General features: G+C 70.6%; 53 protein-coding genes and 1 tRNA gene (1 of these 54 cut by a window edge). 33 read left to right on the top strand and 21 right to left on the bottom strand.

The annotated features are described in order from the left end of the window. Positions 1-117: the beginning of a LysR family transcriptional regulator gene (locus HCK04_RS43735; protein WP_168066232.1), read on the bottom strand. It extends 741 nt beyond the left edge of the window; 117 of the gene's 858 nt are visible here — the first part of the coding sequence; its start codon is at positions 115-117; its stop codon lies off the left edge, out of view. A gap of 71 nt (positions 118-188) precedes the next feature. Between HCK04_RS43735 and HCK04_RS24745 the strand changes: the two genes are divergently transcribed. Next, the gene (locus HCK04_RS24745; protein WP_142649784.1) at positions 189-932 is read left to right on the top strand and encodes an SDR family oxidoreductase; all 744 of its coding nucleotides are present in this window, start codon (positions 189-191) and stop codon (positions 930-932) included. Between the two features lie 160 nt (positions 933-1092). Here HCK04_RS24745 and HCK04_RS24740 read toward each other — a convergent pair whose 3' ends face one another. After that, a complete protein-coding gene (locus HCK04_RS24740; RefSeq protein ID WP_142649783.1) occupies positions 1093-1941 on the bottom strand; it encodes a M23 family metallopeptidase in 849 nt (282 codons plus the stop codon). 147 nt (positions 1942-2088) lie between these two features. On the opposite strand from HCK04_RS24740, the gene dnaG reads away from it, so the two are divergent. The 3 genes from dnaG to HCK04_RS24725 all read left to right on the top strand — a co-directional run bounded on the left by dnaG (position 2089) and on the right by HCK04_RS24725 (position 6009). Continuing rightward, positions 2089-4008, top strand: coding sequence for a DNA primase (gene dnaG / locus HCK04_RS24735; protein ID WP_260617395.1), 1920 nt, complete (start codon positions 2089-2091; stop codon positions 4006-4008). 146 nt (positions 4009-4154) lie between these two features. Further along, entirely contained in the window at positions 4155-5294 is a 1140-nt protein-coding gene (gene rpoD, locus HCK04_RS24730) for an RNA polymerase sigma factor RpoD (RefSeq protein ID WP_221889969.1), read from the top strand. Between the two features lie 211 nt (positions 5295-5505). Then, positions 5506-6009, top strand: a complete 504-nt coding sequence (locus HCK04_RS24725; protein WP_240971781.1) for a hypothetical protein — start codon at positions 5506-5508, stop codon at positions 6007-6009. 405 nt (positions 6010-6414) lie between these two features. Here the strand turns inward: HCK04_RS24725 and HCK04_RS24720 are convergent, their stop codons facing one another. Beyond that, complete coding sequence (locus HCK04_RS24720) at positions 6415-6717, bottom strand: YtxH domain-containing protein (protein ID WP_142649780.1); 303 nt, start codon at positions 6715-6717, stop codon at positions 6415-6417. Between the two features lie 261 nt (positions 6718-6978). Here HCK04_RS24720 and HCK04_RS24715 point away from each other — a divergent pair. The 5 genes from HCK04_RS24715 to HCK04_RS24695 all read left to right on the top strand — a co-directional run bounded on the left by HCK04_RS24715 (position 6979) and on the right by HCK04_RS24695 (position 11622). Then, positions 6979-7054, top strand: a tRNA-Asn gene (locus HCK04_RS24715). Positions 7055-7571: 517 nt separating this feature from the next. Continuing rightward, the gene (locus HCK04_RS24710) at positions 7572-8222 is read left to right on the top strand and encodes a DUF3800 domain-containing protein (RefSeq protein ID WP_142649779.1); all 651 of its coding nucleotides are present in this window, start codon (positions 7572-7574) and stop codon (positions 8220-8222) included. A 767-nt stretch (positions 8223-8989) separates the two neighbouring features. Continuing rightward, the gene (locus tag HCK04_RS24705; protein ID WP_240971780.1) at positions 8990-9139 is read left to right on the top strand and encodes a hypothetical protein; all 150 of its coding nucleotides are present in this window, start codon (positions 8990-8992) and stop codon (positions 9137-9139) included. A 485-nt stretch (positions 9140-9624) separates the two neighbouring features. Continuing rightward, positions 9625-10800, top strand: a complete 1176-nt coding sequence (locus tag HCK04_RS24700; protein ID WP_260617394.1) for a nitric oxide synthase oxygenase — start codon at positions 9625-9627, stop codon at positions 10798-10800. A 51-nt stretch (positions 10801-10851) separates the two neighbouring features. Further along, on the top strand, positions 10852-11622 hold the full coding sequence (locus HCK04_RS24695; protein WP_142649777.1) for an enoyl-CoA hydratase-related protein: 771 nt from the start codon (positions 10852-10854) through the stop codon (positions 11620-11622). Positions 11623-11836: 214 nt separating this feature from the next. Here the strand turns inward: HCK04_RS24695 and galK are convergent, their stop codons facing one another. The 4 genes from galK to HCK04_RS24675 all read right to left on the bottom strand — a co-directional run bounded on the left by galK (position 11837) and on the right by HCK04_RS24675 (position 16288). Then, positions 11837-12958 carry a galactokinase gene (galK, locus tag HCK04_RS24690; RefSeq protein ID WP_142649776.1) on the bottom strand — a complete coding sequence of 374 codons (1122 nt, stop codon included), beginning with the start codon at positions 12956-12958 and terminating at the stop codon, positions 11837-11839. A 116-nt stretch (positions 12959-13074) separates the two neighbouring features. Next, positions 13075-14736, bottom strand: a complete 1662-nt coding sequence (locus tag HCK04_RS24685) for a catalase (RefSeq protein ID WP_142649775.1) — start codon at positions 14734-14736, stop codon at positions 13075-13077. Positions 14737-14978: 242 nt separating this feature from the next. After that, a complete protein-coding gene (locus HCK04_RS24680) occupies positions 14979-15401 on the bottom strand; it encodes a VOC family protein (protein ID WP_142649774.1) in 423 nt (140 codons plus the stop codon). Further along, positions 15398-16288: a helix-turn-helix domain-containing protein gene (locus tag HCK04_RS24675; RefSeq protein WP_142649773.1), complete on the bottom strand. Its 891-nt coding sequence runs from the start codon at positions 16286-16288 to the stop codon at positions 15398-15400. The genes HCK04_RS24680 and HCK04_RS24675 overlap by 4 nt, the downstream gene beginning before the upstream one ends. Positions 16289-16449: 161 nt before the next feature. On the opposite strand from HCK04_RS24675, the gene HCK04_RS24670 reads away from it, so the two are divergent. After that, the gene (locus HCK04_RS24670; protein ID WP_142649772.1) at positions 16450-16815 is read left to right on the top strand and encodes a hypothetical protein; all 366 of its coding nucleotides are present in this window, start codon (positions 16450-16452) and stop codon (positions 16813-16815) included. Positions 16816-17019: 204 nt separating this feature from the next. On the opposite strand, the gene HCK04_RS24665 is transcribed toward HCK04_RS24670, so the two are convergent. The 7 genes from HCK04_RS24665 to HCK04_RS24635 form a co-directional block, all read right to left on the bottom strand. Then, positions 17020-17307, bottom strand: a complete 288-nt coding sequence (locus HCK04_RS24665; protein WP_142649771.1) for an HPr family phosphocarrier protein — start codon at positions 17305-17307, stop codon at positions 17020-17022. An 87-nt stretch (positions 17308-17394) separates the two neighbouring features. Next, the gene (locus tag HCK04_RS24660; protein WP_142649770.1) at positions 17395-18435 is read right to left on the bottom strand and encodes a zinc-dependent dehydrogenase; all 1041 of its coding nucleotides are present in this window, start codon (positions 18433-18435) and stop codon (positions 17395-17397) included. Next, the gene (locus tag HCK04_RS24655) at positions 18432-18899 is read right to left on the bottom strand and encodes a PTS sugar transporter subunit IIA (protein ID WP_142649769.1); all 468 of its coding nucleotides are present in this window, start codon (positions 18897-18899) and stop codon (positions 18432-18434) included. Before HCK04_RS24655 ends, HCK04_RS24660 begins: the two co-directional genes overlap by 4 nt. Further along, the gene (locus tag HCK04_RS42710; protein WP_142649768.1) at positions 18892-19200 is read right to left on the bottom strand and encodes a PTS lactose transporter subunit IIB; all 309 of its coding nucleotides are present in this window, start codon (positions 19198-19200) and stop codon (positions 18892-18894) included. Before HCK04_RS42710 ends, HCK04_RS24655 begins: the two co-directional genes overlap by 8 nt. Before the next feature lie 4 nt (positions 19201-19204). Beyond that, positions 19205-20395 carry a PTS mannitol transporter subunit IICB gene (locus tag HCK04_RS24645; RefSeq protein WP_142649767.1) on the bottom strand — a complete coding sequence of 397 codons (1191 nt, stop codon included), beginning with the start codon at positions 20393-20395 and terminating at the stop codon, positions 19205-19207. A 56-nt stretch (positions 20396-20451) separates the two neighbouring features. Next, complete coding sequence (gene pfkB / locus HCK04_RS24640) at positions 20452-21396, bottom strand: 1-phosphofructokinase (RefSeq protein ID WP_142649766.1); 945 nt, start codon at positions 21394-21396, stop codon at positions 20452-20454. Next, complete coding sequence (locus tag HCK04_RS24635; protein ID WP_142649765.1) at positions 21393-22154, bottom strand: DeoR/GlpR family DNA-binding transcription regulator; 762 nt, start codon at positions 22152-22154, stop codon at positions 21393-21395. Before HCK04_RS24635 ends, pfkB begins: the two co-directional genes overlap by 4 nt. Positions 22155-22360: 206 nt before the next feature. Between HCK04_RS24635 and sigJ the strand changes: the two genes are divergently transcribed. From sigJ to HCK04_RS24620, 3 genes are read left to right on the top strand one after another with little or no spacing between them, the layout of a single operon-like run. Continuing rightward, positions 22361-23323: an RNA polymerase sigma factor SigJ gene (gene sigJ / locus HCK04_RS24630; RefSeq protein WP_142649764.1), complete on the top strand. Its 963-nt coding sequence runs from the start codon at positions 22361-22363 to the stop codon at positions 23321-23323. Between the two features lie 27 nt (positions 23324-23350). Next, positions 23351-24454 carry a ubiquinol-cytochrome c reductase iron-sulfur subunit gene (locus HCK04_RS24625; RefSeq protein ID WP_142649763.1) on the top strand — a complete coding sequence of 368 codons (1104 nt, stop codon included), beginning with the start codon at positions 23351-23353 and terminating at the stop codon, positions 24452-24454. Positions 24455-24459: 5 nt separating this feature from the next. Next, on the top strand, positions 24460-26133 hold the full coding sequence (locus tag HCK04_RS24620; protein WP_142649762.1) for a ubiquinol-cytochrome c reductase cytochrome b subunit: 1674 nt from the start codon (positions 24460-24462) through the stop codon (positions 26131-26133). Positions 26134-26197: 64 nt separating this feature from the next. On the opposite strand, the gene HCK04_RS24615 is transcribed toward HCK04_RS24620, so the two are convergent. Next, positions 26198-26743 carry a hypothetical protein gene (locus HCK04_RS24615; protein ID WP_142649761.1) on the bottom strand — a complete coding sequence of 182 codons (546 nt, stop codon included), beginning with the start codon at positions 26741-26743 and terminating at the stop codon, positions 26198-26200. A gap of 409 nt (positions 26744-27152) precedes the next feature. Between HCK04_RS24615 and HCK04_RS24610 the strand changes: the two genes are divergently transcribed. Next, positions 27153-27665 carry a sigma factor-like helix-turn-helix DNA-binding protein gene (locus tag HCK04_RS24610; RefSeq protein WP_168066230.1) on the top strand — a complete coding sequence of 171 codons (513 nt, stop codon included), beginning with the start codon at positions 27153-27155 and terminating at the stop codon, positions 27663-27665. Positions 27666-27892: 227 nt separating this feature from the next. On the opposite strand, the gene HCK04_RS24605 is transcribed toward HCK04_RS24610, so the two are convergent. Both HCK04_RS24605 and HCK04_RS24600 read right to left on the bottom strand, forming a co-directional pair. Beyond that, positions 27893-28288: a VOC family protein gene (locus HCK04_RS24605; RefSeq protein WP_142649760.1), complete on the bottom strand. Its 396-nt coding sequence runs from the start codon at positions 28286-28288 to the stop codon at positions 27893-27895. Further along, the gene (locus HCK04_RS24600; protein WP_142649759.1) at positions 28285-29262 is read right to left on the bottom strand and encodes a sigma-70 family RNA polymerase sigma factor; all 978 of its coding nucleotides are present in this window, start codon (positions 29260-29262) and stop codon (positions 28285-28287) included. Before HCK04_RS24600 ends, HCK04_RS24605 begins: the two co-directional genes overlap by 4 nt. 608 nt (positions 29263-29870) lie before the next feature. Here HCK04_RS24600 and HCK04_RS24595 point away from each other — a divergent pair. From HCK04_RS24595 to HCK04_RS24550, 10 genes are all read left to right on the top strand, one after another. Continuing rightward, positions 29871-30965, top strand: coding sequence for a ParB N-terminal domain-containing protein (locus tag HCK04_RS24595; RefSeq protein WP_260617393.1), 1095 nt, complete (start codon positions 29871-29873; stop codon positions 30963-30965). 106 nt (positions 30966-31071) lie between these two features. Further along, positions 31072-31560, top strand: coding sequence for a PhzA/PhzB family protein (locus HCK04_RS24590; RefSeq protein WP_142623686.1), 489 nt, complete (start codon positions 31072-31074; stop codon positions 31558-31560). A 108-nt stretch (positions 31561-31668) separates the two neighbouring features. Continuing rightward, complete coding sequence (locus HCK04_RS24585; RefSeq protein ID WP_168066228.1) at positions 31669-32841, top strand: 3-deoxy-7-phosphoheptulonate synthase; 1173 nt, start codon at positions 31669-31671, stop codon at positions 32839-32841. A 27-nt stretch (positions 32842-32868) separates the two neighbouring features. Continuing rightward, positions 32869-33492 (top strand): isochorismatase family protein, encoded by a 624-nt coding sequence (locus tag HCK04_RS24580; protein WP_142649757.1) that lies wholly within the window; start codon positions 32869-32871, stop codon positions 33490-33492. Then, positions 33489-35378 (top strand): anthranilate synthase family protein, encoded by a 1890-nt coding sequence (locus HCK04_RS24575; protein WP_142649756.1) that lies wholly within the window; start codon positions 33489-33491, stop codon positions 35376-35378. The genes HCK04_RS24580 and HCK04_RS24575 overlap by 4 nt, the downstream gene beginning before the upstream one ends. Next, complete coding sequence (locus HCK04_RS24570) at positions 35375-36244, top strand: PhzF family phenazine biosynthesis protein (RefSeq protein ID WP_312845765.1); 870 nt, start codon at positions 35375-35377, stop codon at positions 36242-36244. Before HCK04_RS24575 ends, HCK04_RS24570 begins: the two co-directional genes overlap by 4 nt. 155 nt (positions 36245-36399) lie before the next feature. Next, on the top strand, positions 36400-37035 hold the full coding sequence (gene phzG, locus HCK04_RS24565; RefSeq protein WP_142649755.1) for a phenazine biosynthesis FMN-dependent oxidase PhzG: 636 nt from the start codon (positions 36400-36402) through the stop codon (positions 37033-37035). A 40-nt stretch (positions 37036-37075) separates the two neighbouring features. After that, entirely contained in the window at positions 37076-38725 is a 1650-nt protein-coding gene (locus tag HCK04_RS24560; RefSeq protein WP_240971779.1) for an NAD(P)/FAD-dependent oxidoreductase, read from the top strand. A gap of 674 nt (positions 38726-39399) precedes the next feature. Beyond that, positions 39400-39726, top strand: coding sequence for an antibiotic biosynthesis monooxygenase (locus tag HCK04_RS24555; protein ID WP_142649754.1), 327 nt, complete (start codon positions 39400-39402; stop codon positions 39724-39726). A gap of 249 nt (positions 39727-39975) precedes the next feature. Next, the gene (locus tag HCK04_RS24550) at positions 39976-41193 is read left to right on the top strand and encodes a flavin-dependent oxidoreductase (RefSeq protein WP_142649753.1); all 1218 of its coding nucleotides are present in this window, start codon (positions 39976-39978) and stop codon (positions 41191-41193) included. Between the two features lie 700 nt (positions 41194-41893). Here the strand turns inward: HCK04_RS24550 and HCK04_RS24545 are convergent. Beyond that, positions 41894-42607 (bottom strand): NAD(P)H-dependent oxidoreductase, encoded by a 714-nt coding sequence (locus HCK04_RS24545; RefSeq protein ID WP_221889966.1) that lies wholly within the window; start codon positions 42605-42607, stop codon positions 41894-41896. Positions 42608-42832: 225 nt separating this feature from the next. Between HCK04_RS24545 and HCK04_RS24540 the strand changes: the two genes are divergently transcribed. After that, positions 42833-44110 carry a hypothetical protein gene (locus HCK04_RS24540; protein WP_142649751.1) on the top strand — a complete coding sequence of 426 codons (1278 nt, stop codon included), beginning with the start codon at positions 42833-42835 and terminating at the stop codon, positions 44108-44110. Between the two features lie 61 nt (positions 44111-44171). Here the strand turns inward: HCK04_RS24540 and HCK04_RS24535 are convergent, their stop codons facing one another. Continuing rightward, the gene (locus tag HCK04_RS24535) at positions 44172-46127 is read right to left on the bottom strand and encodes a Xaa-Pro dipeptidyl-peptidase (protein WP_142649750.1); all 1956 of its coding nucleotides are present in this window, start codon (positions 46125-46127) and stop codon (positions 44172-44174) included. Between the two features lie 215 nt (positions 46128-46342). Beyond that, entirely contained in the window at positions 46343-47590 is a 1248-nt protein-coding gene (locus HCK04_RS41370) for a hypothetical protein (RefSeq protein ID WP_185949027.1), read from the bottom strand. 309 nt (positions 47591-47899) lie between these two features. On the opposite strand from HCK04_RS41370, the gene HCK04_RS24525 reads away from it, so the two are divergent. From HCK04_RS24525 to HCK04_RS24515, 3 genes are all read left to right on the top strand, one after another. Then, positions 47900-49258, top strand: coding sequence for an MFS transporter (locus tag HCK04_RS24525; RefSeq protein WP_205830662.1), 1359 nt, complete (start codon positions 47900-47902; stop codon positions 49256-49258). 105 nt (positions 49259-49363) lie between these two features. Next, entirely contained in the window at positions 49364-50119 is a 756-nt protein-coding gene (locus HCK04_RS24520) for a class I SAM-dependent methyltransferase (RefSeq protein ID WP_142649845.1), read from the top strand. 199 nt (positions 50120-50318) lie between these two features. After that, positions 50319-51077, top strand: coding sequence for a hypothetical protein (locus tag HCK04_RS24515; RefSeq protein WP_142649749.1), 759 nt, complete (start codon positions 50319-50321; stop codon positions 51075-51077). 385 nt (positions 51078-51462) lie between these two features. Here the strand turns inward: HCK04_RS24515 and HCK04_RS24510 are convergent, their stop codons facing one another. After that, positions 51463-52932 carry an MFS transporter gene (locus HCK04_RS24510; protein ID WP_260617392.1) on the bottom strand — a complete coding sequence of 490 codons (1470 nt, stop codon included), beginning with the start codon at positions 52930-52932 and terminating at the stop codon, positions 51463-51465. A 180-nt stretch (positions 52933-53112) separates the two neighbouring features. Here HCK04_RS24510 and HCK04_RS24505 point away from each other — a divergent pair, with 180 nt between their 5' ends. From HCK04_RS24505 to HCK04_RS24485, 5 genes are all read left to right on the top strand, one after another. Further along, positions 53113-53772 carry a TetR/AcrR family transcriptional regulator gene (locus HCK04_RS24505; RefSeq protein ID WP_260617391.1) on the top strand — a complete coding sequence of 220 codons (660 nt, stop codon included), beginning with the start codon at positions 53113-53115 and terminating at the stop codon, positions 53770-53772. A 141-nt stretch (positions 53773-53913) separates the two neighbouring features. Next, a complete protein-coding gene (locus tag HCK04_RS24500) occupies positions 53914-54372 on the top strand; it encodes a GNAT family N-acetyltransferase (protein ID WP_142649747.1) in 459 nt (152 codons plus the stop codon). 96 nt (positions 54373-54468) lie between these two features. Then, a complete protein-coding gene (locus HCK04_RS24495) occupies positions 54469-55380 on the top strand; it encodes a DUF4232 domain-containing protein (protein WP_142649746.1) in 912 nt (303 codons plus the stop codon). A gap of 429 nt (positions 55381-55809) precedes the next feature. Next, positions 55810-56043 carry a hypothetical protein gene (locus HCK04_RS24490; protein WP_142649745.1) on the top strand — a complete coding sequence of 78 codons (234 nt, stop codon included), beginning with the start codon at positions 55810-55812 and terminating at the stop codon, positions 56041-56043. 214 nt (positions 56044-56257) lie between these two features. Continuing rightward, complete coding sequence (locus HCK04_RS24485; protein WP_142649744.1) at positions 56258-56800, top strand: hypothetical protein; 543 nt, start codon at positions 56258-56260, stop codon at positions 56798-56800. Positions 56801-57172: the final 372 nt, after the last annotated feature.

The following is a 57172-nucleotide window of genomic DNA, read 5'->3' as shown; positions in this document are numbered from 1 at the left end:
CAGCGGCGGTTGCGCGATGCCGAGCCGCTGGGCCGCCCGCCCGAAGTGCAGCTCCTCTGCCACCGCCACGAAATAGGTCAGCTCCCGCGTCTCCACGGTGTCGTCACCGGCGGTCATACCGCGAGGGTATCGCCCGTGACCGAGACGGTGTTGGGCACCGGGAGGGACGGGATGGTGGGCTTGCCTCCATGAACGGCACTGACACCATCGCCCTGGTCACGGGCGCGAACAAGGGAATCGGACACGAGATCGCCAGGCAGCTCGGCGAGCTCGGCATGACCGTGCTGCTCGGGGCGCGCGATCCGGGGCGCCGGGACGAGGCGACCGCGAAGCTGCGGGCGGAGGGCCTGGAGGTCCACCCCCTGACGATCGACGTCACCGACGAGGAGGGCGTGCGGGCGGCGGCGCAACAGGTGGGGGAGCGGTTCGGCCGTCTCGACGTGCTCGTCAACAACGCCGGCATTTCCGGCGGCGCCCGGCAGACGCCCGGCTCGGTCGACCTCGGTGCGGTGCGCGAGGTGTTCGAGACCAACGTGTTCGGCGTCATCCGGGTGACCGACGCGATGCTGCCGCTGCTGCGGCGGTCGCCGGCCGGGCGGATCGTCAACGTGAGCAGCGGCACGGCGTCGATGACGCACATGACCGACCCCGATCACTACTTCGCCCGGAGGCAGACCGTCGCGGGCTACCCGCCGTCGAAGGCCGCGCTGAACATGCTCACCATCCAGTACGCCAAGGAGCTGCGGCCGCTCGGCATCCTGGTCAACGCCATCGCCCCCGGGGCGTGCGACACCGACTTCGCCAGGGACCTCGGCATGTCCCTGCCGCGTACGGCGGCGCAGGGCGCGGCGGTCGCGGTCACGCTCGCGACGCTCGGCGCCGACGGACCGTCGGGCGGGTTCTTCGCCGAGGACGGCCCGGTGCCCTGGTGACCGTCCTCGTCCCGCGGGCGGGGCCGTGTGCGACGACCCCGCCCGCCGCGACGGTCATCCGCGTGCGAAGCCCGCCGCCCCGCTCCCTCGGCGGCACGGCCGGTCCGGCCGTCCGTCACGAGGCCCGGAAGCGGTTCTCCGCGGCGCGGGGCCCGCTCGTCTAGAGCGGGATGACCACGACGTCGTCGTCACCGCCACCGCCGCGGTTCTTCTTCTTTTTCTTCGTGGGCGGCTTGGTCTCCTCGGGGACGGGCGTGACCTGCTTGGAGGTGCACAGTTGCGTGCAGGGCGGGGTCTCGCCCATCTTCTTGCGCAGCGTGAGCATGGCCTTGCGCGGCGAGACGGTGCGGTTGCCGTCGTCCCAGGCGTCCAGGAAGGGCCACGGCGGCACCACGCCCCGCCGTATCCACCAATACTGGGGCGCGACCGGCCACGACATGGCGAAGTAGAGGTTGCTCGCGGTGTCGCGCGCGTTGCCCGTGTTGCCCACCCGGCCGAGCAACTGCCCGGCCTTGACCTTGGTGCCCGGCGTGACGCTCTCCTCCACGGAGTCGAGGTGGCCGCCGAGGTACAGCACGCCGTCCTCGCCCTTGATCGTGACGAACCGGCCCTCGCGGTCGGGGCCGCGGTCGGTGGAGGGCGACCAGAGGTTCCTGAGGTTGACCTCCTGGACCACCCCGTCGACCGGCGACACGAACGCGCAGCCCTTGGCCGCCCAGATGATCGTCTTGGGCAGCACGAGCAGCTTGCGGGAGTACGACACCCTGCAGCCCTTGATGGGGAAGGCGTACGTGTAGGGAGACACCTTCGGCGGCGGGACCCGCACCGGCTCGTCGCCGGGCGGAGGCACGATGTGGCCGGGCTGGGCGTCGTCCATGGCGGCCGTGATGCCGTTTCCCTGCGGCGGCGTGGGCGGCAGCGTGCTCACTCCCGCGACCCCGGCGGGCGCTCCGCAGGACGCCGCGACGAACGCGGCGCCGGCGAGGGCGGCCAGTCTCCCCGATCGCATGATCTCCACCTGGTCGACGTTACCGAACCTTTCCTTTCTAACGGACCAAGCCGCACATCACGACCGGTTCCGAAAAGTCGTGACATGTCCTCGGCCATCCGTGGTGGGGCGCCCGGGCTGTCGGGGGCAGGCTCTAGACTCGCGAGCGTGGCAGGGCGAAGCGGTCGGATCAGTGACGAGGACATCGCGCTCGTGCGGGAGCGCTCGCCGATCGCCGACGTCGTCGGCGAGCACATCCAGCTCCGCAACGCGGGCGGAGGCAACCTCAAGGGGCTGTGCCCCTTCCACGACGAGAAGTCTCCATCCTTCAACGTCACCCCGGCCCGGGGCTACTACTACTGCTTCGGCTGCGCCGAGGGCGGCGACGTCATCACGTTCGTCCGCAAGATCGAGAACCTGACGTTCACCGAGGCGGTCGAGCGGCTCGCCCAGCGCGCCGGCATCCAGCTCCGCTACGAGCAGGGCGGCTACGTGCCCGGCCGCGAGCAGGGCGAGCGGCTGCGGCTCATCGAGGCGCACCGCGCCGCCGCCGAGTTCTACGCCGAACGGCTGTCCGCCCCCGAGGCGGCGCCCGGCCGGCGCTTCCTGTCCGAGCGCGGCTTCGAGCGGGCCGACGCGGAGCACTTCGGCGTCGGCTACGCCCCCAACGAGTGGGAGGCGCTGTCGCGGCACCTCATGGGCCGCGGGTTCACCTCCCAGGAGCTGATCAAGGGCGGGCTGGCCCGCGAGGGCAGGCGCGGCCCCGTCGACCGGTTCCGCGGCCGGCTGATCTGGCCGATCCGCGACATCACCGGCGACGTCATCGGGTTCGGCGCGCGCAAGCTGCTCGACTCCGACGACGGTCCCAAATACCTGAACACCCCCGAGAGCCCGATCTACCACAAGAGCTCGGTGCTCTACGGCGTCGACCTCGCCAAGCGGGAGATCGCCAAGAGGTCGCAGGCCGTCATCGTGGAGGGCTACACCGACGTCATGGCCTGCCATCTGGCGGGTGTGCCGACCGCGGTGGCCACCTGCGGCACCTCCTTCGGGGAGGACCACATCAAGGTGCTGCGCCGGCTGCTGCTCGACCAGGCCGAGTTCCGGGGTGAGGTGATCTTCACCTTCGACGGCGACTCGGCGGGACAGAAGGCCGCCCTGCGCGCGTTCCAGGACGAGCAGAAGTTCGTCACGCAGACCTTCGTCGCCGTGCAGCCCGACGGCCTCGACCCCTGCGACCTGCGGGTCAAGCAGGGCGACGCCGCCGTGCGCGACCTGATCGCCAGCCACGAGCCGCTGTTCGCCTTCGCGATCCGCAGCACCCTGTCGCGCTACGACCTCGACACCAACGAGGGACGCCTGGCCGCGCTCGACGCCGCCGCGCCCATCGTGGCCTCGATCAAGGACCCCGGGCTGCGCAAGACCTACGTGGTCGACCTCGACCGCTGGCTCGGCTTCATCGACGAGGGCTTCGTCATCCAGCGCGTACAGCAGGTCGTTGGGCGGGCGCAGGAGGGCGGCCACGCTCCCGGACGCCGGCAGGCGGCGCGTGGGGCCGCGCCCGCGCGGCCCGCCCCGGCACGCCAGGAGCCCCTGGACCCCGCGGTCCGCCTGGAGGCGGAGGCGCTCAAGCTCGCCGTCCAGCGGCCCGCGCTGCTCGGACCGGAGTTCGACGCGCTCGGCGCGGCGACGTTCACCCTGCCCGAGCATGTCGCGCTCTACGAGCTCATCGTGGCGGCGGGCGGGACCGTCGCCGGGGGGCCCGGCGGACGCGAGTGGGTCGACCGGCTGCTGGAGCAGGCCGACGCCGCGGCGCCCGGCGAAACCGGCGTCGATCTGAGGTCGCTCGTCACCCGGTTCGCCGTCGAGGCCGTCCGCGCCGACGTCAACATCGAGGAGCGGTACGGCGCGGCCGTCCTGGCCAAGATCCAGGAGGTCGCGGTCGGCCGGGCCATCGCCCAGGTGAAGTCCCGGCTGCAGCGGCTCAACCCGGTCGAGGAGCAGCAGGAGTACAACCGGCTGTTCGGCGAACTCGTGGCGCTGGAACAGCAGCGACGCGTGTTGCGAGAACGCGCCAGCGGGGCCTGAATAAACGTCCCTTTCCAGATCTCACAGTCGCCAAACATATGTTTTGATCTCGATTCGGTATTGACTTCCGCCTTACCTTGGGTGACAAAAATAGGCCTGCCATTTAGTGGTGCCTTTCCTGCACACTGTGTTGCGTGGGTGCATCGGTGCTGCCAAGCAGGCCGCCATCGGTAGACCAGGTGGCGGACCTCGTCGCGAAGGGAAGGGAACGCGGGAGCGTCACGGTTGACGACGTGGCCGCCGCGCTCGACCGATCCGAGCTTCCCGCCGACGCGCTGGAGCGCGTCGTGCGGATGCTCGCCGAGAACGGGGTTGAGGTCCTCGAGCCGCAAGGCGACGAGGAGCCCAGCAAGCCGGACGAGGAGGATCTCGGCAAACGCGCTCCGACCAGCGACCTGGTCAGGATCTATCTCAGAGAGATCGGCAGGGTTCCGCTGCTCACCGCCGAGGAGGAGGTGGAGCTCGCCAAGGCCATCGAGGCCGGTCTGTTCGCGGAGGACAAGCTCTGCGAGAGCCCGGCCGCCAGGTTCGCCCGGCCGGAGCTGGAAGACCTGGTCTGGGAGGGCGTCCGCGCCAAGCAGCGCCTCATCGAGGCCAACCTCAGGCTCGTGGTCTCCATCGCCAAGCGCTATGTCGGCCGCGGAATGCTGTTCCTGGATCTCATTCAGGAAGGCAATCTCGGTCTCATCCGGGCGGTCGAGAAATTCGACTACACCAAGGGATACAAGTTCTCGACGTACGCGACCTGGTGGATTCGCCAAGCGATCACCCGGGCGATCGCCGACCAGGCGAGAACGATCCGGATTCCCGTGCACATGGTCGAAACGATCAATAAATTGGTCCGCGTGCAGCGGCAGCTCCACCAGGATCTCGGCCGGGAGCCCGCCCCCGAGGAGATCGCCGCCGAGATGGACCTCCCGATCGACCGCGTGGTGGAGATCCAGCGCATCGCGCAGGAGCCGGTCTCGCTCCAGGCGCCCATCGGCGAGGAGGACTCCGACCTCGGCGACTTCATCGAGGACGCCGACGCGGTGGTGCCGATGGAGGCCGCGGCCTTCATCATGCTGCAGGACCAGCTCGACGACATCCTGGCCACGTTGTCGGAGCGCGAGCAGCGGATCATCCAGCTCCGCTTCGGGCTCTCCGACGGTCACCCCCGCACGCTGGAGGAGGTCGGCCGGGAGTTCGGCGTCACGCGTGAGCGCATCCGCCAGATCGAGTCCAAGACGCTGGCCAAGCTGCGCCACCCCACCCGCGCCCAGATGCTCCGGGACTACCTGGACTGACGGCACGACCGCGAACGAGCGCCTCCCGCCCCCGGGGAGGCGCTCGTCGCCGTTTTATGCCCCCGATTCGGCGCTGGGTGGCTCTCCTGAGCGCGAAGCGGCTCGCGTACGGTCCCCCGGGGCTCCCGGGTGCGGAGCCGTACGACAGGAGGGACGGGGCGCCGGATAGCCTCGGGGGTGTTAACGGTCGTCGTACGCTGGCGGTGCTCCCTTGACCTATCAGAAGCCCTCGTTGTCCCGCCTGTTCGGCTCCCGGCTGCCCCGTGAGGCCCGTGCGGCCCTCGCTTTGGAGCGTGGCGAGCGTCCCGTCAGCCACGCGGTGACGCCGGGGGGCGGCCACATCGTCGCCACCACTCTTGCCCTGCACATGCCGGACGGGCCGCGCCTGCCGTGGCACCTGATGGACAGGGCCGTGTGGGACGAGGAGGGCGTGACGGTCACGATGACGGACGGGGCCGTCCACCGGGCCCTCCTGACCGAGCCGGGCAGGCTGCCGGAGACGATCCGCGAGCGGGTGACCTCGACGATCGTCGCGAGCCGCCACGTCACCATCGACGGCCGCGGGGGAGTGCGCCTGGTCGCCCGGCGGATCCCCGGCTACGACACCCCGCGCTGGGAGTTCATCTTCGACCCCGGGCTCGATTCCGACGACCCGGGCCTGCGCGCCCATGCCGAACAGGCGCTCGAAGAGGTGCGGCGCAGCCTCGGCGTCTGACGCCGCCGGAGCCGGGAGACCTTGCCATGCTCGGCTCGGCGACGCATCGGGTGCGCGGCGTCGGCGGCGTGCTCTACGGCGCGGGCCGTGCGTGCGGAAGGGGCCCACGGCGTTGCGCCGGCGTGCGGAAGGAGCCTACGGCGTGGGCCGTGCGGTATGGGGTCTACGGAGCGGGCCGTGCGCGCGGAAAGGGCCTTGCACGCGTGCGGAAGGGTTCTCACGGTGCGGCACGTGCGGAAGGGGCCTACAGCGCGGCATGCGGGTCGCGGGAGGGCCTCACGGCGCGCGCTCGCGCCCTGGAGAGGCGGGGGACAGGCGACGGGCCTCCGGGGCCCGCAACGGGGCCCGTCGTCCGTTCCTGAGGCCCGCAGGCCGTGGTCAGGGCATGGTCTGCCGGGGGACGGTTCAGGGGATCTGGTCGGAGCCGGCGGGCCAGCCGGTGGCCGTCCCGACCCGGTCGTTCCTGTCGGCCTGCTCCCAGGTCTCCGTTCGCCTCAGGAACGGCACCTTGTCGCTCGCGAGGTCCTTGGCCTTGCCCGCCACCTTCGACGCCTGGGCGCCGACCAGCCCGGCGGCTTCCTGGACTGTGGGGCTGTCCGCGAACCGCTGCGCGAAACGCTTGATCTGCTCGTAGCGCTCACGCCCGGCCCGCGTGCCGAGGACGTAGCCGATGGCCAGCCCGGTGGCGAACATCGCCTTGTATCGCATCTTCCACCTCCGCGCTCGTGTTCCCCGGCCCCCTACCCCGAGGGCCTGTCTCTATCCAACCGCAGCCGTCCCGGCCCCGCCCGGGTGGGCTCCGGGGCCGTCCCGGCGCTCTTTGCCGTACGCCGATCAAGACCCGACGACTCGCGGACGGATTCGATGTGACAGGCACCCCCAGGAGTGCGCTAATCTAGTTCCGCGCCGCAAGGAAAGCCGAAAGGCAGGAACGAGCGGAGCAGGCAGTACCAGCAGTACACAGCACGATCCCGTGTAGCTCAATCGGCAGAGCAGCCGGCTGTTAACCGGCAGGTTATAGGTTCGAGTCCTATCGCGGGAGCCATTCACCCGGGGCGGTGGTCACAGACCACCGCCCCGGGTTGTTTGTGTAGGCGCTTGGTCGGTGCCTCGCCCGTGACGGCGCACCCCTCACGGCCATTCACCTCGCACCTGCCGCAGGCCGCCGCGCCCTGTCGGCACGACCCCGAACGGACCCGTCTGCGCGCCCGGACGAGTTCTGGCCATCGATCCCGGATCACCCTGTCCGAGGCCGCCGCCTGCCGCCTGGGCGGCCAGACTGCGTACGGCTTGGCGGTGATGCCGGAAACCCGCCGCATCGCCCACATACAGGCCGTGGGCGGCCTCCTCGATCTGAGGGCGTCTCAAGGGAAGCCTGCCGTCCGAGCCGCCACTTGCCGCACCTTGCCCCGCGGCGGGAGGCGTGCAGCGCCAGACCGGCCACACGTTCCGTGCGGATCTCGCAATGAGGTGCAGGCTGGGTGATTGCTGATAGTGAGATAGCGGTCCTGCCTATGTGCTAGGAAGATTTCCGCTGTTCTATTGCTTGTGTGAGGCTCGATATGGCGGAAATCTATATGTATGTCGACGAAACGGGCGACCTGGGAGTCCCGGGAATACCTGGCGTGAGTCGCTATTTCGGATTCGGTACGGCTGTGTTCCGGGGTGATCACGGCGAGCAGATCTGGCAAGGGTTGAGGCTTCGCTGCGACTTGGAGCGACGCGGGGTCAACCTGCCTAGAGGGCTTCATGCGAAGAATGACTCGCAATTCACCCGAGACGAAGTCTTCGACTTGATCGGGCAGCAGAGACCGCGCCTTGATGCGACATTCCTGTGCAAGGCCAAGGCGCATCCAGCAGTGCGGGACCACCAGCAGTGGCTCTACAAGCTCGCCTGGCACTCTCACTTCAGGCATGTCGTGTGTCAGATCAGCGCGCCGGGCGACACCCTCTACGTGATCGCCGCCAGCCTGACGACGAGTCGTAAGCTCATAAACGCCAGCGAGGCGCTGAAGGATGTATGTCACCGATTCGCCGCTGATCGGGAAATCGTCCTGTGTGTCTGGGATGCGCAGAGCACCTGGGGAATCCAAGTTGCGGACTACAGCCTGTGGGCGATTCAACGCGTTCTCGAAGAACGGCCGTGTAAATGGTTCGAGAGCCACGTTGAACCGCAGCTCCACTCGTTGATGACCCCCTGGGGCACCGCATGAATGAGGTCGGCTATCCCGGTCTCCCGGGAAGAGGTCCCCTGGACCCCTTGTCACCGACCACTGCAAGTACATGCCATGCCGTCGGCTCCGTCAAGCGCTTTGGCATTCCTGCAGATAGATCATTTCTGCTGAGGAGGTCAGATGACATGGTTTATACGGGAGTGTGGCGGAGACTCTGTGAGAGGACGATGCCGGAGCCTGAAGGGGTCCCGGAAGCCTCTCGGCGAGCAGGAAGGCGGAGCGGCCAAGGGCCAGGCGCTGGGCCCAAGAAGCGCGGCTATGGCCGTTCGGGGGCTGCAGAGTTCTTGATACGCCTCGTGCAGTTCGGCGGCCTCGGGGTAGGCGTCGCGCTTCCAACGCCCTGATCACCTCGGCCGCGCGCCAGTAGTTCGAGGGCACCAGGCACCCGCTCGTGATCGCGGTGAGGGCCGCATGCCCGGCCTCTTCGGGTTGGTCGGCGGCGAGGAGTGCCAGCGCCAGGTCGAGCCGTGCCGACACGGCTCTGCGTGGTCGTGGCGGGGCGTCGGTCGTGGCGGGGCGTCGGTCGTGGACTGCAACCGGGCGACACGCCTCGGGCGTACGACTCGGCCGCCGAATCTCCGAGCCATGACAGAGTCGTCGCGGTGAGGCATCTGGCTTCATGGGGTCGAGACGGACCAGCCGCGGTGGTAGCGCACCGGCAGGTCCTGGATCGGGAAGGTGACTCCTGACCTATGCCACACCGTAGAGCGCTTTCCTTCGGTTCTGGGTTCGCCGGATGGAGGATCATGCACAGTGACGCCGGGCGGTTGTGGGCCAGCCGGGAGCGGCCGTTCCCGATCGCGGCAGAGGAAGCGGGGGCGTGCCGTACGGCCGACGGCGACGATCTGCGCGAGCTGAGCCGGGCCATCGCGGAGCAGGAAGCCATTGCCGAGTGAGTGGTGCCACGACAGGGGAGCCGGCCTGGATCCACCTGATCTGCTTGGAATGAGGCGACAACGCGAAGGCCGGGCACCCGATATCCCTCGGTAGTCCCGGCCTCACTTCCGTACTCCAGGGAGCACGGCACGTCCCAGCATGTCTCACGCATGGTGACGATAAAAGCGCTGTTCGTTAAGGCGGAGGATCCGGGGCCTGCCTGCCGCCCTCTGCGTGCTTGCCCCGCGGCAGCGGTCGGGCAAGGGCCGGCCGATGACCGCACGAGTGGGGGAGAGCCTTGCGGCGCTGGAGATCTGAAGCCGTCGGTGTGTGGATTTGGCGGACAAATCCAAAGACTTCGCGGAAAATGTGATCACCGTGGCCGTACCGGCCGCGGTTGCCGCGGACCACGACGGCGCAGTGGGGTGAGGGCCACTGCGGAAGGGTGTCACCGCCGGCCCGGAACCGGCGCGGGACGCTCGTGAGCGCGAAGTGTGTGGCGGTCGTGCTGACTTGGCGAAAGACGAAGAAGACCCCGGCGCCCGTGCGCGCATGCGGGGAGAAGGCCGAAGGGAAGACCCCCGCACCCGTACGGGAGCGTGGGGAGGAGATCGACAGGCGGGAGGCGGAGGACTTCATCCGGCTCCACCATGCGGAAAATCCCGGTGCGGGCCCGGTGGATCTCCGGCTCCGGGAGGTCCTCTCGGAGATCGACCAGACCGGGACGTACACGCACACCACGAGCGAGCTGACCTTCGGCGCGCGGGTGGCGTGGCGCAACAGCAGCAGATGCATCGGGCGCCTGTACTGGAAGTCGCTGCAGGTGCGCGACCGGCGGCACATCGACACCGCCGACGGCGTGGCGGAAGAGTGCGTCGAGCATCTAAGGGCGGCCACCGGGAAGGGCAGGATCCGCCCCACGATCACGGTGTTCGCCCCCGACCGGCCGGGCGAACGGGCGCCGCGGATCCTCAACGACCAGCTCATCCGGTACGCCGGCTACACCCGCGAGGACGGCTCGGTGCTCGGCGACCCGGCCAACGCGGAGATCACCAGGCGGGCCCTGCGGATGGGCTGGCGGGGGGAGGGCACGAGGTTCGACGTCCTGCCGCTGGTCGTGGAGGCCAAGGGCGCCCTGATCATGCGCGAGGTGCCGGATGAGGTGGTCCTCGAGGTGCCGCTCCGGCATCCGGCCTTCCCGTGGTTCGCCGGTCTCGGGCTGAAATGGCACGCGGTGCCGGCGATCTCCAACATGTCGCTGGAGATCGGCGGGGTCACCTATCCGTGCGCGCCGTTCAACGGCTGGTACATGGGCACCGAGATCGGCGCGCGCAACCTCGCCGACCGGGATCGCTACGACCAGCTTCCGGTGGTCGCCGAGGGGCTCGGCCTCGACACCTCCCACGACCGCACGCTCTGGCGCGACCAGGCGCTGGTGGAGCTCAATGTCGCCGTGCTGCACTCCTTCGCCGAGGACGGCGTCACCATCACCGACCACCACACCGAGGCGCGGCGCTTCCTGACCCATCTGGAGCGGGAGGAGCGCAGCGGGCGCGTCTGCCCGGCGGACTGGTCGTGGATCGTGCCGCCCATGTCCGGCGCCGCGACGCCGGTCTTCCACCGCTACTACGACGACGTAGCGCTGACGCCGGCGTACGTCCACCGCCCTCCCCTGGCGTAGAACCGTGTAGAACTGTGTAGAACATAGTTCGGGTGAAGGGGAGTGCGTGCGATGGTGGTGCTGTCCGAGGACGACGGGGGCGTGCGGATCCTGACGTTCAACCGGCCCGAACGGCTGAACGCCTGGACCGCCGAGATGGGACGGCGCTACTTCGACCTGCTGGAGGAGGCCGACCGCGACCCGTCCGTACGGGCGATCGTGGTGACCGGCGCGGGGAAGGGCTTCTGCGCCGGGGCCGACTTCGCCGACCTGACGGCCATCCAGTCCGGCGAGTACGCAGACGAGCAGGATCCCCGGCCCAACACGTTCCCCACCACCCTGCGCACGCCGGTGGTCGCGGCGGTCAACGGCGCGTGCGCCGGCCTGGGGATGGTCCACGCGCTCGTCTGCGACGTGGTCGTGACCGCCGACGACGCCAAGTGGACGACGGCGTTCTCCCGGCGCGGCCTCGTCGCCGAGTATGGCCTCGGCTGGATCCTGCCCCGGCTGGCCGGGCAGGCGCGGGCGATGGACCTGCTGCTGTCCGGCCGGGTCTTCACCGGCGCGGAGGCGTGCGCCATGGGCCTCGCCGTACGCGCGGTGCCGGGGGAGCGGCTGCTCGCCGAGGCGGTCGCGTACGCGAAGGAGCTGGCCACCCAGTGTTCGCCCGCCTCGATGGCGATCATCAAGCGGCAGATCTGGGGCGGCTGGCAGGCGGGACTCGACGAGGCCAGGGACGAGGCCGTGCGGCTGATGACGGAGTCGTTCCGGCGGCCGGACTTCGCCGAGGGAGTGGCGAGCTTCCTCGAACGCCGGCCGCCGGACTTCCCGCCCCTGGCCTGATCGTCCCCTGCCTGACCGCCCTGGTCTGATCGTCCCCTGCCTGATCGTCCCCTGCCTGATCGTCCCCTGCCTGACCGCCCTGGTCTGATCGTCCCCTGCCTGATCGTCCCCTGCCTGACCGCCCTGGTCTGATCGTCCCCTGCCTGATCGTCCCCTGCCTGATCGTCCCCGGTCTGATCGTTCCCGGTCTGATCGTTCCCGGTCTGATCGGGCGTCAGCGGACGCGGTGGGCGCCGGCCGCCGGGGTGGCCGGCAGGAACGTCGGCGCGGCCCAGCCGCGCCCGGCGTAGGCCTGTTCCACGGTGGAGCGCACCCGGTCCACCCGGTCGTCGGCGACGAGCGCGATGGCCGAGCCGCCGAAGCCGCCGCCGGTCATCCGCGCCCCGCGCGCGCCGCCCTTGATCGCGCCCTCCACCGCCACGTCGAGCTCCGGGCAGGAGACCTCGTACTGGTCCCGGAGGGACAGGTGCGAGGCGTTCAGCAGGGCGCCGATCTCCTGTACGGCTCCCGCGCGCAGCAGCCCGATGACGGCCTCGACGCGGTGGTTCTCGGTGACGACGTGCTGGGTGCGGGCCCGCTCGTCGCCGCTGAGCTTCGCCAGGGCCGCGGCGAGGTCGGTGATGTCCCGCAGCGACGGGACGCCGAGGTGCTTGGCCGCGTTCTCGCAGTCCTGGCGCCGCTTGGCGTACTGCCCGTCGGCCAGCTCGTGGTGCACGCCGGTGTTGATGATGAGGATCTGCATGCCGTACGCCGACAGGTCGAACGGCACGGCGCGGCCGGCCAGCGAGCGGCAGTCGAGGAACAGCGCGTGCCCCTCCTTGCTCAGCACCGAGGCCGCCTGGTCCATGATCCCGCACGGCATGCCGACGAACTCGTTCTCGGCCTTCTGGCACAGCCTGGCCAGCTCCATCGGCTCAAGGCCCAGGCCGTACAGGTCGTTCAGGGCGAGCGCGACGGAGACCTCCAGCGCCGCGCTGGAGGACAGCCCGGCGCCCTTGGGCACGTCGCCGTCGATCACGATGTCGGCGCCGCGCACCGGCAGCCCGGCGCCGCGCAGGGTCGCGACGACCCCGGCGGGGTAGCGGGCCCAGCCCTCGGCCCGCTCGATGTCCTCCAGCACCTGCGCCTGGCCGGGGGCCTGGAGCGAGGAGATCCGGACGGTGAGGTCATCGCGGGGGCCGACGGCCGCGGTGACGCCCCACGGCACCGCGAACGGCAGCACGAAGCCGTCGTTGTAGTCGGTGTGCTCCCCGATCAGGTTGACCCTGCCGGGCGCGTGCCAGACCCCGGCGGGCTCGCCGCCGTACGCCGCACGGAAAGCGTCAATAACGCGCATAGTCGCACACTCCTCAACATCGCAGCCTTCCCGTAGGGTAGCGGCCACGCGGGTGCGGACGTGCCAGGGCCCGGCTCGGAACCTCCGGGCCGGGCCCTGGTCCTGCACAGCCGGTCTCAGGCGGCGGGTACGGTGGCCCGCTCGTCGGGGACGCAGTGCGTCATCTTCAGGCCCGAGACGTCGCGTGGGCCGTTCTTGCCGAGGTTGGCCAGGCGCTCCCTGTCCTCGTCGGTCAGGTCCTGGCTCGCGAGCGGCTCCAGGTGCTTGACGTCGTCCGGCGTGATGCCGAGCCCCTCGCCGACGCGCAGCCCGAGGTCGTCCTCGACCAGCAGGAAGTGCCAGACCATGCGCTCCTGGATGGGCCGGTCGCACTCCGACAGCTTGGCGGTCAGGTTCTCCACCAGGTCGTCGCGCTCCCACTGCTCCATGAGCAGGTAGCGCTGGCCCGCCTGCTTGTAGTCGTTGGTCCGCGGGATGCGCTTGCGGGTGAGCCTGCCGATGATCTGCGGGCCCTGCTCGTCGTGTGCCGGGCCCTGCCCCTCGCGCAGCCCGCCGGTGATGGACGGCTCGTAGTTGACGTGCGGGTTCTCGCCCGCCCGGTCCTGGTGGTAGGTCATGAAGCCGTCGCGCTGGTTGGTCCGCACGTCGGCGTTCCTGGCCTGGTTGACCGGCAACTGCAGGTAGTTCGGCCCGACGCGGTAGCGCTGGGTGTCGCTGTAGGAGAACGTGCGGCCCACCAGCATCTTGTCGTCGGAGAAGTCCAGTCCGTCGACGAGGACGCCGGTGCCGAACGAGATCTGCTCGTTCTCGGCGAAGACGTTGTCCACGTTGCGGTCGAGGACCATCCGGCCGACCGGCTTGGCCGGGAAGATCTCCTCCGGCCAGACCTTGGTGTCGTCGAGCGGGTCGAAGTCCAGCTCGGGGTGCTCGTCGTCGCTCATCATCTGGACGAGCAGCTCCCACTCCGGATAGTCGCCGCGCTCGATGGCGTCGTGCAGGTCCTTCGTGGCGTGACCCAGCTCGTGGGCCTGGATGCGCGCGGCGTCCTCGGCCGTCATGCTCCTGACCCCCTGCTTGGGCATCCAGTGATACTTCACGAGCATGGTGTCGCCCTGCTCGTTGACCCACCTGTAGGTGTTCACCCCGAAGCCCTGCATGTGCCGGTAGTCCGCCGGGATGCCCCGCGGGCTGAACAGGTTGACGAGCATGTGCATGCTCTCGGGCGTCTGCGACATGAAGTCGAAGATCCGGTTCGCCTCCTGCCGGAACGTGACCGGGTCGGGCTTCAGCGCGTGGATCACGTCGGGAAACTTGATGGCGTCGCGGATGAAGAACACCGCGAGGTTGTTCCCGACGAGGTCCCAGTTGCCGTCCTCGGTGTAGAACTTCACGGCGAAGCCGCGCGGGTCGCGGGCGCACTCGGAGGAGTCGCGCCCACCGATCACGGTCGAGAACCGCACCGCGACGTCGGTGCGCTTGCCGGCCTCCTGGAACAGCTTCGCCCTGGTGAACCGGGAGATCGGCTCGTCGCCCCACCTGCCGTACGCCTCGAAGGAGCCGTACGACGTCGTGCCGCGCGCGTGCACCACCCGTTCCGGGATGCGCTCCCGGTCGAAGTGACTGATCTTCTCCAGGAACTGGTAGTTCTCGAGAGTGGCCGGGCCGCGCGCGCCGACCGTCCGCTGGTTCTGGTTGTCGTAGACCGGGTGCCCTTGACGGTTGGTCAGCACCGGGCGCTCGTCTCCGGGCTCCGGTCCCTTGCTCGACACGTCCGTCATGGGACGGCTCCTCTCGCTATTTGATCTCAAATGAGGTGTTTTTCCTCTTCAAGACTCCCCTTTCCGCTTTTTGTCGGGGTATTCGTGCCGGTGGCCGTGGGCTTCCGGCGGTGGGCACGGTCCGTCCCGCGCACCGCCGGAGCCCTGGAAGGCCGCCCTGGAGGGCCGCCCTGGAGGGCCGCCCTGGAGGGCCGCCCTGGAGGGCCGCCCTGGGAGGCGGCCCTCGGAGGCGGTGCAGTGCCTCACCCCGTGGCGGTTCCCTTCCGCGGCTCGCCGCGGTAGGTGCCGAACGACCAGAGGTTGTCCTCGATGTCGCGTACGGCGAACTCGCGGGAGCCGTAATCGGTGTCGTGCAGTTCCTGGACGACCCGCGCCCCCGCCGCCGTCGCCCGCGCGAACAACGCGTCCGGATCGTCGGTCACGGCGTACGCGCCGAACGAGCCGGGCGTGAGGTTCCACTTGTCGTCGGGCGTGTCCCGGACCGAGCCCAGCATGATCCCGCCGCCGTGCGGCCAGGAGAGCTGGGCGTGGTCGACCCGGTCGCCCTCGCCGTAGACGGCGGTCTCCTCGAAACCGAACGCCTCGGCGAGGAAGGCGATCAGGGCGCGTGCGTCCCTGGCCCGCAGCGTGGGCCAGACCTGTGGTGCCGGTGTGGTGTCGTTCATGCCACCGAGTCTGGCGAGCCGTCCCCCTGCCCGGCTTGTACGTTTCGGAACTGCACGCCGTCTTCGGCCAGCCACCGGCTGGGGGAGCACCCGGCGAGGGCGCCGAACTCGCGGGCGAGATGCGCCTGGTCGTAGAACCCGCACGCGGCCGCGGCGTCGGCCAGGGTGAGCCGCCGCCCGGACGCCGCCGCCCGCTGGATCAGACGGCGGGCCCGGTCGAACCGTACGACCCGCGCCGCCTCCTTGGGGGACAGGCCGATCTCCTCCCGGAACCGGCCGTTGAGGTGCCTGGCGCTCCAGCCGGTCTCGCGGGCGAGACCGGACACGGTGACCTGCCCGCCGGTGGTGAGCATCCGCCGCCAGGCCCGCGCCACCTCGGCCGGGTGCGCCCGGGTGGGGCGGGCCTGCCGGGACAGGACCGCGTCGAGGACCGCGAAGCGCTCGTCCCAGCCGGGCGCCTCCAGCAGACGTTCGCGCAGCTCGCCCGCGAGCCTGCCGAGCACCTCGCCGCCGTCGAGGTCGAGCCCGGACAGCTCCCCGGCCGGCAGCCCGAGCAGGGCCCGTGCGCCGAGCGGCGTCAGCGCGAGCTGAACGCCCGACTGCCGCCCGTCGTGCGTGATCAGCGCGGGGGTGGTGTGCAGGCCGCCGACCAGCGTGTCGTACGACCCGGGCGGGGTGCGCGGATCGGGGTGCGCCGCGACGACGAGCGGGTCGTCGAGCGTGACGATCATCGTCAGGTAGGGCGACGGCAGGCCGCGGTGCGTGGCCGGCGGGACTCCGGCCTCGCGGTAGCCGCTGTACCACGCGACCAGCGGACGCAGCGCGGGCGCGGGCCGCCGGCGCAGGTAGCAGGGCCCGTCGTGCCCGCCGGTTTCCGCCGCCGTCATCGCCCGCGCCTCCCTTCCGCCCTCCAGTGTCCACGAAAGGGGAGCGCGGCGGCGACGGCCGTCGCCGTTATGAGTGGGCGGGCCGGTCGAGGTCGGACAGGTCGAGCACGAAGCGGTAGCGGGCGTCGCCGCGGGTGATCGCCGACCGCGCCGACCGGCTCATGGACGCCGTCGAATTCGACGCCGACGACCTGCCCGGCTGGGCCGTGCGGATGTACGACGAGAACCTGCGCCATCCCGAACTGGTCCGCCTCGTGGCCTGGCTGCGGCTGGAACGACGTCCGACGGGACGCCTCGCCGATCCTTCCGGCGACGAGCCGAAGCTCGCCGCCATCGCCGCCGCCCAGGCCGCTGGACGGCTCCGCCAGGGCGACCCCTCCGACCTGCTGACCCTGGTCATCGCCATGGCCTGTGCCTGGTCCCCGACGAGCAGCGTCTACGTCGCCACCGCGGATGAGCCCGCCGCCGACCACGAGCGCCGCCGGGCACTCCTGCGCGAGTGCGTCGCCCGCGCCGTCGCTCCCTGACCGCCGGCACTCGTCAGGCGGCACTCGTCAGGCGGCACCGGTCGGACGGCACGGGTCGGACGGCACGGGGCGGCTCGCGCGGCAACGGCGATCCCGGCTCGATGCGCGCCGAGCCCGCCGCCGACGCCGGGGTCTGTGGCGATCGGTCAGGTGGCCCGGCGTCCGTGGCATCTACGGCGACCGGCCGGGTGGTCCGGCGATCGGTCAGGCGGCTCCCGCGGCTCCTTCGGCGTCGAGGTCGCGGGACAGCAGGTCCGCGAGGGCGGCGAGGGCCTCCTCCGCTCCCGGGCCCTCGGCCTCCAGGGTTACCTCGGTGCCGTGCTCGGCGCCGAGGGTCAGCACGCCCAGCATGCTGTTGGCGGGGACGGCCTTTCCGCCGCCCACACGGATGCGTACGGGCACCGTCTGCCGCGCCGCCGCCTCGACGAAGATCTTGGCGGGTCGGGCGTGCAGGCCGGAGCGCGAGGCGACCGCCACTGTCCTTTCCGGCATCGCGTTCCTCTCAGGACTCGGTTCAGAGATCGATTTCCGGGCTCGTTTTCCGGGCTCGTTTTCCGGGCTCGATCTCAGGGCTCGATCTCAGGGCTCGATGGTGACCTTGATGGCGGCGCCGCGGGCGACGACGTCGATGGCGTCCATGACCTCGTCCAGGCCGAGGCGATGGGTGATCAGGTCGGAGACCGGCACCGCGCCTTCGGCGATGAGCCGCAGGGCGCGGGCGTTGTGCGCCGGGCTCGACCCGTTGGCACCGACGATGGTCAGCTCGCGATAGTGCACGAGGTTGGAGTCACAGGCGATGATCGGGTCGTCCTTCGGCAGCCCGCCGAAGAAGCTGATCCGGCCCTGCCGCGCCGCCATCTGCAGCGCCTGCTGCTGGGCCGCACCCGAGGCCGCCGCCGTGATCACCACGTCGGCGCCCCGGCCCCCGGTCAGCTTGAGCACCTCGTCCACGAGGTCGGTCTCGCCCGAGCAGATCGCCGCGTCCGGCCGTACGAGATCGGCGGCCATGGCGAGGCGCTCGGCGTTCAGATCGGCGAGGAACACCCGGGCCGCGCCGCGCGAGCGGGCCAACCGCACGTGCAGGCAGCCGATCGGGCCCGAGCCGACGACGACCACGTCGTCGCCCTCGCCGACGCGGGCCAGCTCCTGCCCGTTGAGCACGCAGGCGAGCGGCTCGGCGAGGGACGCCTCGGCGAACCCGACGCCGTCGGGGATGCGGTTGAGCCCGTCCACGGCGAGCACCTTGGCCGGCACGACCATGTACTGCGCGAAGCCGCCGTCGTAGTGGTAGCCCATCGACTCCTGGTCGGGGCAGACCGTGAGGTGACCCCGGCGGCACTCCTCGCACTGGCCGCACGGGATCGCGGCGATCACCTGCACCCGGTCGCCCGGGCTCCAGCCGGTGACGCCCTCGCCGATCTCCACGATCTCTCCGGCGATCTCGTGGCCCATCACCCGGGGCGGCCTGATGTGGTGGTGCCCGAACCGGTAGATCTTCACGTCCGTGCCGCACGTCGAGCAGTTGCGTACGCGGATCTTGACTTCGCCGGGGCGGGCGACGGGCTCGGGCACCTCCTCCAGGCGGATGTCCCCAGGAGCATGGAAACGGGCGACTTTCACTCGGAGTCTTCCTCTCCGTCCGGTTGCAGAAGTTGGATGACCTGGTCGGCCTCGGTGGCCGCGCGCAGGGCCGCGGCGCGGTCCGGGTCGAGCAGGATCTGGGCGAGCTCCGCCAGCAGCCGCAGGTGGCCGTCCCCGCGGGCCGCGATGCCGACGCACACCGTCACGTGCTCGCCGTGCCAGTCGACGCCGTCCGGGAAGCGCAGCACGCAGATGGCGTCGTGGCGGACCGCCTCCTTCGAGGTCAGCGTGCCGTGCGGGATCGCGACGCCCTCGCCGACGTACGTGGAGATCGACCGCTCGCGTTCGAGCATGGCCTCGATGTAGCTCCCGTCGACGGCGCCGACCTCCTGGAGGACCGCGCCGCACTGCCGGATGGCGTCCTCGACGTCCGCCGCGGTCGCGGCAGTGCGTACGGCGCGGGGATCGAGGGGGAGCGGGGCCGTGCCGGCCCGGTCAGCCATCGATCCTGCCCCCGTTCTTGATGGCGGTGACGACCCGCGTCACGGCCGGGTCGCCGATGAAGACCTCGAACGGCACCAGCACGACGCCGGGCGCGCTCGCCCTGGCCCGGTCGGCCAGCCCGGTGTGGCACACGATCACGTCGGCGTCCCCGGGGATCGAGTTGACCGGGGTGTGCTCCACGCTGACCTGGGTGCCCTTGAGCTGCTTGCGCAGCGTGCTCGCCAGCATGACGCTGCTGCCCATGCCCGCGTCGCAGGCCACGATGAGCTTGCGGACGTCCTTGCCCTCGATGCTCGGCACGGTTCTACGCCTCCTTGGTGGCGGGCACGTTCTCGGCCGCCGTCTCGCCGGTTGTGTCGCGGTTTTCGTCGCTCGTGATGGCGGTGTCGCCGGTGTCGTCGGTGTCATTGAGGGTCGCGGCCCGCGCCGCGTCGTCCGCCCGGTCGCCGTTGGCGCGGCCGAAGCCCAGCAGCACTGCGGCGACGGCGAAGGAGACGGCCGTCGCGATCACGATGCCCGCGATCACGCCGAACCAGCCGCCCTTCGGGGTAACGGCCATGTAGGCGAAGATGCTGCCCGGCGACGGCGTCGCGACCAGGCCCGCCCCGGTGACCAGGAAGGTGAGCACGCCCGAGGCGCCACCGGCGATCACCGCGAGGATCAGCCGCGGCTTCATCAGCACGTACGGGAAGTAGATCTCGTGAATGCCGCCGAAGAAGTGGATGATCATCGCGGCCGGGGTGCTGGGACGCAGCGACCTCGGGCCGAACAGCAGGTAGGCGATCAGCAGGCCGAGGCCGGGGCCGGGGTTGGACTCCAGCATGAACAGGATCGACTTGCCGTGCTTGACCGACTCGGCGACGCCCAGCGGCCCGAGCACGCCGTGGTTGATCGCGTTGTTGAGGAACAGCACCTTGGCCGGCTCGATGATGACCGAGGCGATCGGCAGGAGCGAGTGGGTGACGAGCCACTCGACGCCGCTGCCCGCCACCTCGGTGATCTTCTCCACGATCGGGCCGATGGCGAGCACGCCGGCGATCGCCATGACGGCGCCGACGATGCCGGCGGTGAAGTTGTCGACCAGCATCTCGAAGCCGGCCCTGGTGCGCTCGGCGGTGAACCGGTCGACGTACTTGAGGATGAGCGCGGCCAGCGGGCCGACGATCATCGCGCCGAGGAACATCGGGACGTCCGCCCCGACGACCACGCCCATCGTGGCGACGGCGCCGACGACCGCGCCGCGCTGGGCGTGGACCATCCGGCCGCCGGTGTAGCCGATGAGAACGGGGAGGAGGGTGCTGATGATCGGGCCGACGAGCTCGGCGAGTGTCTTGTTCGGCAGCCACCCGGTCGGGATGAACAGGGCCGTGATGAGACCCCAGGCGATGAAGGCGCCGATATTGGGCATGATCATCCCGGCGAGATGGCCGCCGAAACGCTGGATCGTGGCCCGCACACCGGTGCCGGTGACAGTGGGGGTATAGGGCGTGGCCATTGACGTGCTCCTTCAGGGGGCGACCGGCCTGGCTGGCCGGTTGGTGGGGGTGGCGCTCATCCCCCGGGTATGAGCTGCCGGGCCGGGTCGGGGGGACCGATCCGGACGTGTGTGCGATCGATGTCGGCCGGGCCGGGCATCCGGCTGCCGGGCAGCCCGACTGCCGCGCCGGCCCAGGCGAGGCCCTCGGCGAGGGCCGTCCCGCCGCGGGCCCCCGCGGCGAGGAAGCCCGCCAGCAGGGCGTCGCCCGCGCCCACGCTGCTGCGCGGCTCCCCGACCGCGCACTCGCCGTACCAGACCTGGTCGTCGTCCTCGACCAGCAGCGCGCCGTCGGCCCCGAGGCTGGTCAGGACCGACCGCGCGCCCATGGCGCGCAGCTTGCCGACCGCGTCGAGCACGTCGCCGACGCAGGTGATCGCCGTGCCGGTGGCCTCGGCGAGCTCGTCGCGGTTCGGCTTGACGAGCGCGGGGCCGGCGTTCACCGCGCACACGAGGGCGGGACCGCTCGTGTCGACCGCCAGGTTGATGCCGGCGTCGGCGAACCGGCGGCACAGCCGGGCGTAGACGTCCACCGGCACGCCGGGCGGGAGGCTGCCCGATGCGACCACCCAGTCGGCCGACCGGGCGGCGTCGAGCACGGCGCCCGCCAGCGTGTCGAGCTCGGCGGGGGTCAGCGCGGTGCCCGGCTCGTTCACCTTGGTGACGGTGCCGTCGGGCTCGGCGATCGCGACGTTGGATCTGGTGGGACCCTCGACCGGCACGGGGATCATGTCGATGCCCTCGGCCGACAGCAGGTCGAGGAGCCGCCGCCCCTCGCTGCCGCCGTACGGGATGACCGCGCACGACCGGACGTCGTTGGCCAGCAGGGCACGTGAGACGTTGACGCCCTTGCCGCCGGGATCGAGGTGGGTGTCGGCCGCCCGGATGACGGCCCCGCGTGTCAGCGCGCCGACCTCGATCGTGCGGTCGAGGCTGGGGTTGAGGGTCAGGGTGAGGATCACGCCCGCACCACCTCCGGCCCGGCGGCGGCCAGCGCCGCGGCCTGGTCGGGGTCGAGCCCGGTGTCGGTGATGACGACGTCGATCTCGGCGAGCGTGGCGAAGCGCGCCAGGTAGGTGCCGGAGAACTTGGTGTGGTCGGCCAGCAGGACGGCGCGGTCGGCGCAGGCGATCATCGCCCGCTTGATCGCCGCCTCGGCCGGGTCGGGGGTGGTCAGGCCCTTGGCGACCGAGCAGCCGTTGGTGGCCATGAAGGCCACGTCGACGTTGAGCTGCGACAACTGCTGGATGGCCCAGTCTTCCACGGTCGCCAGCGTCCGGCCGCGCACCCGGCCGCCCAGCATGAGCACGGTCAGGTTGGGGCGGGCCGCGAGCAGCGTGGCCAGCGGAGGCGAGTTCACGACGACGGTGAGCTCGCGGTCCGGGGGCAGCGCCTGCACGAGCCGGCTCGTCGTGGAGCCCGCGTCGATGACCACGGAGCCGTCCTCGGGGAGCTCGGCCAGGGCGGCTTTGGCGATGCGCTCCTTCTCGGCCGTCATCACCTCGTCCCTGGCGGCCAGCGCGGGCTCGAACCCCAGGCGCTCGACCGGGATCGCGCCGCCGTGCACGCGCCGCAGGACGCCCGCGCGCTCCAGCGTGGTCAGGTCGCGGCGGATCGTCTCCGTCGTGACGCCGAACCGCTCGGCCAGCGTCACCACGTCGACCCGGCCGGCGTCGCGGGCCGCCCGCAGGATCTCCTGCTGCCGCTCCTCCGCGTACATCGTGTTGGTTCACCGCCGTTTCGATGTTGTTTCGTATGTGTTTATACCCGCCTGTGTTGGACGGTCAATAGCCGTGAGCATCACGAAACGGACGATGTGTGGAGATTCCCCGCGTGTATCTCGGGCGGCCGCGCGCCCGGTGCCCTCCATGTCACGTCTCGCGCATCCGGCACGTCTCTATAGGGGAGCGGAGACAAGGAGGCCAGATGCCCGCCGTGACCCAGGGGGAGCCCACCGCGGTCGCCAGTTTCGAAAGCAGCCGGGATCTGCTGTTCGGGGTGGCATACCGGGTGCTGGGCAGCGCGACCGACGCCGAGGACATCGTCCAGGAGGCGTGGCTGCGCTGGGACCGCGTCGATCACTCCCGCGTCGCCGACCCCCGGTCCTTCCTCGTCCAGGTCACGACCAGGCTCGCCCTCGACCGTCTGCGCTGGGCGAAGGCCCGCAGGGAGGCGTACGTGGGGCAGTGGCTCCCCGAGCCGCTGCCGACCGGGCCCGCGACCGAGGAGGGCGCCGAGCGGGCGGACTCGGTCTCCATGGCCATGCTCGTCGTGATGGAGACCCTCTCCCCGCTGGAGCGGGTCGTGTTCGTGCTGCGGGAGGCGTTCGAGTTCTCCTTCGCCGAGATCGCGGCGGTGGTCGGCCGGTCGGAGACCGCGGTCCGGCAGCTCGCCCGCCGCGCCCGCTCGAACGTCCGGGCCCGGCGGCCCCGCTTCCAGCAGGATCGTGAGGTCCGCAGGCGGGTGACCGAGCGCTTCCTGGCCGCCTGCCTGGGCGGCGATCTGCGGGCGCTGCTCGACCTGCTCGCCCCGGAGGTCACCCTGTCCATCGACGGGAACGGCGGCCGCGGCGTGGCCAGGAACCCGGTCGAGGGCGCGGCGAAGGTCGCCCGGCTGCTCGTGTGCGGCCTGCGCCGGGTGCTGCGTCCCGCGGACGCCGCGGCCGGGGCGACCGGCGACGTCGGGAGCGGATCCATCGTGGACGTCAACGGCGGGCCCGCGGCGCTCATCACCGCCGGGGGCGAGCCGATCGCCGTCATCGTGGTCGACGTCGACAGCGCCGGCCTCGTCACGCGGATCTGGATCATCGCCAATCAGGACAAGCTCGGCGGCGTCGGCGCGGGCCGGCGACCCGGAAGGAACAGGCATATCCGTGCCGCCGCAGGCTGACAGGCCGCGAGAGAAGCGACTTTCCCCATGACAGACAACGAGCACGAGAACGGGCGGCCGGAGCGGCGGGCACCCGCGCGCGTCATCGGCACGCCCTTATCGGACGCATCCTTTTCCGACTCCCACGGCGAGGAGCACGCCGTCCCCGGCGTCGTTCCGCAGGACGAACGGAAGGCGCGCAGGGCGGAGCGCATCGCGGCGCTGTGCTTCACGCTCGCCTTCGCCGCCCTCGTGGCCTTCCTCGTGGCCTACGTACGGTTCCAGGTCGGCGGCCTGAGCGCGACCGGCGCCTCGCACGTCGCGCTCGGCGGCGCGCTGACCCTGGCGCTGCTCGCGCTGGCCGCGGGGATCGTGATCTGGGTGCGCCAGATCATGCCGAAGTACGAGCTGGTCCAGCAGCGTCACCCCATGACCTCGCCCGAGGAGGTGCGGGCCGAGGTCGCGGCCACGTTCGTGCGAGGCGCGGGGGAGAGCGGCATCGTCAAACGCCGGCTGCTGCGCCGCACGCTGCTGCTCGCGGCGGCGCCACTGGGCCTGGCCCCGCTGGTGCTGCTGCGCGACCTCGACACCAGCGGCGCGCCCGGCGCGCGGCTCCACCGGCGGCTGGCGCACACGGTCTGGGGCGAGAAGACCAAGGACGGCAAGCCGCTGCGGCTCGTCGTCGAGGGCAGCGGCCAGCCGATCCGCGCCGCCGACTTCAACTCGCCCGGAGGCATCCTGTCGGTCGTCCCGGAGGGCTACGAACACGACCTGAACGTCCTGGCCAAGGCGACGGTGATCCTCATCAAGTTCCGTCCCGAGGAGCTCGGGCCCCGCACGAACCCGAACTGGACCCACGACGGGATCGTCGCCTACTCCAAGATCTGCACCCACGTGGGCTGCCCCGCGGCGCTGTACGAGCAGACCACCCACCACATCCTGTGCCCGTGCCACCAGTCCACCTTCGACGCCGCCGACGGGGCCAGGGTCGTCTTCGGCCCCGCCGCCCGGCCGCTGCCGCAGCTGCCGATCGGCGTCGACGAACAGGGCTACCTCATCGCGCTGGGGGACTTCCCCGCCCCCGTCGGTCCCGGCTACTGGGAGCGCGGCGACGCGGAGGCGCGGGCCAGGGAGAACGGAGGCCACTTTTGAGTGCAATGAAAACCGTGCCCGGACGCATCGCCGGGCCGGCAACCTTCCTCGACGAGCGCCTGGGCGCGGGCGGCTTCGTCAGGCGCAACATCCGCAAGATCTTCCCCGACCACTGGTCGTTCCTCCTCGGCGAGATCGCGCTGTATTCGTTCGTCATCCTGCTGCTGACGGGCACCTTCCTGACGTTCTGGTTCAAGCCGAGCATGGGGGAGATCCTCTACGACGGCACGTACGCCCCGCTCAAGGGCGTGACGATGTCCGAGGCGTACGCGTCCACGCTGAAGCTCAGCTTCGAGGTCCGCGGCGGCCTGCTCATCCGGCAGATCCACCACTGGGCCGCCCTCGTCTTCATCGGCGGCATGATGGCCCACGCGCTGCGGGTCTTCTTCACCGGCGCCTACCGCAAGCCGCGCGAGCTCAACTGGCTCATCGGCGTGGTGATCCTCTCCATCGCGCTGTTCGAGGGCCTGACCGGCTACTCGCTGCCCGACGACCTGCTGTCCGGCGCGGGCCTGCGGGTCACCCAGGGCGTGGTCATCGGGCTGCCCGTGGTCGGCACCTACCTCAACTTCTTCCTGTTCGGAGGCGAGTATCCGGGCGAGGACGTCATCTCCCGCTTCTATTCGATCCACATCCTGCTTCTGCCCGGCCTGATCCTGGCGCTGGTCACCGCGCACCTGATCCTCATGTGGGTGCAGAAGCACACCCAGTTTCCGGGCAAGGGCCGCACCAACCGCAACGTGGTCGGCGCGCCCTTCTACCCGGCCTTCATGGCGAAGTCGGGGGCGTTCTTCCTGTTCACGTTCGCCGTGATCGCTGGTCTCGGCACGTTCGCGCAGATCAACCCCGTCTGGCTGTACGGGCCGTACTCGCCGGCCGACGTCTCGGCCGGCTCGCAGCCCGACTTCTACCTGGCCTTCCTCGAAGGGGCGCTGCGCATCATGCCCGCCTGGGAGATCAACCTCTTCGGCACGGCCGAGGCGGGCACGATCCCGCTCAGCGTGGTCATCCCGGCGCTGGTGCCCCTGGGCTTCGTCATCGTCGGCATGGCGCTCTACCCGTTCGTCGAACGGTGGATCACCGGTGACCATCGCGAGCACCACCTCGCGGACCGGCCGCGCAACAATCCGCACCGCACCTCGATCGGCATGGCGGTCATCGCCTTCTACGGCGTGCTCTGGCTGTTCGGCGGCAACGACATCATCTCGGCCAACTTCCGCGTCGATCTCTACACGACCACCTGGGCCGGGCGGATCCTCGTGTTCGTCGCGCCCGCCCTGGCCTACGCGATCACCTACCGCGTCTGCCTGGGGCTGCAGCGCTCCGACGCCGCGGTGCTCGCGCACGGCGTGGAATCGGGGGTGATCAAGCGGCTGCCCAACGGCGGGTATGTCGAAGTCCACTCGCGGCCGGCCGAGGACATCGAGGCGCATCTGCGCGGCAGGGAACCGGTGCCGGTGCTGTCGTACGACGAGACCGTGCCCCCCAAGGGGCTGCGCGGGCCGCTCGGCAGGCTGCGCCTGCGCATGTCCAGAGCGTACGGCGGGGAGAAGATCCCACCGGTCAACGGTCATCCGCACGACGAGGACGGGCAGGCCGCACTCCCGCGGGGACAGGGAGCACTGCCGGAGGGACAGGGAGCACTGCCGGAGGGACAGAGCCGCGCGCTGACGCGCTGACCGCTCTCGTGCGGGCGGGTCCGGAGGGTTCCTCCGGGCCCGCGCCGTCGTGATCCGGGCCGGGTCAGGGATCCCACTGCTCCGGCACCCGCCACTGCGGTTCCTCTGGGTCGGCGGGACGGATCTCGGTGAGCAGCTTGAGCGTCACCGGCCGCAGCCGCTGCCACGCCTCGACCGGCCAGCGCAGGCTCACCGAGGGGAACACGGTCTCCAGCACGATCTTCAGATAGGGGCGGCCGGAGTGGCCGACCGGGACCTCCGTGCACAGGCCGGACACGCCCGCGGAGACCTGCCGCCTGCCCAGCCGCAGCCGCGCGTTCCCCAGGACCTGGTTCGGGGGGTCCTGGGCCTCCAGGTCGACGGACTCCCAGAAGAGCACGGGCGCCTCGTCCTCCTGCAGCCACGACGGGTAGACCGGCAGCGGCAACTGCAGCGTGAACCCCGCCAGGAGCCCGGCGGGGCGCAGATAGAAGGACCCGTGGAAACAGGGGAGTTCGTGCAGGAGCCGCGGCCCCTTCGACGTCGTCATCGACAGCGTTCCCTCGCTGGCGTCCATGGCGATCCGCCACGCGCTGGGATCGGTGTAGGAGGCGTCCGGTGTGAAGACCATCAGATGCTCCCTCGAAGTGCGGACTGGGAGAGGCGGCGATGGTGCGGCGCGGAGGGGGTCCGCGAATCGGGCCGCCAAAAGAAAGACGTTTCCAGGGGGCCGGAACGTGACATCGGGATTGCATCGAGAATTCACCGGCCGTTCCTGTGTCACATTTCGCGGGCCGCCTTCGTCTTGATGGGAAAGGCGAGCGGGGTCTCGCCGTGACCGCAGGGTGAGAGAGAGGAAAACAAATCTGGGCGCAACGGTTTCCGGGGTGTAAGTTGCGGGTCGGGAAGAAACCGCTGAAGCGTGGGGCGCAGGGCTCGTCGGCGCCGTTCCTGTAGGTGTTCCCGGCGAATGGCGGGGGCCAGTCACCGGACCGGTTCGTTATGGTCCGGACGCCGGACCACGATTACGAGGAGGGTGTATGGAGCGTAATCCGGAACGGCCGGCCGAAGAACGGCGCCGCGCGTCCCAGGCGTTCGAGGAGCACGCCGCGCTGCTCCACGAGGTGGCCCGCAGCATGCTCGGCGACGCCGGGGAGGCCGCGCGCGTGGTCGAGGAGGCCCGCACCCGCTGGCTGGCCGGTCAGGGTGACCCTTCGGAGGGCTCCCCGGACGCGCTCATCGGGCTGGTCTCCGTGCTGGCGCTCACCCGCCTGCGGGCCGCCCAGGCCAACGGCGAGGAGCACATCGGCCCGTGGCTGCCCGAGCCCCTGCGCGGCGAGCCCGATCTGAAGATGGCCGAGTCGGTCTCCGCGGCCCTCGCGACCGTCCTCGGCATGCTCGACCAGGAGGAGCGGACGGTCTTCATGCTGCGCCACGGGTTCGGGCTCGCGTACGCCGACATCGCCTCGGTGACCGGGCTCACCGAGGAGGGAGTGCGCGGAATCGACGCCAGGGCGAAGGCGCAGGTGCGCTGCGAGGTTCCCCACCTCTGACGGGCCGGCGGCACCGAGGAGCCGGGCGGCCGTGTCAGCCAGGGCGGCGTGTGCGTCCGAGGGCGGGCCGTGCATCTGAGGAAAACACACAGTTGACCACCCGCCGGGCCACCCGCGCCCTGTGCCACCTGAGCGCTGTGCCACCTGCGCCCGCGCTCTGTGCCACGCGAGCGCTGTGTCGTCCGAGCGCTGTGTCGTCCGAGCGCTGTGCCGCCCGCGCCCGCGGTTCAGCCTCCCCGCTCCGTCAGCCCGTACAGGTTGCCGTCGTGGCCGCGGATCTGCGCCCACCGGCCGTTTTCCCGCCAGGGGGTGGCCTGCGGCGCCACGACGATCTCCACTCCCCGCGCCCGCAGGTCCCGGCACGTGGCGTCGAGATCGTCGCAGTCGAACCAGCCGTGGGTCATCCGCCCCGCGCGGGCGTGGAGCGCCTCCAGGATCTCCGGCTCGACGGCGGCGAGCGCCACGCAGGTCTGCGCGCCCGGCGGGCGCACCTCGACCCAGCGCCGGCCGTCGCCCAGGGGGACGTCGGCCGCGAGCTCGAAGCCGAGCGTCCCCGTGAGGAACTCCAGGGTCCTGCCCTGGTCGCCGACGTAGAGCACGGCGAGCCGCGGATTGACGATCACGACGCCTCCCGGTGACCGCCGCCGCTCACCCGCCCCGCATGCGACAGCGGGCGGGGCTCGGACGGCGGGGCCGCCACCGGCGACGGGACGTCGGCGAGGCCGAGCCGCACCCCCTTCAGGCGTTCGGGATCGCCGATGACGTCGATGGACGCGATGCGATCGCCGACGACGCCGATCTCCAGGACGAGCAGCAGGCGTCCGCGCGGGGCGATCACCGCACCCACGGCGCCGTTGACGAGAGCCGGCCAGGCGAAGCGGGCCCTGCGGATGTTGGTGCGCGTCTCCTCGGCCACGGCGCGTGCGCCCCGCACCTCCGCCGGCGCCTTGGCCTGCCCGCGCAGGGCCGCGTAGTCCGCCCGGCGGACGACGTCGGGGGCCAGCACCGCGAGCAGGGCGTCGAGGTCGCCCGCCCTGGAGGCGGCCAGGAAGGCGTCCACGACCGCGCGCTGCCTGGCGAGGTCGGCGTAGGGGATGTCGGCCGAGCCGTGCACCCGGCGGCGGGCCCGGCTCGCCAGCTTCTTGGCGGCCGCCGGAGTGCGTTCCACGATCATGGCGATCTCGTCGAACGGCACGGCGAACAGGTCGTGCAACACGAAGGCGGCGCGCTCGGCGGGGCCGAGCGTGTCGAGGACCACCAGCAGGGCCAGACCGACGGAGTCGGAGAGCACCGCCTCGTCCGCCGGGTCGGCCGCCTCGTCGTGGGGAGCCAGCATGTCGAGCTCGGTGAGGTCGGCGAGGTCCTCACGCCGGCGGGTGCGCGAGCGCAGCATGTCGAGGCAGACCCGCCCGGTGATCGTCGTCAGCCAGGCGGTCATGTTGTCGACCGAGCCGGAGTCGGCGCGGGAGGCGCGCAGCCAGGTCTCCTGCACCGCGTCGTCGGCCTCGTCGGCGCTGCCCAGCATGCGGAACGCGACGCCGCGCAGATGCCCTCGCGATCGGTCGAAGTGCTCGGCCAATTGGGCCTGGTCGTTCATCGGTCACCTTTCACCGTCGCGGTTCGTCGTATGAGTGAGAGGACGAACGCAGGTTTGACAAGGAGCCTTGAGTGCCCGTACTGATTATTGTTGCCGGTTCGTTTGAACCTACATGACGGGAAGGCTCACCGAGGGGTGCCTCTCCGGCATGAGGCACACCGGCCGGTCGCCGTCCGAGGTGCATCTTATCCTCATGGCGGCCGCCCATACTTTCTCGCCGTTCCGAAAATAGATGATCGCGACCGAAATCGGCGTCCGCTGAGGCTGAAATGCGTGCGCGGGGCCCGGCCGTGTGGTCCGGGCCCGCGGATTCGGCTCGTGCGGATCCGTCCGAACGGGTCGCCCCCTGAGCGCGGGTGATGGCTCCGCGAAGTTTGCGGTCAATGCGATCCGGCGCATTTCCGCCTTATGTCGGCATCGAGACACGTGAACGGCGCGTCGCGGTCCCGCACGGGGCGTCGCGGTTGATATCGAATTCAATGAATAACTTGCCAGGAATGGGCCCCCTGCTGCTCTGGCATCGCAATTGGCCGGAACATAGGCTGAACCCGAGTTGAGCTCCTGTGAAGAAATCGCCTCGCCCTTGTTCCTTCAAGGAAGGTCCCGCAGTGTCACTTCACACCGCAGCCGACGCCGATCGCGTACTCGCCACCCGCCTTGCCGACGTGGCGGATCTGCGCCACCTGCCCTGGGAGATCGTCCCCGTCCGCCACCTCACGTCCTCGCTCTCGCCGCGCAAACGACGTGAGGACCCGGAACATGTCCGGCTGCTCGCGGAGACGGATCGCGCCCTCGATCCGCTTCTCGTGCACCGGCCGACGATGCGTGTGATCGACGGCATGCACCGGTTGCGCGCCGCCGTGCTGAAGGGGAGGAGCGAGATCGCGGTCCGGTTCTTCGACGGAAGCGAGGCCGACGCGTTCGTGTTGTCGGTCCGGCTCAACGTGGGCCACGGACTGCCTCTGACGCTCGACGAACGGAAGGAGGCGGCCCGGCGCATCCTCGCCTCGCATCCGCACTGGTCTGACCGGGCGGTGGCCGAGAGCACGGGGCTGAGCGCGAAGACCGTCGCCACGGTTCGCCGCCGGCTCGACGGGCAGGAGGGGCTCCAGCACTCCCGCGTGGGCCGCGACGGCAGGTCGAGGCCGCTCAGCAGCATCGAGGGGCGACGCAGCGCGGCCGCCCTGCTGGCGGCCAACTCGGAGATCTCCCTTCGCGAGCTGTCCAGGAAGACCGGGCTCTCGGTGGGCACGGTCCGCGACGTACGCGAGCGGCTCGGCCGCGGGCAGGATCCGATCCCGGAACGGCTTCGCGCCAGGGAGAGGTCCGGCGCCGGGCCGCGCGGCACGACGACGCCGGCACGGGACCAGGACGCGGAGGCCCGGCGGGTGGGGGAGGCGCGCCGCAGGCCCGGGGGGAGCAGCCGAAGGGGCGAGACGAGGCCGGGCCGCGGGGCGGGGGAGGCCGTGGAGACGGTGGTCATGCTGCGCAAGCTCGCGCGTGACCCGTCGCTGCGGGCGACCGAGTCGGGGCGGCTGCTGCTGCGGATGCTCCTCGCCACCGAGGTGGGACCGGCCCAATGGAAGGAGATCGCCGAGGCGATTCCCTCCCATTGCATGCCGCTCGTCCGTGCGGTCGTGCTGCAGAGATCGGAGGAATGGAAACAGCTCGCGAGCATGGTGCCGGCCGCTTTCTCGGCGTGACGGCGAATGGCTTCACCGGTCCGCCATGAAATCGACGGAGGTGCCCTGAGCCGAAAGTAGCAGGGTGAAATATCGCCATTAATCGGTATCTGTTGGAGGGTTCATCGTGTCAGAGACGACTCGCTTTCCGGGAAGCGACGAAGAGATCGAACTCCGGAAGATCAACCGAGCGACGGTCGAGAAGTACATGAACACCAGAGGCGAGGACCGGCTGCGGCGGCACCTGCTGTTCACCGAGGACGGCGTCGGCGGCCTGTGGACCAACGACACCGGGCAGCCGATCGCGATCCGCGGCCGCGACCGCCTCGGCGAGCACGCCGTCTGGTCGCTGAAGTGCTTCCCCGACTGGGTCTGGACCAACATCCAGATCTTCGAGACGCACGACCCGAACTTCTTCTGGGTCGAGTGCGACGGCGAAGGCGCCATCCGCTTCCCCGGCTACCCCGAAGGCCACTACAGGAACCACTTCCTGCACTCCTTCCAACTGGAGAACGGGAAGATCAAGCTGCAGCGCGAATTCATGAACCCGTTCGAGCAGCTGCGCGCGCTGGGCATCCCCGTACCCGAGATCAGGCGTGAGGGAATCCCCACCTGACGCCCGCCGCCTGCCGCGGAGCGGCGGCGGCCACTGGACGACCCCTGCCGTCCCCCGGCCGGGCGACGACGACGGCGCCGAGAGCGCCTCGAACCCCCATGGAGAACCGTGGACGACGTGATGCCCGCCATCCGGTTGGACGCCGCGCTGCAGCAGCCGGAGTGGAGCGATGTCTCGCAGGTCCAGCGCGTCAAGGAAGTGCTCGCCTCCCGGCCCCCGCTCGTCAGGCCCGCGGATGTGCGCACGCTGCGCGCCCTCCTCGCGGAGGTCGCCGCGGGAAACTCCCTGGTCGTACAGGCCGGGGACTGCGCGGAGAACCCGGAGGAATGCACGCCGGAGCACGTGAGCCGCAAGTCCGCGGCGCTGGACGTGCTGGCCGGCGCGCTCAAGATGATCACACACAAGCCCGTGCTGAGAGTCGGCCGCATCGGCGGCCAGTTCTCCAAGCCGCGTTCCAGCCCGATGGAGAAGGTCGGCGACCTCACCCTCCCGGCGTTCCGCGGGCACCTGGTCAACGGCCCGGAGCCGACGGCCGAGAGCAGGCAGCCCGATCCGCTGCGGATACTCACCGGCTACATGGCGGCCAGCGACATCATGGACCACCTCGCCTGGCGCGGCTCGTCCGCCCGGTCGCCGATCGACCCGCCCGTGTGGACAAGCCACGAGGCGCTGCTCCTCGACTACGAGGTCCCCATGCTCCGCAGGGACGGGTCGGGACGGCTGATCCTCGGCTCGACGCACTGGCCCTGGGTCGGCGAGCGGACGCGGCAGGTGGACGGCGCGCACGTCGCGCTGCTGTCCGAGGTCACCAACCCGGTCGCCTGCAAGGTCGGCCCGAAGACGACCAAGGACGAGCTGCTCGCCCTGTGCGAGCGGCTCGACCCCGAACGAGAGCCGGGCAGGCTCACGCTGATCTCCCGGATGGGCGCGGACCAGGTCGCCTACACCCTGCCGCCGCTCGTCGAGACCGTCAGGTCCGCCGGGCACCCGGTCATCTGGCTCTGCGACCCCATGCACGGGAACACGCTGGTCACCCCGTCGGGGCACAAGACGCGCGTCGTGCCGACCATGCAACGTGAGGTCCGCGAGTTCGTGGCCGCGGTCGAGAGCGCGGACGGCGTGCCCGGCGGCCTCCATCTGGAGACGACACCCGACGACGTCACCGAGTGCGTCGCCGACGAGAGCGGCTTCGACCACGTCGGCGACCGTTACACCAGCTTCTGCGACCCCCGGCTGACCCTCTGGCAGGCGGTCTCGGTCATCTCAGCCTGGGGCGGCTGACGCGACGGACACCAGGAAGGTCGTTATATGTCCGGCATACCCACAATCAAGCCGTACCTCCTCCCGGCCGCGGGCGACCTGCCCGCCAACCACGCCGGATGGACGCCCGACCCCGCTCGTGCCGTGCTCCTGATCCACGACATGCAGCGTTACTTCGTCAGGCCGTTCCCCGAGCCGATCAGGAAGGAACTCGTCGGCAACATCGCGCTGCTGCGCGAGCGGAGCGCCGCGCTCGGCGTGCCCGTGGGCTACACGGCTCAGCCCGGTGACATGACCGAGGAGCAACGCGGGCTCCTCAAGGACTTCTGGGGGCCGGGCATGCGCCGCGCCCCGGAGGACCGGCTCGTCGTCGACGAACTCGCCCCCGCACCCGGCGACTGGATGTTCACCAAGCTGCGCTACAGCGCCTTCTTCCGCTCCGACCTGCTGGAGCGCATCCGGCGCAGCGGCCGCGACCAGCTCGTCGTCTGCGGCGTGTACGCCCACGTGGGCGTGCTCATGACGGCCGTCGACGCGTTCACCAACGACCTGGAGACGTTCCTGGTCGCCGACGCCGTCGCCGACTTCACCGCCGGCTACCACCGCATGACCGTCGAGTACGCGGCAGAACGCTGCGCGGTCGTCCTGACGGCCAAGGAGGTGTTCGCGTGAACGGGCCGGACCCCGGCGGGGGCGACCTGCTCGGCGCCGTGCTGGAGCTCCGTGCCCCGGCCTTCGCGCTGCTGCACCGGCCCGAGGCGAACGGGCCGGGCCTGCTCGACGTGCTGACGGGCGAGATCGCGCACCTTCGCGAGCTCGCGGACGTCCCGCTGCCCGGCCCACGGGAGCCGGCGGCGGGCGGCTCCCACCACGCGCTCGTCGTCGTCCCCTATCGGCAGGTCCGCGAACGGGGCTTCGCCTGCGCCGACGACGGCGCCCCGCTCATCGCGATGACCGTGACGCGGCAGGGCGTGGTTCCGGTCGCCGAGGCGCTCGACCGGATACCCGATCTGCCCTTCGCGGTCTCGGGCGGGCACTTCGACGTGAGCGACGACGACTACGCCGAGATCGTCCGCAGGGTCGTCAAGGAGGCGATAGGCGAGGGGGAGGGGGCCAACTTCGTCATCAAGAGGTCCTTCGTCGCCGACATCGGGAACTACACGCCGCGCTCCGCCCTGGCCTTCTTCCGGCGGCTGCTGGAGGTCGAGTCGGGCGCGTACTGGACCTTCGTGGTGCACACCGGCGAGCGGACGTTCGTGGGCGCCACCCCCGAGCGGCACGTGACGCTGCGGAACGGCGTCGCGACCATGAACCCGATCAGCGGCACCTACCGCTATCCGCCGTCCGGCCCCTCGCTGCACGGGGTCATGGACTTCCTCGCCGACCGCAAGGAGTCCGACGAGCTCTACATGGTCCTGGACGAGGAGCTCAAGATGATGGCGCGGATCTGCGAGCCCGGCGTCCGCGTGACGGGCCCCCGGCTCAAGGAGATGGCGCGTCTCGCGCACACGGAGTATTTCATCGAGGGCGAGACCGGCTGGGACGTGCGCGACATCCTCCGCGAGACCATGTTCGCCCCGACCGTCACGGGCAGCCCGGTGGAGAACGCCTGCCGGGTCATCGACCGGCACGAGCCGTACGGCCGGGGCTACTACAGCGGGGTCGTCGCCCTCATCGGGCGTGACGAGGACGGCAGGCAGACCCTCGACTCCTCCATCCTCATCCGGACCGCCGACATCGACCGCGCCGGCCGGGCGCGGATGGGCGTCGGCGCCACGCTCGTACGCCACTCCGATCCGATGTCGGAGGTCGCGGAGACCCGGGCGAAGGCCGCGGGCCTGCTCGCGGCGCTCGACACCGGCGACAGCGGCCGGCTCAGGGCCCGCCCGGAGGTCCGCGAGGCGCTGGAGCGGCGCAACGCGAACATCGCCGGCTTCTGGCTGGGCGGCCACCCCGGGGACATGCCGGCCGAGCCGGTGCTGACCGGGGTGCGCACGCTCATCGTCGACGCCGAGGACACCTTCACCTCGATGCTGGACCACCAGCTGCGCAGCCTGGGCATGTCGGTGACCGTACGGCGCCACGACGAGGCCCCCTCGCTGGACGGCTACGACCTGGTCGTGCTGGGGCCCGGACCCGGCGACCCCCGCGACCCGGCCCACCCGAAGATCGCTTTCCTGCGGGCGGTGGCGGATGCCCTCCTGTCCGCGCGCCGCCCCTTCCTGGCCGTCTGCCTCAGTCACCAGGTGCTGTCCGCCCGTCTCGGGTTCGCCCTGCAGCGCCGCGACATCCCCAACCAGGGGGTGCAGAAGGAGATCGGCCTGTTCGGCGCGCGGGAGCGCGTGGGGTTCTACAACACCTTCGCCGCCCGGGCGGAGGCGGACCTGGCCGAGATCGACGGCGTCGGCACCGTGGAGATCTGCCGCGATCCGGCGACCGGTGAGGTGCACGCGCTGCGCGGCCCGTGCTTCTCCTCCATCCAGTTCCACGCCGAGTCGGTGCTCACCGAGAACGGCCCGCGCATCCTGGGCTCCTTGATGAAAGGACTGCTGTCGTGACCATCGCTGGCCAGTCCGTGCTGGAGGGCGCGCGTCCCTACGTGGTCGTCGACGCGTTCACCGACACGCCGCTGCAGGGCAATCCGGTCGCCGTCTTCTTCGAGGCCGAGGACCTGCCGGACGAGCGGATGCAGCGCATCGCCAGGGAGATGAACCTGTCGGAGGTCACCTTCGTCCTCCCGCCCCGGCTGGGTGGCGACGCCCGCATCCGCATCTTCACCCCCGTGAACGAGCTTCCGTTCGCCGGGCATCCGCTCCTGGGCACCGCCATCGCGCTGGGCGAGGGACGCGGGGGCGACCGGCTCCGGCTGGAGACGGCGATGGGCGTCATCGCCTTCGACCTGAAGCGCGTGAACGGCAGGGTCGTCGCCGCCGAGATGGAGCAGCCCGTCCCGACCTGGACGGAGTTCGACCGGGCCGGGGAACTGCTCGCCGCGCTCGGCCTGACCTCCTCCGCGCTGCCCGTCGTGATCTATCACAACGGTCCCCGGCACGTCTTCGTCGGGCTGGAGAGCACGGCGGCGCTGTCCCGGGTCAACCCGGACCAGCGCGCGCTCGCCGCCTTTCCCGACATGGCGACCAACTGCTTCGCCGGTTCCGGCTCGACCTGGCGCAGCCGGATGTTCTCGCCCGCGTACGGCGTGGCCGAGGACGCGGCCACCGGGTCGGCGGCCGGCCCGCTGGCGATCCATCTCGCCCGGCACGGGCGCATCGGGTTCGGGCAGTGGATCGACATCCACCAGGGCGTCGAGATGGGCCGGCCCTCGCTCATGCGGGCCCGCGCCGACGGAACCGCGGACCACGTCACCTCCGTACGGGTCGGCGGCTCGGGCGTGACCGTCGCCCGCGGAGTGATCTACGCCTGAACGGCGCGACCGGCCCGTCCGGCCGGGTCCCCCCTTCCCGCCCCCTCCCCTTGCCACCCCCTTCCGCCCTTTTCCACCCCCTCCCCACCCTTGCCATCGGGGACGGCCGTGCCCTGCGGCCGTCCCCCCGCTCCCCACAGCTCGCGGAGGCGACAGTGAGCAGCAGGTTCGAGAGTCTGACCGGGACCATCGACCCGGCGTTCCCCGAGTACGACATGCCGCCCGCCGAACCGATGGACCTCGCGCGGCAGTGGATCGCCGGGGCGGTGGAGGCCGGGGTGCGCGAACCGCTGGCCCTCGCGCTCGCGACCGCCGACCGCGGCGGCCGGGCCTCCACCCGCATGGTCGCCGTCATCGACGTCGGCGACCGCGGCCTGGTCTTCACCAGCCACAGCACCAGCAGGAAGGGCCGGGAGATCGCGCAGACCGGCTGGGCCTCGGGCCTGCTCTACTGGCGCGAGACCGCCCGGCAGCTCAGCCTCTCCGGCCCGGTGGCCATGCTGCCCGAGCCCGAGGCGGAACGACTGTGGAACGCCCGGCCGGTGCCGCTGCACGCGATGTCGGTGGCCTCCCGGCAGAGCGAACCCCTTGAGGACGTCGCCCGGCTCAGGTCGGAGGCGGAGCGCCTGGCGTCCTACGGAACCTCCCTGCCGCGCCCGGCGCGCTTCGCCGGATATCGCCTGGAGCCTGCCGCCGTCGAGTTCTGGTCGGCCGACGCCGACCGGCTGCACCGGCGGCTGCGTTACGACCGGACCCCCTCCGGTTGGCACATCTCACGGCTGCAGCCGTGACCCCCTCCCGCAGGGACAGGAAACACGAAGGAGTGCAACCTTGACCGACACGACGACCGACACGACGACCGGCACGACAGACACCGACTTCGACGCGATCGTCGTCGGCACCGGCTTCGCCGGAATCTACATGCTCCACAAGCTCCGCAACGAGCTCGGCTTACGGGTGCGGGCCTTCGACCGGGCCGGCGGCGTGGGCGGCACCTGGTACTGGAACCGCTACCCCGGCGCCATGTCGGACGTCGAGGGCTTCGTCTATCGCTACTCCTTCGACAAGCAGATGCTCCAGGAATGGAACTGGACCACCAAGTACACCCCGCAGCGGGAGCTCCTCGCCTATCTCGAGGCGGTCGTCGCCAAGCACGACCTGGGCAGGGACATCCAGCTGAACACCGGCATCGAGAGCGCGGTGTTCGACGAGTCGCGCGGCGTCTGGACCGTCGGCACCGACACCGGTGAGAGCTTCACCGCACGGTACGTCGTCACCGCGCTCGGGCCGCTGTCGACGGCGAACATCCCCGACATCAAGGGCCGCGACCGCTTCCGGGGCAGGATCGTCCACACCGGCTCCTGGCCCGACGACCTGACGATCGAGGGCAGGCGCGTCGGCGTCGTCGGCACGGGATCCACCGGCACCCAGTTCGCCTGCGCCGCCGCCAAGGTGGCCGGGCATCTGACGGTGTTCCAGCGCTCGGCGCAGTATTGCGTCCCGTCCGGCCACGGCCCCGTCACCGAGGAGCACGTCGCGGAGGTGCGCGCGTCGTACGACCGCATCTGGGAGCAGGTGCGCAACTCCCGCGTCGCCTGCGGATTCGAGGAGAGCGACGTCCCCGCCATGAGCGTCTCCGAGGAGGAGCGCCGGCGGGTGTTCCAGGAGTACTGGGACAAGGGCAACGGCTTCCGCTTCATGTTCGGCACGTTCTCCGACATCGCGACCGACCCGGAGGCCAACGAGGCCGCGGCGGAGTTCATCCGGTCGAAGATCCGCGAGATCGTGAAGGACCCGGAGACGGCGCGCAAGCTGACGCCGAGTGACTTCTACGCCAAGCGCCCCATCTGCAACCCCGACTACTACGAGATCTTCAACCGCGACAACGTCTCACTGGTCAGCATCAAGGAGACGCCGATCAAGGAGATCACTCCCACGGGAGTGCTCACCGAGGACGGCGTGGAGCACGAGCTCGACATCCTGGTCTTCGCGACGGGCTTCGACGCCGTGGACGGCAGCTACAAGCGAATGGACATCCGCGGCCGGGACGGCGTGCCGATCCGGGACCACTGGGACGACGGGCCCACCAGCTACCTCGGCGTCGCCACCCACGGCTTCCCCAACCTGTTCATGGTCCTCGGCCCGAACAGCGCCTTCAGCAACCTCCCGCCCGGCATCGAGACGCAGGTCGAGTGGATCGGCGACCTGATCCGTACGGCGGAGGAGAACGGCACGACCGTTATCGAGGCCACCAGGGACGCAGAGGACGAGTGGACCGAGACCTGCAGGAAGCTCGCGGACTACACGCTCTTCCCCAAGGTCAAGTCGTGGATCTTCGGCGCCAACATCCCCGGCAAGAAGAACAGGGTCATGTTCTACTTCGCGGGGCTCGCCTCCTACCGGCTCAAGCTCGGCGAAGTGGCCGAGGCGGGCTATGAGGGATTCGACCTGCACGCCAGCCCCTCGCTGACGCCGGCCTGAGGCAGGGCCGACCTCGGCCTCAGGCCGGGGAAGGGCACGCCCGCCGGGGTCCCGTGACGGACCCCGCGGCGGGCTCCGGGTGGGTCCGGCGCCGACGTCGGCGCGGCGTCGCGCGCCGGACCCATTCACCCGGGCGCAACCACACACCGGGCGCACCCGTGCACCGCGCCCACCGGACCGACCCACTGGGCGCGTTCACCGGGGGCATCCGCGCGCAGGGATGACCCACCCACCGCACCCGTGCGGCGGACCGATGCACCGGGCGCATTCAGCGTGCGCACTCGCGCCGGACTGACGCACCGGGGGCACCCGCGCACTGGACTAACCCACCCACCCACCCACCCACCGCAGCCACGCACTGGGGGCACCCAGCCGACCGGACCGACGCACCGGGCGCATCCACACACGGCACCCAACCAACCCACCGGGCCCAGGCCGGTCCCGCGGTCCTGTGCCGGGGTCCCGCTCCGGATGCTGCTCCTGTGACCCGGCTTCTGTGGGGCGGCGAGAGGGTGCGCGAGGACGGCCGTGAAGCCGTCCGGCGTGCCCGGTTGCGATAAGCGGTATTTCCTGCTCTGCGTGCGCGATATTCGGAGAGATGCTCATGTTCGGAATCCTGTTTAATCAACAATCGGGCTTGACTGAATTGGTTCTTTGTCGGATACGATGAAGTCATGAGTGAGACAGTGATTCGGGTCGGCGATCAGCTCGCGACATTCATCAACGTCTTCGACGTCGACCCCTCGCAGCAGCAGGAACTCATCGCCATTCTCGACGAGGGTGTCGAGAAGGTCATGCGGCACCGGCCCGGCTTCATCTCGGTGAACATTCTCGCCAGCCTCGACGGCAGCCGGGTCGTGAACCTCGCCCAGTGGCGCAGCCCGGACGACATCAAGGCCACCGCGGCCGACCCCGAGGCGCAGGTCTTCGCGAAGAGGGCGGCGGAGATCGCCAAGGCGGTCCCCCAGGCGTACAAGGTCGTCTCCGTGCATCACGCCTGACCAGGAACTTCCCGGTCGGAAACCAGAAGCCGGCCAGGGCCCCGGCACAGCGAGCCCCGTCCCGCCTCTCGGCATCGGCGGGACGAGGCCCCGCCCGCACTCCGTAAGCGGGCTTCTGTCCGGGGCCCGGCCCCTATCTCCCCACTACTGCGGCGCACCACTGAAGTGACCCCTCTGAAGTGACCCCTCTGAAGTGCCACCTCTGAAGTAACGCAGAGTAGCCATCTCCGGCTCAGGGAGCGCGACGCCATGACGACTGCCAACACCGCCGACATCGTGATCGCGGGTGCGGGGATCGGAGGGCTGGCCACCGCGCTCGCCCTGCACGCCGAAGGAATCGACGTGGTCGTGCTGGAGGCCGCGGCCGAGCTCCGGCCCCTCGGAGTGGGGATCAACATCCAGCCGGCCGCGATCGGCGCGCTGACCGAGCTCGGGCTCGGCGAGGCGCTGGCGGCCGCCGGCATCCGCACCCGCGAGCACCGATACCTCGACCACAGGGGCGCCATCCTGTGGACCGAGCCCCGGGGCGTCGCCGCAGGTCACCAACACCCCCAATACTCCATTCACCGCGGTGAGCTGCAGATGCTCCTGCTCGCGGCCGTTCAGGACCGGCTCGGCCCCCACGCGGTGCGCACCGGGCTTCGCGTCGACGGCTTCCGGCAGACCGCCTCCGGCGTCCGCGTCCTCGCGTACGACGAGGCGGGCGGGATGGTCGAGTTCGAGGCCGCCGCGCTGGTCGGCGCCGACGGGATGCACTCGGCGGTCAGGTCTCAGCTCCACCCCGGCCGTGGTGCGCTGTCTCCGGCGGGAGTCGACATGTGGCGGGGCCTGTCCGAGATGGACGAGTTCCTCGACGGGCGCACGATGATCCTGGTCAACGACGAGCGGGCCACCCGGCTGATCGCCTATCCGATCTCCAGGCGGCACGCGGAGCGCGGCAAGGCGCTGGTGAACTGGGTGTGCATGGTCGCCGCTCCGTCGAAGAGCCTGTCCGACGGCGCGGGATGGAACCGTCCCGGCCTGCTCGAAGAGGTGCTGCCGCACCTCGTCGAGTGGGACTTCGGCTGGCTGAACCCCGGCGTCATGGTCGCGCGCAGTCCCCGCATCCTGCGTTATCCGATGGCCGACCGCGACCCGCTCCCGCATTGGGGTGAGGGCAGGGTCACGCTGCTCGGTGACGCCGCCCACCTCATGTATCCGATCGGCGCCAACGGCGCCTCCCAGGCCATCCTCGACGGCATCACGCTCGCCGCCGAACTCGCGCGAGGTGAGGACGTGGCCGCCGCCCTGCAGCGGTACGAAGCCGCCAGGCGCCCCGCCACGACGGCCATCATTCTCGCCAACCGGAACATGGACGGCGCCGAGCGCGGCATCGCCGGGCGTACGAACCACGACAAGGCCGCCGAACTCGCGACCATCACTCACCGTTACCGGATGACCGTGGAGCAGCGGCAGTCCCACGCCTGAGCGCACGGGACCGCGCCGGCCACAGGTGGCCACAGCAGGCCGGGGCCGCCCTCGTTCCCCGGGTGGGTGCTCTGCCGGGTGCGACCGGCGTACCCCGCGCTGGAAGCGGATATCGCCGGGAAACGTGCCCGGTGAATTGTTGAAATCCCCGGATCGCCCGGTCTTGCGGCATTGCGAATTCGCGGACGTCGCCGGATCGATTTCGATATAGCGCACGACGGCACGGCATTCTGACAACGCATTTATAGAATGCCGATCTGGGGCGTCGATATTCGGTTTTGACCATGCCGGTGCGGCCCGGCGCGGCTTCAGCGGCGGACCTCGGCGGTGCGGAACAGTCTCCCCGTCCGTTCGTGTCTCTGCTTCTCGTCCTTAAGACGAATCGCGCCGCGGAAAGGTGACACGCGGCGGGCCGGCGGGTGGTGTCCGCCGAGGGGCGGACACCACCACTCGTCCGGGGCCGCTACGGGTGGCCGGGCCGCCCGGTGCCTACACCTCTTGTGTCCTGCGCCTCTGTGCACTGCGCCTCTGTGTCCTGTGCCCTGCGTCCTGTGCTGGGTGGTGAGGGCGCGAGCGCGTCGAGGTGCTCCGGCTCGAACTTGACGTCCAGGGCCAGGAATGCTCGCTGTTCACCCGGGACATCGAGAACGAGCTGCTGAGCGGAGTCGGCGCGCCGCCCCGGCTCGCCCGCGCCGGGACCTCACCGCATGCGCGTCGCCGTCCCGCTGCCCGCCGGCCGGCGGGCCAGCTCGGACACGGCGGTCCGCGCCGCGGCCAGCGAGTCCGCCGCCAGGGGCTTGAAGTGCGCGAGGGCGGGCACGTCCGAGGCCCGGGTCATCTCGGCATGGACGAAGTGCAGGTTCTCCGGCGCCACGCCCAGCTCGGTGAAGTAGGCCCTCAGATAGGGCGTCTGGAAGTCGAAGTCCTCCCGTGGCGTGCCCGGCGCGTAGCAGCCGCCGCGGGCGGTGACCACCACCACGGTCGTCTCCCGGAGCAGCCGGTCGCCCGTGCCGGGGTCGACGAACGCCCCGGGGAAGGTCACCCGGTCGATCCACGCCTTGAGGGACGCGGGCACGGAGAAGTTGTACATAGGGACGCCGATCAGCACCGTCTCCGCCGCGCGCATCTCTTCGATCAGCGGGAGGGTCAGCGTCCACTCGCGCTCCTCGGCGGGGCCGGCGGTCATCTCCGCCACCTTCTGCAGCGGAACCGCTCCGTGCCGCTCCACCCGGATGCCGAGGGAGACGAAGGCCGGGGAGACCAGCGGGACCGGGTCGGCGGCGAGGTCGCGGTATCGGTACCCGTCGCTCCCGTGAAGACACCGCCACGTGTCCGCGTAGAACGCCGTCAGCTCCCTGGTGATCGAATCGCCGCAGCCGCTGGCGCTGGCGTCCATGTGCAGCAGGGACGTCACGCGCCCACCCCCTGTCGCCGCGAGTGCATCGTGAGCTCCTCTCTGGATACTGTCCGTCACCATCTATGACGCTCCGTGTTCACCAGAGGTGACCGGACACCCACGCTCGGTCTTCCACGGAGTACGCGGCGGAGGACGTGGCACCGCGCCGGTGGGTAGGGTCCTGAGCCCGTGACATCGCATTCGGATCCGCGCGTACGTCCGTCGGGACCGGAATGGGTCGCGGTGCGGCGACGGCTGGACGGGCACCGGCACGAGCTGGCCGTCGCGGCGGATCGGCTCTATCCCGGGACGGCCAGGGCCGGATCGACCCGCCTGCTCACCCGGGACGGCTTGACTGCGACCCCATGGACCCTGGCCACGCCGCTCGACCTGCGCGAGGTGCGGCTCGGCTGGGTGGAGGACGCTCCCGCGCCCACCGTCACGGGCCGCGAACCGGAGGCGGCGGCCCTGCTGCCGGAGGGCGCCGACGCCTACCCGGACGCGCTGGGGGCGCTCGCCCGCCCCCGGCTCTTCGAGGACCGCGTCTGCTACCGGCTGCTGGACGTCGCCTGGCCCGGCCTGACCTTCACCCGCGCACGCTATTTCGACGGCGTGAGCGTGGGGGAGGCCGCAGCCCACGAGCTCGCCGCGTACGAGCTCGCCGGGCAGGGCTTCGGAGGCACGGGGTTGGGCGGGTATGAGCCCGCCGGTCAGGGGGTCGCCGGGCAGGAGTCCGGTGGGGAAGGGTCCGGCGGGCGCGAGTTCGCCGGGCATGAGCCTGCCGGTCAAAGGGTTGCCGGGCAGGAGTCCGACGGGCAGGAGTCCGGCGGGGAGAGGTTCGGCGGACAGGTGTCCGGTGGGCATGCGCTCACCGGGCACGGGGACGCCGGGGGCCGGCTGCCGTTCCGTGGGCTCGTGGGCGACCCCACCGACCTGCGCCGGCGGCCCGCGCTCTGCGCGATCTCCACCCTCACGCTGCGCCACGACCGCCGTACGGGGGAGGCGTCGTTCGTGCTGCACTGGCGTGACCCGGCCAGGGTGGCGCACGGCGGCGGGCTCTTCCAGGTCATGCCGGTCGGGGTGTTCCAGCCCGCGCACGAGTCCGTGGGAGCGGAGAAGGCCGACCTCGACCTGTGGAAGTGCATGGTCCGCGAGTACGCGGAGGAGTTCCTGGGCCGGGGAGAGGAGTACGGTGACGGCTTCGACTACGCGAGCTGGCCGCTCTACCGGCTGCTGACGGACGCACGCGAGGACGGGCGGGTGCGTTCCCACGTGCTGGGCGTGGGCGTCGATCCGCTGACGTTCGCGACCGACTTCCTCATGGTGACCGTGCTGGAGGCGGAGACGTTCGACGCGGCCTTCGGTGAGGTCGCCGCCGCCAACAGCGAGGGCCGGATCGTCGGCCGGGTTCCGTTCGACGCGGAGACCGTGCGCCGGCACGTCCCCGACGAGCCGATGCAGGCGGCGGGCGCGGCCGTGCTGGACCTCGCCTGGCGGCACCGCGAGGCGCTGCTGCGGTAACGCGAACGCCGTCCCCACCGGCCGGTCGGGCCGAGGGGGACGGCGTGTCGGGAGAGGACGGTCAGCTCGCCGAGGTGAGCGCGCCGGTGCCGCCCACGATGGGCAGCGTCACCGTGCTCTTCGTGGTGTCGAGGTGCAGCCGGGCGCCGGGAGCGGGCCGGATGGTGTACTCGTAGTCGCTCGACAGCAGCACGACCCCGACGCGGTGCCCCGCGGGGAAGACGTAGTCGTGCGGCTGCAGGTCGAAGTCGAGGCTGTAGGGCGAGCCCGGCTTGACCGGTTCGGTCCGCGAGATCGACTTGCGGTTCTGCGGGTCGATCCAGCCCCGGGTGATGATCTTCGCCTTGCCGTTCTCGTCGTAGTCCACGACCAGCGCCGTGACGTTCGCCGCCGGCTGGTCGAAGGACATCCGCAGCGAGACCCGCGGGGTGCCGCTGAGCCTGGCCGGTGCCGCCAGCGCCGCCGACTTGTACGCCAGGCGGTTCGGCGAGGTGACCGCGTCGGCGAGGGTCTGCGCCGGCTTCGTGGCGTCGTCGACGATCGTCTCGGTGACCGGCTTGCCCTTCCGGGTCTTGTCCGGGGTGAGGAGGCCGGCCGCGCCGCCGTCGCCGGGGGCCAGGTTGAGCTCGGTGTCCTTGGCGGCGGGGTCGGGCCACTCGGCGTACTGGACCAGGGTCTTGTCCTCGCGCTGGACCAGGGCGCGGGGGTCGTTCTCCACGCCGTTCTGCTGATCCCACAGATAGCGGGTGAACCAGCGGTTGAGCACGTCGACGCTGGGGGAGCCGCCGTGCCCGCCCTGGTGCAGGTAGATCTTGTGCGGCACCCCGCGCGCCTTGAGCGCCTCATACCACTGCGCGGCCTGCTTGGTCTTGACGTTCCAGTCGTTGAGGCCGTGGGCGACCAGCACCGCGGCGTGAACCTTGTTCACGTCGTTCATGTAGTTGCGCTCGTCCCAGAAGGCGTTGTAGTCGCCGGTCTCGCGGTCCTGCGCCTTCGCGAGCTGCTCGATGACGCTCCGGCAGATCTGCTGGTCCGCGCGCGTGTAGACGTACTCCGCGAGCACGTCGGTGTCCTCGCCCTGGTAGCCGCCGGCGGCCACGACGGCGCCGTTCGCCCGGTAGTAGTCGTACCAGCTGGAGATCGCCGAGATCGGCACGATGGCCTCCAGCCCCTTGACGCCGGTGCTCGCGACCGCGTTGGGCAGGGTGCCGTTGTACGAGGTGCCGATCATGCCGACCTTGCCGGTCGTCCACGTCGCCCTGACCTCCTGGCCGGAGGCGTCGTACGCCTTCGCGCGGCCGTTCAGCCAGTCGACGACGGACTTGGCGCCGATGGTCTCGTTGCGCCCGCCGGTCGTCGGGCAGCCGTCGGACTGGCCGCTGCCCAGCGACTCGGCGTGGACCACCGCGAAACCGCGGGGCAGCCAGTTTGACTCGTGGCTGGTGCTGATGACCGGCTGCGGGCCGGTCGCCGTGAGGGACGCGTCCGCGCCGCCGGCGCCGGAGTCGTCCGCCGCCGCCGCGGCCAGGCGCTCGTCGTTGGCCGGGTCGAGCCGCTTGCCGCCGCGGTCCTGCCAGCCCTTGCCCGGGCGGACCGCCTGGTGGAGCTCGTGGTCGACGTCGTGGTTGGTGATGTCGTTGCCGCCAGCGTAGTAGGGGCTGACCTCGTACACGATGGGCGACTTCAGACCGGCCGTCTCGGTCTCCCGCAGGCGGGTGACCTCGGCGTGCACCCGGTCGTTGCGCCCGTCGCCGTCGCTGTCGACCGGGGTCTCGACCCACACCTCCTCGCGGATCCAGTCGTTCCTGTTGGACGAGAACACCGGCTGGGCCATGCCGTCCTGGATCACCGGTCCGACGGGGGCGGCCGCGCCCGCCGGGGCCGCGTTCACGGCGAGCCCCGTGACGGTGGTGGCGACGGCCAGGCCCAGCGCCGCGGCGCTGCGGCGTGCGGCACCCGTACGGCGTGACGCGGCCGGCGGGAGGGGACCAGGCGTCACCCGGGGCGATGAGGACATCGGCAAACCTTCCATGAACGATCAGGGAGACTCGGGCCGGGAGATTCGGCCCGCAGTGGGCGATGCTAGGGACGTAAATGTGGAATGTCTTCGTACGACCGCTCTGTCTTGATCGCGACAATTTTCGACACATGTCGAAATCGGTGTCCGCCGATGAGAAGCTCACAAATCCGGACGGCGAACGGTGAGCGCGACCTGCCTGCGCCGGAGTGGCGTCAGTAGCCGTAGCGGCTCTTCAGGTGCCGCCAGACGTCGCGCAGCATCCACGCGTCGAACTCGGTGATCGACGTGGCCGAGCCCGCCTTCATGAGGAAGCAGCACTGCCCGGCCGGGGTCCAGTCGTAGAAGTCGTCCAGGCCGAAGCTGTGCCCGATCTCGTGGAGGAGGATGTGGATGTCGTCGCTGCCGAGGTTGTCCACCAGATACTCGCTGCCGACGCGCTGTCCCCAGGCGCCTCCCATGCCGCCGCTCATGCCCTCGGTGAGCCACAGCGACATGTCGTAGTGGTGGGAGGGGCCGCCCGGGCAGTTCGGGTAGGCGCCCGACTGGTCGAACAGGCGTCCGCACGGCTCGGCGCACTGCGGCGCGTTCTCGCTCAGGTCGCCGACGTACACGTCCACCGAGTCGTCGCTCCACTGCAGCAGTGAGCGGTCGCGTACGGCCCAGCCGACCACCTTCACCGGCACGTCCGCGTACGGCCAGCCGTTGTGCCCCGCCATCACGTCCGTCCACTTCTTGAACGACCTGGCAAGCGCGGCCTCGATCTTGTCGCGCAGTTCGGCGGTGACCGGGGCCCCGGAGTCCCAGCGGACGCAGTAGTTGACGCTGCCGCCGTTGGCGATGATCTGGTCCCAGGCGTAGTTGCGATAGCCGTACAGGTCGGGGTTGGCGGACTCGGCGTGCCGCCGGACCTCGTCGAGCGGCGCGACCAGGTCGGCGGGCGGGCTCCAGGTGCTCTGCTGCCCGGTGATGTCGGCGAGCGCCTTGATCTCCAGCAGTCCGACCGACGCCTGACCGCTCTGCAGGACGACGCGCAGCCGGGTGGTGGTGACGGCGGGGAACGTGACGGTGTTGTAGGTGTCGGCCGCGATGGGGTAGGTGGCGGGAATGTCGACGTACGCCGATCCGTTCCAGCTCTCGAGCTTCCAGGAGGCCGGCAGCCGGACGCCGCCTCCGTCGTCGAAGAAGTAGACCTGCACTGAGGAGATCGTCTGGGCGGACGGCCAGGTCAGCAGGGCCCACTGTTCACCGGCCTCGGGCCAGGTGCCCCAGCGGCGGTTCTGCCTGTCGTCGGAGCGGGCCGGCTCGATGCCGTCGTTGACGGCGGCCACGCTCTCCCAGGGCGAGGTGTAGGAGGCCGAGGCGGTGGCAGACGGGGCGACGTCCACGACGGCGGCGTCGGCGTGCGCGGGCGCCAGCAGGAAGCCTGCGACCAGCGCGAAAACGGCGAGCAGTCGCCTCATGCCTGTCTCCTTCGCGGCTGCGCGCTCACCGGCCGCTGTCGGGGGAAGTGCTGTGGAGCGGGAGTGATCCGAGTTTTTTCCGCCACAAAAGGGGTGTCAAGTCCCTATCCGGAACGATGTGACGGAGGGGGTCGCGAGCCGGCAGGGCTCCCGCTAAAGATGACCCGGTGAATTCGGGATAAATCGCTGATTTTAGGATGATCTGGTTGTTTGAGGATGACGAGGTGGTTTTCGGGATGACGGCGCGTGGATGACAGGGGGGCCGGGGGGCCGCCCGCTCCGCATGACGGGGTGGTCCGGGGTGAGTCCGTGGTCTGCGATGAGCCGGCGGGTCGCGACGGCCCGGTGGCCGGGGACGGGGCGCGGCCGAAGGACGACGCGGCACTGCGGAGCCCGGTGAAGCAGCGACGGGACCACGCCCGGTCCGCCACGTGGACACGTCGCCTGGCGGTCACCGCGCTGGTGCTGGCCGCGCTCAACCTCCGCCCTGTGGTCACCAGCCTCGGGCCCGTGCTGGAAGAGGCCCGTGCCGCCCTCGGGATGAGCGGCACCATCGCCGGGCTGCTGACGTCGGTGCCGGCGGTGTGCTTCGCGCTGGTCGGCTCGGCCGCGCCGCGCCTGGCCCGCCGCTTCGGACCGGACGGTGTCGTCTTCGCCGGGATGGCGGCGGTCGCGCTCGGGCTCGCCGTGCGGCCGTTCGTCGGCACCACCCCGGTCTTCCTCACGCTGAGCGGTCTCGCGCTGGCCGGGATCGCGGTCGCCAACGTGCTGCTGCCGGTCGTGGTCAAGCAACGCTTTCCCGACAAGGTCGGCATGATGACCGGCCTCTACTCCATGGCCCTCAATCTCGGCGCCTCGACCGCCGCCGCCGTCACCGTCCCGCTCGCCGGTGCGTTCGGTGGTGACTGGCGTGCCGGGCTCGGCGCCTGGGCCGTCCTCGCCGCCGTCGCCGTGCCGCCCTGGGCCGCCCTCGCCCGGGACGGCAGGAGGCAGGCCGGGCACCAGGCCGGGCACCAGGCAGGGCAGCGGACCGGGCGAGAAGCCACGCCGGGGGCCGAGCGGGCGGCGCGCGGGGACGCCCCCGCGGAGGCCGGAACGGCCGTACGGGTGGCACGCAGCCCCGTGGCCTGGGCGCTCGCGCTCTTCTTCGGCCTGCAGTCCAGCTCGGCGTACGTGATCATCGGCTGGCTGCCTCAGATCTTCCGCGACGCCGGGCTGTCCGCCGAGACCGCCGGTCTGCTGTTCGCCGTCACCTCGGTGCTCGGGGTGCCGCTGTCCTTCCTGCTGGCCGCCGTCGCCGGCCGGTTGCGGAACCAGAGCGGCATCGCGGTCCTGCTCGGTGCGTTCGGGCTCGCCGGGTACGCCGGGGTGTGGGCGGCCCCCGCCGCCGCGCCCTGGCTGTGGGCGGTGCTCCTCGGCGTGGCCAACTGCGCCTTCCCGCTGGTGCTCACCATGATCGCCATGCGGGGCAGGGACGGCGCGACCGTGATCCGGCTGTCCGCCTTCGCGCAGAGCGTCGGCTATCTGCTGTCGGTCCCCGGGCCCATCCTCGTCGGAGCGCTCTACCAGCACACCGGCGGCTGGCACGGGCCGCTTGCCCTCGTGGTCTGCCTCATGGCGGCGCAGACCGCGGCCGGATACTTCGCGGGCCGCGACCGGCAGGTCTGACCTCTCGTCGCTCCTCCGGCCATCGCGGGAGACGTGCGGCAGCAGGCCTTCGTCGCGCGGAAAATCGTTGGACGGCGGCGTACGCCCATGGCGATCGTGGGGAGCATGCGTCAGGAGGAGATCTGGAACACCGAAACCGCCCAGAACTACGACACGCCGGGCGCCGGGATGTTCGCGCCCGAGGTCCTCGGACCGACCGTCGATCGCCTCGCCGAACTCGCGGGTGACGGGCGGGCGCTCGAATTCGCCATCGGAACCGGCCGTGTGGCCGTGCCGCTCGCCGAGCGTGGCGTACCCGTCACCGGCATCGAGCTGTCACGTCCGATGGTCGAGCAGCTCCGTACGAAGGTGGACGAAGCAACGATCCCGGTCGTCATCGGCGACATGGCGAGCGCCACCGCCCCGGGGGAGTACGCGCTCGTCTACCTCGTCTACAACACGATCTCGAACCTGCTGACCCAGGCCGAGCAGGTCGCGTGCTTCCGCAACGCCGCGCGCCACCTGACCCCCGGAGGCCGCTTCGTGATCGAGCTCTGGGTGCCGGAGCTGCGAAAGCTGCCACCGGGCCAGGAGGCCGTGGTCTGGCATCAGGAGCCCGGCTACATCGGCCTGGACACCTACGACCTTTTGCGGCAGCACGTCGTGTCGCACCATTTAAGGTTCGACGAGAGCGGACAGGCCCGGCTGTTTCGCAGCCCCCACCGCTACATCTGGCCGGCCGAGCTCGATCTCATGGGCCGGCTCGCCGGGTTCGAGCTGGAAAGCAGGCACGCGGACTGGATCGGCACCGAGTTCACCGCGGAATCGCGTTCGCACGTTTCCGTCTATCGCATGCCGCCCGGTCGGACCTCGTCCCGATAACGGAATCGCGTATTTGCGGCGGGGCCCCTGGGAATTCACTTCTCCTCGGCGGCGGACGAAATGCGGACGAGCGGGCCGTGCCGCCCCCGGCAGGGGAGAGCCCCACGAGGCGGCTGCCTCATGGGGCGAGGGTCCGGCAGGTTCGATGTGCGGTTATCCGGTCCTTGCTGCTGTTGCTGCCTCACTCTCCCCGCAGCTGATGCCGCTACCGCGGTCCGAATTCCTCGAATCGGCTGCGCTCGAGGCCGCGGTCTTCCATGCGTCCGCGTTCCTCGAACCGGCTGCGCTCGCGTCCGCGCTCTTCGAACCGGCCGCGGTCTTCCATGCGCCCGCGCTCTTCGAAGCGTCCTCGATCGAGGCCGCGGTCTTCGAACCGGCCGCGTTCCTCGAATCGGCCGCGCGGTTCCATGCGCCCGCGCTCTTCGAATCGGCCGCGCGGTTCCATGCGCCCGCGTTCCTCGAAGCGTCCGCGTTCCTCGAACCGCCCGCGCGGTTCCATGCGCCCGCGCTCCTCGAACCGCCCGCGTTCACGTCCGCGGTCTTCGAACCGTCCGCGTTCCTCGAACCGCCCGCGCGGTTCCATGCGTCCGCGCGTGCGCTCTTCGAACCGCCCGCGCTCGCGTCCGCGCTCTATGCGTCCGCGCTGCTCTATGCGTCCGCGCTCGCGGATGCGTACGCGACCGCGGTCGCCGTACGTCCGGTAGCGCTCACGGCCACGGCACCTGCCTCCGGGGCAGGGCTGTGTCGGGCTCTGCATGATCTGTGCGGTGCTGCCGGCCGCGTAGACCGGCTGCGTCTGCATCGTCACCGGGACGATGAGGGCCGACGCTGTGATCGCGCCAGCAGCGAGTGCTTCCTTGAGCATGAGTATCACTCCGTCGACTCCGTGACCGTCACCCGGGAAACCCGGATGCGCGGAGCGCGAATCGATCCATCGAACCTTGGATCCAGACCCTGATTCTCACGCTAGAGGTAACAAAAGGCCCCGTCACCCAGAAGTGCGCAAAACAACAGCTTTCCGCTGGAGAAAACAAACGGCATCGGAGATGTTGTCGGCCCGTTTCCCCGCGCCGATGATTCCTTTGCCCGGCCGGCTGGAATCCTGCCGTTTCATTGAGGCGCATTGGTTGCGATCGCCCATGATCGACCGGATCCCTGTCTCTGCCCCCTTACCGATTATTACGGTTGATCGCTGACCGAAACCGCGCGGGTTCTCGAGGTTGCCGTGACCACTGCCGAGGAAGCGGAGCTCGGGCGGCTCCATGCGCCGCCCGGCCCGGCCGGCGGCCGGAACCGTGTCCGGGCCGGGCAGGCGGCACCGCGAGCCCGCGCGGCGCGGCCGGTCATTCCGGTTCTGGGACCACGTCACGCCCGCCGCCCCTGGCAGGCGCCGCCGTACGCGTACGCGGCAGGACGGCGACGGCGATGAGGACGGCGCAGGCCAGGAGCGCGGCGCTGAGCGTCATGCCGAGCGCGTATCCCTCGGTGAGGCCCTCGATCGTGGTGCTCGCACCGGTGCGCGCGTGGGCGGCCGTACCGAGAGCGGCCAGCCCGAACGACGCGCCGATCTGGCGTGAGCTGGACAGGAGACCGGAGGCCATGCCCGTCTCGCTCGGCGCCACGCCCACGGTGGCGGCGGAGACGACCGGTCCGAGGCAGAGCCCGAATCCGATGCTGGTGACCAGCGACGGGCCGAGGACGTCGGCGAGGTAGGAGCCGTCGGCGCTGATGAAGCCGAACCAGGCGAACCCGGCCGCGGTCACCAGCCCACCGATGATCAGCATGGTGCGGAGCGGCAGGCGGTAGCCGAGTTTGATGGCGGTCGTCGCGCCGGCGATGACGCCGATCGCGAAGGGCAGCAACTGGATCCCGGCCACGGTCGGGCCGGCTCCGAGCACCTGCTGGAGATAGAGGGACGCGAAGTAGAAGGACGACGCCATGGCGGCGCCGAGCAGGAGGTTGTAGGAGTTGGCGCCGGCGACCGAGCGGTCGGCCAGCAGTCCGAGCCGGATCAGCGGGTCGCGGGTGGTGGTCCGCTCGACGCGGACGAACGCGGCCAGCAGGGCGATCGCGGCCACCAGGGTCGTCAGGGTGACGGGCGAGGTCCATCCGTACTGGTCGGTGCGGACGACGCCGAACACGAGCAGGATCATGCCCGCCGTCGCAAGGACGGCGCCCAGCACGTCGGGACGGCGATCGGGAGCCGTGGGCGGAGCACCGGTGACACCCCGCCAGGCCAGGGCCAGCGCGACGGCGGCCATCGGGACGCTGACGAACATCACCCAGCGCCAGCCCGCGTACTGGGTGAGCACACCGCCGATCAGGACGCCGAGGGCGCCGCCGGCGGCGTTCACCGCGCTCCATATGCCGTAGGCGCGGACGCGGGCCTTGCCGGTGGGGAAGGTGACGGTCAGCACCGCCAGCGCGGCCGGAGACAGCGCGGCGGCCCCGATGCCCTGCAGGGCGCGGCCGGCCACCAGTTGGCCGGGCTCCTGCGCGAAGCCGCCGGCGAGGGAGGCGAGGCCGAAGACGGCGAGCCCGACCATCAGGACCCGCTTGTGGCCGTAGCGGTCGGCGATCTTCCCGCCCAGCAGGAGCAGGCCGCCGAAGGTGAGGGCGTAGGCGTGGATCACCCAGGTCAGCCCCACCGGGCTGAAGCCGAGGCCAGCGGCGATCCGCGGAAGCCCGAGGTTCACGACCGACAGGTCCACCGACACCATGAACTGCACGACGGCCACCGCGGCGAGGGTGAGCCCCTGCCGGGCGGCCGTACGAGCGAGCGGTCGTCCGCTTGCTGATCGCGTGTCTGTCACCGTTCCTCAGTCCTCCGGCAGGTTTCGAGGGGATAGTTTTCGTACACGTACTGAAAGTACATCGGAACCGGCTCGGGTGTCGACGGCGGGAGCCTCGGTTGGCGTGAGGGAGCGGCCGGACGGAATGATGGGACGGTGTCCCGACGCAATGCCCCGCATGGCCGAACCGGCCGTCCACCGGTGACCTCACGAGCGCAGATCCTGGACGCGGCCCGGCGGCTCATCGATAGGGACGGCTGGGAGAAGCTGAGCATCCGCCGGCTGGCCGCCGAGCTGGGCATCGGGACGATGACGCTCTATCACCACGTGCGGGACAAAGAAGACCTGCTGCTCCTGCTGATCACCGAATACGCCGACCAGGTCCCGCGCCCCGACCTGCCCGGCGACCCGCGCGACCGCATCATCGCGACCGCCACCCTGATCCACGACGCCCTCGCGGCCTGGCCATGGGCCGCGGAGGTCCTCACGGCCGACGGGTTCGTCGGCCGGCTCGGCGAATCGGTGTGGATGGTCGAGGCCGTCGTGGCCGGAGCCATCGACCACGGATGCACGCCCGAACAGGCCGTGCACCTCTTCCGCCACATCTGGTACTACACGGTCGGCGAGATCCTCGTCCGCGCCCACTCCGCCCGCCAGCCGGCGGACGCCGGCCGCGGCCCCCTCTTCAGCGGTCTCGACGCGTCGCGGATGCCGCACCTGGTCGCCATCGGCGACCTGTGGCGGACGCTGTCCGCGCAGGACACCTACGCCCAGGGGCTACGGGCCCTCGTCGACGGGCTGCTCGCCCAGGCCGTGCCGGACACGACGAGCCAGGCGGCGTCCGCGCGGCAGGGTGAATAACCCCCCTGCTCCCGTCCGGACGCCCGTCAGCGGCGCGGGCAGGCGTGGACGGCCGGGGCGGCCCGCGCCTATCCCGCCCGACGATGCCTCGTCGGCGGCACCCTCAGGCCGGCAGAGCCTCGCTCGATACCATCCTGGTTCGTGGTGGACTGGAGGCTCCGGCCGGCGTCGGCGGCGGACGTGGAGGCGGTCGCCGAGCTGCGGGCCGTGGTGCTTCGTCCTGATCTTGAGCGGCTCGGCCGCTACGACGATCAGCGCGTACGGCAGCGGCTGCGCGACGGATACACGCCGGCGCACACCTGGACGATCGAGGCGAACGGTGCCGTGGCCGGGTGTGTGGCACTGCGACCGGCCGACGGCGCCTACTGGCTGGAGCACTTCTACCTGGCCCCGGCCCTGCAGGGCAGGGGGATCGGGTCCGCCGTGCTGGGCGGCCTGCTGGAGCGGTGTGACCGGGAAGACGCCCTGATCCGGCTGAACGTGCTGCGGGGGAGTGCGGCCCGGCGGCTGTACGAGCGGCACGGGTTCACGGTCGAGGCCGAGGACGAGGTGGACGTGTTCATGGTGCGCGAGCCGGCCCCGGCTGCGCCCGTTCATTGAGGGGCGTCCGGTCGCCGCGCGCATTCCGGCGTCGAATGAGTGCCGCGCCTCGGCAGGCCGTCGCTATAGCCTGGGGTCCCTATGCGTCACGCTCGGATGCGTACCATCCCCCTCGGCCTTGCCGCCGTACTCGCCGGAGTCCTGTTCCTCCCGGCCTGCGGATTGCAGTGGGCCGCTGCGTGGCGCGACGGCCTCGGCTCCGAAGGCTCGCCCCATGACCCCTCATGCGGGGCCCCGTCCACCGATACGCCGATCACCTCCGGGGATTTGGAGAGGGACGGCGTCGCGATAACCGGCCTGAGCGTACGGTCCCGCAACTGCCGGTTCTCCGCCGGGTTCCAGGTCACCAACCACGAGGCCGAACCCTTCACGTACACCGTCACCTTCGCATTCGTGTCCCGCTCCGGAGCGGTGCTGTCGAACGCGGAGCAGACGGTGCCGGCGGTCGAGCCCGGTCAGACCGTGCAGGGCATGGTCACTATGGGCGGGCTTCCTCCGCAGGAATACACCGTGGGGGGCGTGCACGTCGCCAAGGTCAGAAGCGTCCCGGCGGACGAGGCGCCCGATCCGGCAGGTCTCTGCCCGCCCTCGGGCGTCCGCGTCACACTGGGCAATGGTGACGCCGCCATGGGGCTCCGCGTCGTGGGTCTCCATCTGGAGAACTGCTCGACCCGCGCCTACCACCTCGACGGCTACCCGCAGCTCCAACTCCTCGACGAGGACAGAAAGCCGGTCACCGGCATCGAGGTCCTGCACGGTGGCGGCGGCATCTCCACCGTGACCGGCTTCGACGATCCGCCCCGGCCGGTGACCCTGAAGCCGGGCCAGAGCGCGTCCGCCGGCCTCATGTGGCGCAACACCGTCACCGACGGCACTTCAGTGCACCTGCCGTACGTCAGGGTGAACGCCAAGGCCGGTGCTCCTCCCCTGATGCTGACGCCGGAGCTCGATCTCGGCACCACCGGGAAGCTCGGCGTCAGCCCCTGGAAGAAGGACAAGCTCCCATAGTTCCTGTCTTCGGCCCGCGGCCCTGGGGAGCCGAGGACGACGGGCGGGGTATCGGGGCCCGCCGTCACCCAGCCGGAACCGCCGCCCAGCGGGACCGCCGTCGTCTCGGCGATGCCAGGGAGCGCCGAGGACGCGCCGAGCAGCGGGCTGTACAACTCGGTCGAGATCCGGTCGCCGACGTCGGGTGGAGGCGGCGAACGAGCGTGCTTCCGCCCCCATGGGAGCGCGCCCCGAAATCGGCAACGGCGCACGCCTGTCTCCCGGCGCCCGGTCCGCTCAGCGGACCGGATCCGCCCACGGTTTCCGGCCTTTCGCCATACTCGGGGTTCCACCGCGCTACCTCCGGTATCGGCATGGTCGTGTGATCCCGTATGTAGCACCGGCGCGAACTTTGGCGATATCTCACCAGGGCGCAAATCGGCAGAGGAGATGGAGGTCATTATCAACCTGTCATGGATTGAATTGCTGATCTTGCTACTGGCGGTGGTCTTGATATTTTTCCTGATTCTCAGACGTCGCAGAGGTGTAGGAGGTGAGACTCGGCATCCCTCCGGCGAGCGCCAGGCAAATAGTCGTGGGCGCAGCACATTGACCACCGTTGCTGAAATTGCTGGAATCATCAGTGCGATTGCCGCGATTGTGGCGCTACTCGTGTCGCGCTGACTCGACGAGCCCCCTGGTGAGCGGCCGACGCGCGGGCTGATGCCGGCCGCGATGTCACCTGCATGTACGTCGGTGGTCTGCGCCGGGGGCCCTGCCGACCCCGGAGAAGACCCGTCCATGGACGCTGACGCGGTGCGGCGAGCATTCCTCGTATGTTTCGCGACCATTGTCGTGACTCGTGAATTCTGTGTAGGGGAGTGGAAGGCTGGGTGCCATGAGCGATGTCGACGTGGAGCGCATCGCCGAGCTGTTGAACGAGCGGAACCATATCGACGAGAAGATCGCAGCGCTCATCCAGCGTCCTATGACCTCGGGCCACCTGGGCGAGTGGATCGCGGCGCAGGTCTTCGGAATCGAGCTGGAGACCTCGGCCGTAGCCGCTGCGATCGACGGTCGGTTCACGTCTGGTCCATTGCGCGGCCGGACTGTCAATGTGAAGTGGTACCTCAAGCGTGAGGGCCTGCTGGACGTTACCGAGCGGACGGAGCTGGACTACTACCTCGTCTTCACGGGGCCCGCGTCGCCGGCGGCATCGTCGAGGGGCGGCGTTCGCCCCTGGTGTATCGAGTCGGTGTACTTGTTCGACGCCAAGCAATTGCTGGTGGAGCTCCGCGCGCGCGGAGTCAAGATTGGGGTCGCCTCCAGTGTTCGCGCCGCGCAGTGGAAGACGGCCGAGATCTACCCCCGTGCGAGCAATCCGATCCTGGCTGTGGCCCCAAGGCAAGCGGAGCTGCTGCGACTCTTCGCACTTCGATGAGACTGCCCGGCACTTGCGATTCCTGCCTTGTGAGGTTGCACCATCGAAGGGGTGCGGCTCCGGCAGAAATGTCACGCTGGAGACATGGGCAGGGCACCGAATCACGCGAGCATCCGCCCGTACGCGGTTCTCCGTGCGCGGGAGGAGCTGTCCGGGCCTGCGGGTGGGGTCGTAGTACGGGCGCCGGCGCGGGGGACACCCGTCGTATGGCCCGATCTACGACCATGAGCTGGTGGGCGAACCACTGGTGAGGCCTTCCCGCGTCGAGCTTCTGGAAGTTCATCAACTCCGCCTCGTCGAGGCCGCTGCACCATGGGTCTCACCCGAAGACCATGCGGCCATGAACCGCATATGGGACCAGGCGGTTCAGGC

Origin of the sequence: Microbispora sp. CL1-1 (genome assembly GCF_012034195.1) — a bacterium.
GTDB lineage: Bacteria > Actinomycetota > Actinomycetes > Streptosporangiales > Streptosporangiaceae > Microbispora.
The sequence above is the reverse complement of the archived record's forward strand: the minus strand, read 5'-3'. Positions and strand labels throughout refer to the sequence as shown.

Bases quoted from the DNA above. Each gene is read 5' to 3' on its own strand.
- HCK04_RS24515 (WP_142649749.1), top strand. From the start codon at position 50,319: ATGCCGCTACCGCGGTCCGAATTCCTCGAATCGGCTGCGCTCGAGGCC.
- galK (WP_142649776.1), bottom strand. From the start codon at position 12,958: ATGCGCGTTATTGACGCTTTCCGTGCGGCGTACGGCGGCGAGCCCGCC.
- HCK04_RS24740 (WP_142649783.1), bottom strand. From the start codon at position 1,941: ATGCGATCGGGGAGACTGGCCGCCCTCGCCGGCGCCGCGTTCGTCGCG.
- HCK04_RS24685 (WP_142649775.1), bottom strand. From the start codon at position 14,736: ATGACGGACGTGTCGAGCAAGGGACCGGAGCCCGGAGACGAGCGCCCG.
- HCK04_RS24535 (WP_142649750.1), bottom strand. From the start codon at position 46,127: ATGTCCTCATCGCCCCGGGTGACGCCTGGTCCCCTCCCGCCGGCCGCG.
- HCK04_RS24490 (WP_142649745.1), top strand. From the start codon at position 55,810: ATGGAGGTCATTATCAACCTGTCATGGATTGAATTGCTGATCTTGCTA.
- HCK04_RS24670 (WP_142649772.1), top strand. From the start codon at position 16,450: ATGGACGCCGTCGAATTCGACGCCGACGACCTGCCCGGCTGGGCCGTG.
- HCK04_RS24580 (WP_142649757.1), top strand. From the start codon at position 32,869: ATGTCCGGCATACCCACAATCAAGCCGTACCTCCTCCCGGCCGCGGGC.
- HCK04_RS24620 (WP_142649762.1), top strand. From the start codon at position 24,460: ATGAAAACCGTGCCCGGACGCATCGCCGGGCCGGCAACCTTCCTCGAC.
- HCK04_RS41370 (WP_185949027.1), bottom strand. From the start codon at position 47,590: ATGAGGCGACTGCTCGCCGTTTTCGCGCTGGTCGCAGGCTTCCTGCTG.
- sigJ (WP_142649764.1), top strand. From the start codon at position 22,361: ATGCCCGCCGTGACCCAGGGGGAGCCCACCGCGGTCGCCAGTTTCGAA.
- HCK04_RS24495 (WP_142649746.1), top strand. From the start codon at position 54,469: ATGCGTACCATCCCCCTCGGCCTTGCCGCCGTACTCGCCGGAGTCCTG.
- HCK04_RS24520 (WP_142649845.1), top strand. From the start codon at position 49,364: ATGCGTCAGGAGGAGATCTGGAACACCGAAACCGCCCAGAACTACGAC.
- HCK04_RS24680 (WP_142649774.1), bottom strand. From the start codon at position 15,401: ATGAACGACACCACACCGGCACCACAGGTCTGGCCCACGCTGCGGGCC.
- HCK04_RS24675 (WP_142649773.1), bottom strand. From the start codon at position 16,288: ATGACGGCGGCGGAAACCGGCGGGCACGACGGGCCCTGCTACCTGCGC.
- HCK04_RS24695 (WP_142649777.1), top strand. From the start codon at position 10,852: ATGGTGGTGCTGTCCGAGGACGACGGGGGCGTGCGGATCCTGACGTTC.
- HCK04_RS24705 (WP_240971780.1), top strand. From the start codon at position 8,990: ATGCACAGTGACGCCGGGCGGTTGTGGGCCAGCCGGGAGCGGCCGTTC.
- HCK04_RS24485 (WP_142649744.1), top strand. From the start codon at position 56,258: ATGAGCGATGTCGACGTGGAGCGCATCGCCGAGCTGTTGAACGAGCGG.
- HCK04_RS24555 (WP_142649754.1), top strand. From the start codon at position 39,400: ATGAGTGAGACAGTGATTCGGGTCGGCGATCAGCTCGCGACATTCATC.
- HCK04_RS24600 (WP_142649759.1), bottom strand. From the start codon at position 29,262: ATGAACGACCAGGCCCAATTGGCCGAGCACTTCGACCGATCGCGAGGG.
- HCK04_RS24720 (WP_142649780.1), bottom strand. From the start codon at position 6,717: ATGCGATACAAGGCGATGTTCGCCACCGGGCTGGCCATCGGCTACGTC.
- HCK04_RS24635 (WP_142649765.1), bottom strand. From the start codon at position 22,154: ATGTACGCGGAGGAGCGGCAGCAGGAGATCCTGCGGGCGGCCCGCGAC.
- HCK04_RS24645 (WP_142649767.1), bottom strand. From the start codon at position 20,395: ATGGCCACGCCCTATACCCCCACTGTCACCGGCACCGGTGTGCGGGCC.
- HCK04_RS24655 (WP_142649769.1), bottom strand. From the start codon at position 18,899: ATGGCTGACCGGGCCGGCACGGCCCCGCTCCCCCTCGATCCCCGCGCC.
- HCK04_RS24550 (WP_142649753.1), top strand. From the start codon at position 39,976: ATGACGACTGCCAACACCGCCGACATCGTGATCGCGGGTGCGGGGATC.
- HCK04_RS24615 (WP_142649761.1), bottom strand. From the start codon at position 26,743: ATGGTCTTCACACCGGACGCCTCCTACACCGATCCCAGCGCGTGGCGG.
- HCK04_RS24625 (WP_142649763.1), top strand. From the start codon at position 23,351: ATGACAGACAACGAGCACGAGAACGGGCGGCCGGAGCGGCGGGCACCC.
- HCK04_RS24710 (WP_142649779.1), top strand. From the start codon at position 7,572: ATGGCGGAAATCTATATGTATGTCGACGAAACGGGCGACCTGGGAGTC.
- HCK04_RS24745 (WP_142649784.1), top strand. From the start codon at position 189: ATGAACGGCACTGACACCATCGCCCTGGTCACGGGCGCGAACAAGGGA.
- HCK04_RS24665 (WP_142649771.1), bottom strand. From the start codon at position 17,307: ATGCCGGAAAGGACAGTGGCGGTCGCCTCGCGCTCCGGCCTGCACGCC.
- HCK04_RS24610 (WP_168066230.1), top strand. From the start codon at position 27,153: ATGGAGCGTAATCCGGAACGGCCGGCCGAAGAACGGCGCCGCGCGTCC.